This is a genomic window from Bradyrhizobium sp. RP6 (assembly GCF_003837805.1).
In the GTDB taxonomy this organism is placed as follows: Bacteria; Pseudomonadota; Alphaproteobacteria; order Rhizobiales; family Xanthobacteraceae; genus Bradyrhizobium.
The window spans coordinates 56,302-112,042 of sequence record NZ_RQIT01000010.1; the positions used below are offsets into that span (position 1 = coordinate 56,302).

At 65.1% G+C, this 55,741-nt stretch carries 51 protein-coding genes, 1 tRNA gene and 1 pseudogene (2 of these 53 running past the window's edge); 28 read left to right on the plus strand and 25 right to left on the minus strand.

Features of this window, described 5'->3' with window-relative positions; all coding sequences use genetic code 11:
* On the minus strand, positions 1 to 140 hold the start of the coding sequence (locus EHH60_RS19555; protein ID WP_124161078.1) for a glycosyltransferase. Its footprint begins 949 nt before the window's first position; only the first 140 of its 1,089 coding nucleotides appear in the window; it begins with the start codon at positions 138 to 140; the stop codon falls past the left edge of the window.
* 263 nt (positions 141 to 403) lie between these two features.
* On the opposite strand from EHH60_RS19555, the gene EHH60_RS19560 reads away from it, so the two are divergent.
* Together EHH60_RS19560 and EHH60_RS19565 are read left to right on the plus strand one after the other, a co-directional pair.
* Positions 404 to 1,840: a lipopolysaccharide biosynthesis protein gene (locus EHH60_RS19560; protein WP_124161079.1), complete on the plus strand. Its 1,437-nt coding sequence runs from the start codon at positions 404 to 406 to the stop codon at positions 1,838 to 1,840.
* 360 nt (positions 1,841 to 2,200) lie between these two features.
* Positions 2,201 to 3,751 (plus strand): L,D-transpeptidase, encoded by a 1,551-nt coding sequence (locus EHH60_RS19565; protein ID WP_124161080.1) that lies wholly within the window; start codon positions 2,201 to 2,203, stop codon positions 3,749 to 3,751.
* A gap of 30 nt (positions 3,752 to 3,781) precedes the next feature.
* Here EHH60_RS19565 and EHH60_RS19570 read toward each other — a convergent pair whose 3' ends face one another.
* The 4 genes from EHH60_RS19570 to EHH60_RS19585 all read right to left on the minus strand — a co-directional run bounded on the left by EHH60_RS19570 (position 3,782) and on the right by EHH60_RS19585 (position 7,096).
* Positions 3,782 to 4,603, minus strand: a complete 822-nt coding sequence (locus EHH60_RS19570) for an enoyl-CoA hydratase/isomerase family protein (RefSeq protein ID WP_245454530.1) — start codon at positions 4,601 to 4,603, stop codon at positions 3,782 to 3,784.
* A gap of 132 nt (positions 4,604 to 4,735) precedes the next feature.
* Complete coding sequence (locus tag EHH60_RS19575; protein WP_124161082.1) at positions 4,736 to 5,383, minus strand: cysteine hydrolase family protein; 648 nt, start codon at positions 5,381 to 5,383, stop codon at positions 4,736 to 4,738.
* A gap of 14 nt (positions 5,384 to 5,397) precedes the next feature.
* Positions 5,398 to 5,925, minus strand: coding sequence for a hypothetical protein (locus EHH60_RS19580; protein ID WP_124161083.1), 528 nt, complete (start codon positions 5,923 to 5,925; stop codon positions 5,398 to 5,400).
* Positions 5,926 to 6,283: 358 nt separating this feature from the next.
* Positions 6,284 to 7,096: a class I SAM-dependent methyltransferase gene (locus EHH60_RS19585; RefSeq protein ID WP_124161084.1), complete on the minus strand. Its 813-nt coding sequence runs from the start codon at positions 7,094 to 7,096 to the stop codon at positions 6,284 to 6,286.
* 70 nt (positions 7,097 to 7,166) lie between these two features.
* On the opposite strand from EHH60_RS19585, the pseudogene EHH60_RS19590 reads away from it, so the two are divergent.
* Positions 7,167 to 7,363 (plus strand): annotated as a pseudogene (locus EHH60_RS19590) (carboxymuconolactone decarboxylase family protein); the annotation flags it as partial.
* A gap of 250 nt (positions 7,364 to 7,613) precedes the next feature.
* Here EHH60_RS19590 and EHH60_RS19600 read toward each other — a convergent pair.
* The 4 genes from EHH60_RS19600 to EHH60_RS19615 are packed head-to-tail and all read right to left on the minus strand — an operon-like array spanning position 7,614 to position 10,159.
* The gene (locus EHH60_RS19600; protein WP_124161085.1) at positions 7,614 to 8,123 is read right to left on the minus strand and encodes a DoxX family protein; all 510 of its coding nucleotides are present in this window, start codon (positions 8,121 to 8,123) and stop codon (positions 7,614 to 7,616) included.
* Complete coding sequence (locus EHH60_RS19605) at positions 8,124 to 8,903, minus strand: HvfC/BufC N-terminal domain-containing protein (protein WP_124161086.1); 780 nt, start codon at positions 8,901 to 8,903, stop codon at positions 8,124 to 8,126.
* Positions 8,893 to 9,810, minus strand: a complete 918-nt coding sequence (bufB, locus tag EHH60_RS19610) for an MNIO family bufferin maturase (RefSeq protein ID WP_124161087.1) — start codon at positions 9,808 to 9,810, stop codon at positions 8,893 to 8,895. The genes EHH60_RS19605 and bufB overlap by 11 nt, the downstream gene beginning before the upstream one ends.
* A gap of 43 nt (positions 9,811 to 9,853) precedes the next feature.
* Complete coding sequence (locus tag EHH60_RS19615) at positions 9,854 to 10,159, minus strand: BufA1 family periplasmic bufferin-type metallophore (RefSeq protein WP_061879360.1); 306 nt, start codon at positions 10,157 to 10,159, stop codon at positions 9,854 to 9,856.
* 304 nt (positions 10,160 to 10,463) lie between these two features.
* Between EHH60_RS19615 and EHH60_RS19620 the strand changes: the two genes are divergently transcribed.
* From EHH60_RS19620 to EHH60_RS19630, 3 genes are all read left to right on the plus strand, one after another.
* On the plus strand, positions 10,464 to 12,557 hold the full coding sequence (locus tag EHH60_RS19620) for an adenylate/guanylate cyclase domain-containing protein (RefSeq protein ID WP_124161088.1): 2,094 nt from the start codon (positions 10,464 to 10,466) through the stop codon (positions 12,555 to 12,557).
* A gap of 80 nt (positions 12,558 to 12,637) precedes the next feature.
* Positions 12,638 to 13,222 carry a HutD/Ves family protein gene (locus tag EHH60_RS19625; protein ID WP_124161089.1) on the plus strand — a complete coding sequence of 195 codons (585 nt, stop codon included), beginning with the start codon at positions 12,638 to 12,640 and terminating at the stop codon, positions 13,220 to 13,222.
* Positions 13,223 to 13,331: 109 nt separating this feature from the next.
* Entirely contained in the window at positions 13,332 to 14,522 is a 1,191-nt protein-coding gene (locus EHH60_RS19630) for an adenylate/guanylate cyclase domain-containing protein (protein ID WP_124161090.1), read from the plus strand.
* Positions 14,523 to 14,540: 18 nt separating this feature from the next.
* On the opposite strand, the gene EHH60_RS19635 is transcribed toward EHH60_RS19630, so the two are convergent.
* From EHH60_RS19635 to EHH60_RS19650, 4 genes are all read right to left on the minus strand, one after another.
* A complete protein-coding gene (locus EHH60_RS19635) occupies positions 14,541 to 14,837 on the minus strand; it encodes a hypothetical protein (RefSeq protein ID WP_124161091.1) in 297 nt (98 codons plus the stop codon).
* 153 nt (positions 14,838 to 14,990) lie between these two features.
* Positions 14,991 to 15,170 (minus strand): hypothetical protein, encoded by a 180-nt coding sequence (locus EHH60_RS19640; RefSeq protein WP_124161092.1) that lies wholly within the window; start codon positions 15,168 to 15,170, stop codon positions 14,991 to 14,993.
* 88 nt (positions 15,171 to 15,258) lie between these two features.
* A complete protein-coding gene (locus EHH60_RS19645; protein WP_124161093.1) occupies positions 15,259 to 15,465 on the minus strand; it encodes a hypothetical protein in 207 nt (68 codons plus the stop codon).
* 148 nt (positions 15,466 to 15,613) lie between these two features.
* Positions 15,614 to 15,982 (minus strand): rhodanese-like domain-containing protein, encoded by a 369-nt coding sequence (locus EHH60_RS19650; RefSeq protein WP_124161094.1) that lies wholly within the window; start codon positions 15,980 to 15,982, stop codon positions 15,614 to 15,616.
* A gap of 660 nt (positions 15,983 to 16,642) precedes the next feature.
* Between EHH60_RS19650 and EHH60_RS19660 the strand changes: the two genes are divergently transcribed.
* From EHH60_RS19660 to ku, 4 genes are all read left to right on the plus strand, one after another.
* A complete protein-coding gene (locus EHH60_RS19660) occupies positions 16,643 to 16,831 on the plus strand; it encodes a hypothetical protein (RefSeq protein ID WP_245454531.1) in 189 nt (62 codons plus the stop codon).
* A gap of 1 nt (position 16,832) precedes the next feature.
* On the plus strand, positions 16,833 to 17,045 hold the full coding sequence (locus EHH60_RS19665; protein WP_124161097.1) for a hypothetical protein: 213 nt from the start codon (positions 16,833 to 16,835) through the stop codon (positions 17,043 to 17,045).
* 277 nt (positions 17,046 to 17,322) lie between these two features.
* Positions 17,323 to 18,120, plus strand: coding sequence for an adenylate/guanylate cyclase domain-containing protein (locus EHH60_RS19670; protein WP_124161098.1), 798 nt, complete (start codon positions 17,323 to 17,325; stop codon positions 18,118 to 18,120).
* Between the two features lie 184 nt (positions 18,121 to 18,304).
* Positions 18,305 to 19,246 carry a non-homologous end joining protein Ku gene (ku, locus tag EHH60_RS19675; RefSeq protein ID WP_124161099.1) on the plus strand — a complete coding sequence of 314 codons (942 nt, stop codon included), beginning with the start codon at positions 18,305 to 18,307 and terminating at the stop codon, positions 19,244 to 19,246.
* 60 nt (positions 19,247 to 19,306) lie between these two features.
* Here ku and EHH60_RS19680 read toward each other — a convergent pair whose 3' ends face one another.
* Positions 19,307 to 19,576, minus strand: coding sequence for a hypothetical protein (locus EHH60_RS19680; protein ID WP_124161100.1), 270 nt, complete (start codon positions 19,574 to 19,576; stop codon positions 19,307 to 19,309).
* A gap of 245 nt (positions 19,577 to 19,821) precedes the next feature.
* Between EHH60_RS19680 and EHH60_RS19685 the strand changes: the two genes are divergently transcribed.
* The gene (locus tag EHH60_RS19685) at positions 19,822 to 20,298 is read left to right on the plus strand and encodes a DUF3833 family protein (RefSeq protein WP_124161101.1); all 477 of its coding nucleotides are present in this window, start codon (positions 19,822 to 19,824) and stop codon (positions 20,296 to 20,298) included.
* A gap of 264 nt (positions 20,299 to 20,562) precedes the next feature.
* Here the strand turns inward: EHH60_RS19685 and EHH60_RS19690 are convergent, their stop codons facing one another.
* From EHH60_RS19690 to EHH60_RS19700, 3 genes are all read right to left on the minus strand, one after another.
* Positions 20,563 to 21,156, minus strand: coding sequence for a MarR family winged helix-turn-helix transcriptional regulator (locus tag EHH60_RS19690; RefSeq protein WP_349629072.1), 594 nt, complete (start codon positions 21,154 to 21,156; stop codon positions 20,563 to 20,565).
* A 1,996-nt stretch (positions 21,157 to 23,152) separates the two neighbouring features.
* A tRNA-Ile gene (locus tag EHH60_RS19695) sits at positions 23,153 to 23,228 on the minus strand.
* Positions 23,229 to 23,563: 335 nt separating this feature from the next.
* On the minus strand, positions 23,564 to 24,538 hold the full coding sequence (locus EHH60_RS19700) for a Bug family tripartite tricarboxylate transporter substrate binding protein (protein ID WP_124161102.1): 975 nt from the start codon (positions 24,536 to 24,538) through the stop codon (positions 23,564 to 23,566).
* Positions 24,539 to 24,644: 106 nt separating this feature from the next.
* Here EHH60_RS19700 and EHH60_RS19705 point away from each other — a divergent pair, with 106 nt between their 5' ends.
* A complete protein-coding gene (locus EHH60_RS19705; RefSeq protein WP_124161103.1) occupies positions 24,645 to 25,631 on the plus strand; it encodes a TAXI family TRAP transporter solute-binding subunit in 987 nt (328 codons plus the stop codon).
* A 70-nt stretch (positions 25,632 to 25,701) separates the two neighbouring features.
* On the opposite strand, the gene EHH60_RS19710 is transcribed toward EHH60_RS19705, so the two are convergent.
* Positions 25,702 to 26,916 carry an ABC transporter substrate-binding protein gene (locus tag EHH60_RS19710; protein WP_124161104.1) on the minus strand — a complete coding sequence of 405 codons (1,215 nt, stop codon included), beginning with the start codon at positions 26,914 to 26,916 and terminating at the stop codon, positions 25,702 to 25,704.
* A 100-nt stretch (positions 26,917 to 27,016) separates the two neighbouring features.
* Positions 27,017 to 27,910, minus strand: a complete 894-nt coding sequence (locus EHH60_RS19715; RefSeq protein ID WP_124161105.1) for a substrate-binding domain-containing protein — start codon at positions 27,908 to 27,910, stop codon at positions 27,017 to 27,019.
* Positions 27,911 to 28,196: 286 nt separating this feature from the next.
* Between EHH60_RS19715 and EHH60_RS19720 the strand changes: the two genes are divergently transcribed.
* The 4 genes from EHH60_RS19720 to EHH60_RS19735 all read left to right on the plus strand — a co-directional run bounded on the left by EHH60_RS19720 (position 28,197) and on the right by EHH60_RS19735 (position 32,624).
* Positions 28,197 to 29,024 (plus strand): ABC transporter substrate-binding protein, encoded by an 828-nt coding sequence (locus EHH60_RS19720; protein ID WP_124161106.1) that lies wholly within the window; start codon positions 28,197 to 28,199, stop codon positions 29,022 to 29,024.
* 54 nt (positions 29,025 to 29,078) lie between these two features.
* Positions 29,079 to 30,185, plus strand: coding sequence for a molybdopterin-binding protein (locus tag EHH60_RS19725; RefSeq protein ID WP_124161107.1), 1,107 nt, complete (start codon positions 29,079 to 29,081; stop codon positions 30,183 to 30,185).
* Between the two features lie 13 nt (positions 30,186 to 30,198).
* Complete coding sequence (locus tag EHH60_RS19730; RefSeq protein ID WP_199751626.1) at positions 30,199 to 32,148, plus strand: molybdopterin biosynthesis protein; 1,950 nt, start codon at positions 30,199 to 30,201, stop codon at positions 32,146 to 32,148.
* Between the two features lie 176 nt (positions 32,149 to 32,324).
* On the plus strand, positions 32,325 to 32,624 hold the full coding sequence (locus EHH60_RS19735; protein ID WP_124161109.1) for a hypothetical protein: 300 nt from the start codon (positions 32,325 to 32,327) through the stop codon (positions 32,622 to 32,624).
* A 5-nt stretch (positions 32,625 to 32,629) separates the two neighbouring features.
* Here the strand turns inward: EHH60_RS19735 and mobA are convergent, their stop codons facing one another.
* Positions 32,630 to 33,322: a molybdenum cofactor guanylyltransferase MobA gene (gene mobA, locus EHH60_RS19740; RefSeq protein ID WP_245454532.1), complete on the minus strand. Its 693-nt coding sequence runs from the start codon at positions 33,320 to 33,322 to the stop codon at positions 32,630 to 32,632.
* The gene (locus EHH60_RS19745; RefSeq protein ID WP_124161110.1) at positions 33,267 to 34,157 is read right to left on the minus strand and encodes a formate dehydrogenase accessory sulfurtransferase FdhD; all 891 of its coding nucleotides are present in this window, start codon (positions 34,155 to 34,157) and stop codon (positions 33,267 to 33,269) included. Before EHH60_RS19745 ends, mobA begins: the two co-directional genes overlap by 56 nt.
* A 209-nt stretch (positions 34,158 to 34,366) precedes the next feature.
* On the opposite strand from EHH60_RS19745, the gene mobB reads away from it, so the two are divergent.
* The 10 genes from mobB (at position 34,367) to EHH60_RS19795 (ending at position 48,619) form a co-directional block, all read left to right on the plus strand.
* On the plus strand, positions 34,367 to 34,894 hold the full coding sequence (gene mobB / locus EHH60_RS19750) for a molybdopterin-guanine dinucleotide biosynthesis protein B (RefSeq protein WP_124161111.1): 528 nt from the start codon (positions 34,367 to 34,369) through the stop codon (positions 34,892 to 34,894).
* Between the two features lie 9 nt (positions 34,895 to 34,903).
* The gene (locus tag EHH60_RS19755) at positions 34,904 to 36,160 is read left to right on the plus strand and encodes a molybdopterin molybdotransferase MoeA (protein WP_124161112.1); all 1,257 of its coding nucleotides are present in this window, start codon (positions 34,904 to 34,906) and stop codon (positions 36,158 to 36,160) included.
* Positions 36,161 to 36,206: 46 nt separating this feature from the next.
* Positions 36,207 to 36,440: a sulfurtransferase TusA family protein gene (locus EHH60_RS19760; RefSeq protein WP_061024365.1), complete on the plus strand. Its 234-nt coding sequence runs from the start codon at positions 36,207 to 36,209 to the stop codon at positions 36,438 to 36,440.
* A gap of 140 nt (positions 36,441 to 36,580) precedes the next feature.
* On the plus strand, positions 36,581 to 38,014 hold the full coding sequence (locus EHH60_RS19765; RefSeq protein WP_124161113.1) for a sigma-54-dependent transcriptional regulator: 1,434 nt from the start codon (positions 36,581 to 36,583) through the stop codon (positions 38,012 to 38,014).
* A complete protein-coding gene (locus tag EHH60_RS19770; protein ID WP_124161114.1) occupies positions 38,007 to 40,031 on the plus strand; it encodes a sensor histidine kinase in 2,025 nt (674 codons plus the stop codon). Before EHH60_RS19765 ends, EHH60_RS19770 begins: the two co-directional genes overlap by 8 nt.
* 340 nt (positions 40,032 to 40,371) lie before the next feature.
* Positions 40,372 to 42,024, plus strand: a complete 1,653-nt coding sequence (locus EHH60_RS19775) for an OFA family MFS transporter (protein ID WP_124161115.1) — start codon at positions 40,372 to 40,374, stop codon at positions 42,022 to 42,024.
* A 300-nt stretch (positions 42,025 to 42,324) separates the two neighbouring features.
* Positions 42,325 to 44,028, plus strand: a complete 1,704-nt coding sequence (locus tag EHH60_RS19780; RefSeq protein WP_124161116.1) for an NADH-ubiquinone oxidoreductase-F iron-sulfur binding region domain-containing protein — start codon at positions 42,325 to 42,327, stop codon at positions 44,026 to 44,028.
* Positions 44,025 to 46,793, plus strand: coding sequence for a formate dehydrogenase subunit alpha (gene fdhF, locus EHH60_RS19785; protein ID WP_124161117.1), 2,769 nt, complete (start codon positions 44,025 to 44,027; stop codon positions 46,791 to 46,793). The genes EHH60_RS19780 and fdhF overlap by 4 nt, the downstream gene beginning before the upstream one ends.
* A gap of 248 nt (positions 46,794 to 47,041) precedes the next feature.
* Positions 47,042 to 47,515 (plus strand): Cys-tRNA(Pro) deacylase, encoded by a 474-nt coding sequence (gene ybaK / locus EHH60_RS19790; protein ID WP_124161118.1) that lies wholly within the window; start codon positions 47,042 to 47,044, stop codon positions 47,513 to 47,515.
* A gap of 18 nt (positions 47,516 to 47,533) precedes the next feature.
* The gene (locus EHH60_RS19795; protein WP_124161119.1) at positions 47,534 to 48,619 is read left to right on the plus strand and encodes a HupE/UreJ family protein; all 1,086 of its coding nucleotides are present in this window, start codon (positions 47,534 to 47,536) and stop codon (positions 48,617 to 48,619) included.
* Between the two features lie 8 nt (positions 48,620 to 48,627).
* On the opposite strand, the gene EHH60_RS19800 is transcribed toward EHH60_RS19795, so the two are convergent.
* The gene (locus EHH60_RS19800) at positions 48,628 to 49,311 is read right to left on the minus strand and encodes a GntR family transcriptional regulator (protein WP_124161120.1); all 684 of its coding nucleotides are present in this window, start codon (positions 49,309 to 49,311) and stop codon (positions 48,628 to 48,630) included.
* Positions 49,312 to 49,462: 151 nt separating this feature from the next.
* Here EHH60_RS19800 and tcuA point away from each other — a divergent pair, with 151 nt between their 5' ends.
* Both tcuA and tcuB read left to right on the plus strand, forming a co-directional pair.
* Positions 49,463 to 50,854, plus strand: coding sequence for an FAD-dependent tricarballylate dehydrogenase TcuA (gene tcuA, locus EHH60_RS19805; RefSeq protein ID WP_124161121.1), 1,392 nt, complete (start codon positions 49,463 to 49,465; stop codon positions 50,852 to 50,854).
* Positions 50,841 to 51,941 (plus strand): tricarballylate utilization 4Fe-4S protein TcuB, encoded by a 1,101-nt coding sequence (gene tcuB / locus EHH60_RS19810; RefSeq protein ID WP_124161122.1) that lies wholly within the window; start codon positions 50,841 to 50,843, stop codon positions 51,939 to 51,941. The genes tcuA and tcuB overlap by 14 nt, the downstream gene beginning before the upstream one ends.
* 97 nt (positions 51,942 to 52,038) lie before the next feature.
* Here the strand turns inward: tcuB and EHH60_RS19815 are convergent, their stop codons facing one another.
* From EHH60_RS19815 to EHH60_RS19825, 3 genes are all read right to left on the minus strand, one after another.
* On the minus strand, positions 52,039 to 53,346 hold the full coding sequence (locus EHH60_RS19815) for a GGDEF domain-containing protein (protein ID WP_124161123.1): 1,308 nt from the start codon (positions 53,344 to 53,346) through the stop codon (positions 52,039 to 52,041).
* Positions 53,347 to 53,581: 235 nt separating this feature from the next.
* Positions 53,582 to 54,886 (minus strand): nicotinate phosphoribosyltransferase, encoded by a 1,305-nt coding sequence (gene pncB / locus EHH60_RS19820; protein ID WP_124161124.1) that lies wholly within the window; start codon positions 54,884 to 54,886, stop codon positions 53,582 to 53,584.
* Between the two features lie 79 nt (positions 54,887 to 54,965).
* Positions 54,966 to 55,741, minus strand: partial view of a LysR family transcriptional regulator gene (locus EHH60_RS19825; protein ID WP_199751629.1) — the 3' portion only. It continues 151 nt past the right edge of the window; 776 of the gene's 927 nt are visible here — the last part of the coding sequence; its start codon lies beyond the right edge, outside the window; it ends in the stop codon at positions 54,966 to 54,968.

Sequence of the window (55,741 nt, forward strand, 5' to 3'; positions counted from 1 at the left end):
TCGTCCCGTTCTTCGAAAAAGAGGTTGAGGACCATCCTGTCGCGGCCTCCTGCGCCGAAATCCGAAGGAACCGTAGGCACGTTGGTGCCGCGACAAGGCAGCGAGGCCGGTTTCACCCGGGTTGGTTCGGCAACGTCCATGTCGGTCACTTCAGGGCATCGGAGGAGTCGAGCGACGCTTCGCCATCATTGCTTCTTTTCTGTGATCACGCCGGCCGCTTCAAGGACAGGGCAAATTTAACGCTAACGCGCGATAACCGCCCGCGCGCTCCATTCGCGGTCCGATTTGCGGGCTTGTGCGGCTATCTTCGCCGATGCCAGCCGCACAATCCGATTGTCACACCAAAGTCCAACTGCCTTAACGTCTCGTTAATCCTGATGACCGCCAACGGTCCCGTGCTCGCATGCTGAACCGCCATTTCTCGATTTACCTGGTCGCCTACATCCTGCCTGCGGCGGTGGGCTTTTTCGCGGTCACCGCCTATACGCGGCTTCTGAGTCCGGCCGAGTACGGCCTCTATGTCGTCGGCATCAGCCTTGCGGGCATTCTGGGCGCGATCTTCTTCGCCTGGATCAAGCTGTCGGTGTCCCGCTATCAGGCGATGTCGGCGGAGGTCGATTTCCGCGGCACGGCGATGGTCGCCTTCGCCCTCACGGCCGCGGTGCTCTGCGCCACCACCCCGCTGGTTGTCCTGTTCCGCAGCGACGTCAGTGTCGAGCTGCTGCTCGCCAGCATGTTCGTCGCGATCATGGCGAACGCGGTCGATGTCGGCCAGGAGTTCGAGCGCGCCAAATTGCGCCCCTACCGCTTCGCGGCGATCTCGATCGTGCGCAGCGTCTCCAGCGTCGGCTTCGGTCTCCTTGCCATCTGGCTCGGCTGGGGTGGATTGGGGTTGCTCGCCGCGTTTGGTCTCGGGTCGCTCGCCGGCATCATCCTGAACCTCGTCGGCGACCGCACCAGGATCGCGCGATTCCAGCGCAGCCAGTTCATGCAGCTGGCGCGCTACGGCCTGCCGCTGACGCTGGCAGGGCTTTCCGTTGCCGTCTATTCGGCCTGCGACCGGCTCATTGTCGCCTATTTGCTCGGCAAGGACGCTGCCGGCATCTTCGGCGTTGCGGCCGATCTGCCACGCCAGTTCATGGTCATGATCGCATCCAGCGTTGCCGCAGCAACCGTGCCGCTGGTGTTCCGGTCGTTGGCCGAGAAGAACGGCGAGACGACGCGGGAGCGGCTGACCGAAAGCCTCGAGCTCCTGCTCGTCGTCGTTGCGCCCGTTGCGGTCTGGCTCGCGCTCGCCGCGGACCAGGTGGCCGGCACGCTCGTCGGCATCGACTTCCGCGCCGGCGTCTCGGCGCTGCTGCCGACGCTGGTGCTCGCCCGTTTCTTCGGCATCGCCAATCAGTTCTACGTGCAGATCAGCTTCCAGCTCGCCGAACGGCCCTTCATGCTGGCGGCGCAATCCTTTCTCACGCTGGTGATCAGCGTCGCCCTGATGTTCGCGCTGATCCCCGGCTACGGCCTTTACGGCGCGGCCCTGGCGACGCTGGCGACCGAGGCGATCGGCTTCCTCGTTGCCGCCGTCTTGATGCATCGGGCCTACCCGGTCCCGTTCGAGTTCAATCGTCTCGCCGGCGTCGCCGTCTCCGCAGCCGCGATGGCGGTCGCGATCCTGATTGCGCGGTCGCAGGCGGGCGGCACCGGCTTCGTGTCGCTCGCCGTCGTCAGTCTCGCCGGCGGCCTCGCCTATGCAGCTGCGGCCTGGCTGCTGAATGTTGCGAACGTGCGAACGTTGTCGCTGCGTTTCCTGCGAACGTCGAACCGCAAGGCGCTCGGCGTTTAGCTCGAGCATGATCCGGAAAAGTGCGCAGCGGTTTTCCCTCGCGACAAACGCGCAACGCGTTTCCGCGGAGTTCATGCTCGAACAATAACCTGAAGGTGCGTAGCGGGCGGTGTCGGCCCATACGGCTGCACCAAAAGGTGACTTGGACATTCTGCCGCAGTGATCGACGCCAGGTTCGGGCAAGTCCCGGCCGAAGGCCGCCTTCCGCCTGCGCAAACCGTCGTATATGAGTGATTTATCGCCGGAACGTGCCGAATCTCGCCACAGACGGAACGTAAGGCGGCTGCGATTTCTTAATCCAATGATTCCAATCTGACGCGTGATCGACACAGGCGGACTGGCAATTCGACCGAGGATGGCATGAAAAACCGACTGACGACGGCGCGTTCCACCGTGGCGATGCGGCGTTGGGGGCCTCCCGGAATTGTGGCGTTGGCGTCAATGGTCGCATTGGCGGCGACGCCCGCAACCGCCGCCAAGCAGCCGCGTCAGGCGGTCGAGGCCGTGGCGCCGCGTGTGGCCGGCGAGCCGATCATGGCGATCGTGTCGATCAAGAGCCAGCAGGTCACTTTCTACGATGCCGACGGCTGGATCATGCGCGCGCCGGTGTCGACCGGGACGACGGGCCGCGAGACGCCGGCCGGCGTGTTCGCCATCGTCGAGAAGGACAAGGACCACCGCTCGACCATGTATGACGATGCCTGGATGCCGAACATGCTGCGCATCACCTGGAACGGTATCGCGCTGCATGGCGGACCGCTGCCCGGCTATGCCGCCTCGCATGGCTGCGTGCGCATGCCGTTCGGCTTTGCCGAGAACCTGTTCGACAAGACGAATATCGGGATGCGCGTGATCATCTCGCCGCACGACGCGGCCCCGGCCGACTTCTCCCACCCCTCGCTGTTCGTGCCGAAGCCGGACGCCATCGCGGCCGCGCCCGGCCTGGCCGACAAGCTCTCCGCCGAGGCCGAGGAGGCCACGCGGGCCGCCGATGCGGCCAGGAAGGCTGCTTCTGCCGCCGCGAAGGAAGCTGCCTCGCTTCCCGCCGCGCTGCGCAAGCTGGAACAGCAGAAGGCCCGCGCCGATGCCGAGCTCGCCCTCGCCGAAAAGACGCTCGCGAACGCCAGGACCGATCAGGCCCGCGCCAAGGCCGAGGAGCTGAAGCAAAAGGCGGCGGCCAAGGCTGCCGACGCGACGACACAGCTCGATGCCGCCAGGGCCGCCGCACAGCCGAAGCGCGATGCAGTGGCCGCCACGAAGGAAGCCGCGAAGGCGGCCGCGACCCGGAAAGCCGACGCCGTGAAGGCGGCGACCGACGCGAAGCTCGCAGGCGAGCCGGTCTCGGTCTACATCAGCCGCGCGACGCAGAAGCTCTACGTGCGGCGGAACACGCACAAGCCGGCGCCCGATGGCGGCGGCGAGGTGTTCGACACCAGCATCGAGGTTCCCGTCACGATCCGCAATCCCGACCAGCCGCTGGGTACGCATGTCTTCACCGCGATGGCGAAGACCGATACCGGCCTGCGCTGGAACGTGGTCACGATCGAGAACGGCGACGAGGCGAGGAACGCGCTCGACCGCATCACCATCCCGCAAGACGTGTGGGATCGCATCGGGCCGACTGCGTTGCCGCGCTCGTCGATCATCGTCTCGGACGAGCCCCTCAGCAGCGAGACCAACTACCGCACCGAGTTCGTCGCCGTGCTGAGCAACGAGCCGCAGGGCGGTTTCATCACGCGCAAGCCGACCGCGCCTGCCATGATCGCGAGCGACGATGGCTGGGACAACGGCGGGAACGGCTTCTTCTTCTTCCAGCAGCGCGATCCCTACGTGCAGCCGGCCAATCCGCGCCGGCGCAGCCAATACCAGTACTATCAGCCGGCGCAGCCGATGCAGCGCGGCTTCTGGTAGGAATGCGCCGCGCGCATCGTCGCTGTGACATCATCCGAGGTCGGCCACCGCCTGGCCCAGCCGCAGCTCAATGTCGGAACGGAGCTGGAGGCCGCGTTCGACCAGAGCCGCCGCACGCGCGCGGCTGGCTGGGTGAGATGCCGAGCTGAAGAAGGCCGACAGCGCCGCCGGAAAGACGCCGTCCGCAGGGAGCGTGACGTCGTTCATCAGGGCCTTGGCACCGACCAGCGCGTGCTTTTCGAACGAGGCGAGGCGGCGTGCGAACGCATCGACGAATGCCTCGATCTCACTGTCCGGCAGGGCTCTATTGACGTAGCCGTAGCGCTCGGCGAGGTCGGCTGAAAAATCGTCGGCGCCCAAGATCACCTCCAGCCCGCGCCCGCGTCCCATCAGGCCGGCCAGCCGCGCCATCGGATTTCCGCCGGGCACCGAGCCGAGCCCGACCTCGAACTGCCCCAGGATCGCGCGCTCGCGACTGGCGAAGCGCATATCGCAGGCGAGGACGAATTCGCTCCCCGCACCGCGTGCGCGGCCACGGATCTCGGCAATGGAGGCGACCGGCGCCCGCGACAGCCGCACGAGCACGTCGATCCACGGGTGCATTCCGGTCGGACCGGGCGGCATCGCCGCGACCTTGGTCTTGTCGGCAAGCACGTCCCAATGCGCGAGGAAGAAATCAGGGTCGGCACTCCGGAATACCACAACCTTCACATGCGCATCGGTTTCGAGCGCCGCAACCAGCGCCTGCAGTTCGCCGATCGTGTCCGGATCGATCAGGTTGATGGGCGGATTGTTGAATGTGGCGGTCCAGAATCCTGGCAGCGACTTCTCGATCGTGATCTGCCGGCTCACTGCTGTCTCCATGTGATGTTGCGAGGGATGTTCGGTCGCATTCGGGCTTGTTGCCCGCGTCGGTGCGCAGGCATTTCCGCGCGAATGCCGCCCGATCCGGTTCAACCGTCCCGGGCTTTCGTCGGATCAAGATCACACGGCAGCGGTGATCGCCCGGTTTGACGACAGCGCCGCGACGACCTCGTCCGTCGTCACGATCGCGCTGGCGTAGTTGGGCATGTTGATGTCGAGCGCTGCGTGCATCATCTCTTCGGAGTAATCGGCAACCGCATCCCTGACGACCGTGACGTCGTAGCCGAGTTCGGCAGCAAAGCGGACCGTCGCTTCGATGCAGGTGTGCGCGACCAGTCCGATGACGATGAGCCGCTGGATGCCGTGCCGCTTCAGCTGGAGATCCAGATCGGTATTGGCGAAGCCACTGGAGCACCAATGCTCGCTGGCGACGATCTCGCCGGGTGCGGGCACGAACTCGGCGCGGAATTCGCCGCCCCAGGTGCCGAATTCGAAGCTCCTGTTCCTCCACGCTCTCCGCTGGATCGGCGCAATGTACTTCCAGGATGCATAATCGCCTTCGCGGTAGCGATGGTGCATGGCGTAGACGACGCGAAGCTTCGCGTCGCGCGCGGCCTGCAGGACCTGTTGCATGTGTGGAACGCAATTGTTCGATTCGGCGATGGCCCTGATCCGCGGCCAGATCTTGCCGCCTTCCGAAATGAAGTCGTTGTAGGGATCGACCACCAGGAGCGCCGTGACGGTCTTGTCGTAGGATAGGTCGGTCATGGGACTCTCCGTCGTCAGGCGTTCGCCAGGGCCGCGCGCTCGATGCTTGCAGCGAACAATGGCGTTTCGCCCTGATTGTGAGCGATCGAGGCGGGCTGGCGCTGGGCGCGAAACAGGTCGAACGGAATGCCCTGCTTGCCGATGAACGACATGAACTTGTCCGTCGCGTACGACCTTACGCGGTTGGTGAACTCGCACTTGCCGGGCTCGATCTCCTTCACGCTCAACTCCCAGGTCACGTGAATGGTGGTGCGTCCATTGGGCGTGAACACGTCGGAGGTGGAATCGAGGATCAGATGGTCCTTCTCGCCCAGCGTCTCGACATAGTGTTGCACCATGAGGCTGCCGCCGATGATCTCGACATTGATGGACATCCGCTTGCCGTCCGGCGCCGTCGTGAAGCCCGCGGCGATGTGCGCGGGCGAGCAACCCTGATATTCGCGTTCCGGCAGGTTGAAGCACCATTCGGGGAGGTCGATCCGGTCGATCGGTGCGTTGATGATGGCGGTGAAACTTGAATCAACGATCTGGTTATCGGTCATCTCCGGAACTCCTCATGGGTTGCAGGCTCGAGGCTTCGCGGCTCCGTGTCCCAACGCTGCCCAATGTGCTCGCAGGGGTGGCTGGCCGCTCGTCCTGCGACCAAACTGGCGCGGGCCGCCGGAAATTGCTCGTTATGGGTTGTTATAGGTCGTTAGCCTCCGAGGAGCCGTGGAAAGCGCGCGGAAAACGCGCAGACCGTCGCCCGGCGCCGATCGGACCGGCCGGTGTTAGGGACTGCGAGATTCTGTTATGGCGGTGATCGGGAGGCCGCAGCTCTGCGCCTGCCGGCCCGATGCATGCGCGCGCCGTTGGTCTTGAAGGCGAACCCGGTGGCGCAGTGGATTACGCTCCGCGCAACTACCCGCGTGCCTCGATCACGATAGCCTGGATCTTGCCCTCGACCGGGCCGGGCCCATGGCGCGTCCGGATCGCCTCGGCAACGATATCGGTCGCCGCCTGAAGCTTGCCGGCATCCCTTGCCTCGATCTCGCTGCGCAGCGGCGTGCCCTGGCAGAGCGCAATGGCGGCGTATTCGGCCGACGGCGCGCGGCTGATTTCAGGTCGGGTTTCGATCAATATGTCACGGAAGCCCGCCCGTTCGAGGTCGCTTCTGATGACGGACTTGTCGCAATAGCCGTGCGGCGTCCGCACCATGAAACGAGGTGGATCGTCTGGAAACAGCTCTTCGAGCGCGACCGTTGCTTCCTGCGCGAGCACATTGTCCTCGATGCGATCCCAGACGTTGAAGACGAACGTGCCGTCGCCCTTCAGCACTCGCTTCACCTCTCCGTACGCCCTGATCCGGTCCGGAAAGAACATCGCGCCGAACTGGCAGCAGACCACGTCGAACTCGGCATCGGCGAAGGGCAGGTCCATTCCGTCCGCCTGGCGCCAGGTGATGCGATCATCACCCGCCTGCCGCTGTGCGGCGACCGCGAGCATCGGTTCGTTCAGATCGGTCGCAACGTAGCGGATGCCGCGCGGCAGCGCCGCTGCCACGGCGCGCGTCACCGCCCCGGTGCCGGCCGCGATCTCCAGCAGCGCGGAGGGTGAGAGCGCCGCGACGCGTCTTGCGATGTCCTCGGCGTAGACGGCGAAGATCATCGGAACGAGATATTCGTCGTAGAGTCTGGGGATCGAGCCGGCGAAGACCTTGTCAGTGTCGGGCATGCTTGCCTCCCTGAAGGTTCGGATACGGCTTCAGGTTAGCATGGTTTGGCCTCGGTCCTTACGTCGTCTTCGCGAGGCGGTCGAGAACGTCCGCGTGGCGGAGGCGACCTTAGCAGCCGCGAGAAAACACTTCAGTGACCAGGAGATCGTCGATCGTCGCGCTCGGCTTCTACATGATGATGGCGCGCCTGACCGAGGCGACCGAGACCGATCTCGATCGCGGCCGGCATGAAGGTCTATGACGGCGGCAGGAGGCCGGGTGGCTGAGATGGCGGAGACCGATAGCAAGCCGGACCGTTACATTCGTCCGCCGAGCGCGGAATCGCTGGGCAACCCCCGGGTACGGAACGCCTGAAAAGGGGCGTCGCATCCTCATCGTCGGCGGCGGCCAGCGCACTTGCATTGCAAAGTGAGCCTCGAAGGATGAGCTACGGGCGCTTGCAGCCTATCCTTCGAGGCGCGCAAGAGCGCGCACCTCAGGATGACGGCGTGCTTGTGGATAGACAAGATCGTGTGCCTATCGCTCCGGCGAACGCGCGCGACAGATCAGATGATCGAGCGAAATGTGCCCCGGCCCGTAGGCCATGATGCCGAGCGCCATAGCGGCCCAGGTGAGGTGGATCGGCCAGCCGTCTGGCACTGTGAGCTCCACGATCAGCGTCATGAACAGCAGTCCCAGCGCTGCGAACCGCGTGCCCAGTCCCAGCACCAGCAGGACCGGGAACATGATCTCGCCCGAACCCGACAGGAAGGCCATCACCGTCGGCGCCGGAAAGTGGTAAGGCCCACCCGGCAGATGCAGCATGAACTCGTCACTGAACAGCGTCACGGCGGTGTCGTTGAGCCTGAGGAAGCCGTCCCATTTGAGGATGCCCGAGCGCCAGAACGGCACGGCCAGCGCGATACGCAGCACGAGCTGCACCAGCGAAGGGACGACAATCATTTGGACCAGATGATTGGCCCTCTCGACGAGCAGTCCTGGCGAGAGCGGGCCGCTGTCGGTGCTCATGTGCTGGTCCGTGATCATTCATTGGTCTCCGCAAGCGAGCGAGGTGAAGGCGCCGGCCTCGATCAGTCCGGCGATGTTCGCGGCGATGTCGAATTCGCTCGAGGCTTCCAGCGCCGACGCCGCGGCCTCGCCGAGCGGCCGTCCCGAGATCAGGCAGTCTGCGAACACTGCACCGCCCGGCGGGAGGCGGCGCACGGCGACGTCGCATTCGGGGCGCGTGATCAGGGCATCCTCCGGCGTGGAGGCATCGATGCGCGTGACCGGTGCATCGTCGCGGTTGGCGGCAAAGATCGTCACGGCCGCGTATTGCGAGCGCAGGCATCGTGCGGCCGGGTGTGGAACGAACACCAGATCGGCCAATCGATCGGGCGTCACCGCCGACAGCCGGGCCGGCGACAGCGGAAGCGCGTCGGCAGCGTGATAGGCATCGAGCCAGGCGCGTTCGATGCGGGCGACGTCGGGGAGCCAGGGCATGGCCAGCGCATGCTCATACCGCGCGATGAACTCCGGGAAATCGCGGCCGTACTCGAACAGCAGCGGCGATGCCGGTGGGTTGCTCCGGACGTGGGAACGCGCCATGGCGCGGAAGAAGTCGGCGCCGGTGATGCGCTGGACTGCCGGATAGATTGCGGCCAGCGCGTCGATCAGGCTGACGGTGACGTTGTTGCGGTAGACGTCGTAGCGTCGGCCGGCGGCCTTGCCGTTCGGGCCGGTCAGGCCGTCGGGCGTGCTGCGCGCCGGATCCAGCAGCGCCGGCGCGAACGAAGCGGTGAAGGACAGGCCGGGTTCAGGCGGCACGACGGTCTCCTGCGGGCGCGGCGGACTGATGACGGTCGAGGATCGCCTGGGCCGCGAAGGCTTCCGCCTGCAGCACCGGCCAGTCCGGTATCTTGCTGTCCCATTCGATCAGCGTCGGCACCGCGCCGCGGCGCCGGATCACGATCTCGTAGAGCGTCCAGACAGCGTCGGCGACCGGGCCATCGTGGCTATCGATCAACAGCAGGTCACCTTCTTCATCGGCCTGCTCGGCATGGCCCGCGAGATGAATTTCCCCGACGCGCGACAGCGGGAAGTCCGCGAGGTATTCCAGCGCCGAGAATCCCTGGTTGGTGGCGGAGACGAACACATTGTTGACGTCGAGCAGCAGGCCGCAACCGGTGCGCTCTGCGACGGCGCGAATGAACTCGGTCTCGCTCATCGAGGATTCGCGAAACGCGACATAGGTCGAGGGGTTTTCCAGCAGCAGCGGACGGCGGATCGCCTCCTGCACCTGGTCGATGTGATCGCAAACGCAAGCGAGCGTCGCTCCGGTATAGGGCAGGGGCAGAAGATCGTTGAAGAAGCTGGTCTCATGCGTCGACCAGGCGAGATGCTCGGAGACCAGCGCCGGCTGATAGCGTGCGACCAGGCCGCGGAAGCGCGCCAGATGCGCCTTGTCGAGCGGCTTGGGCCCGCCGATCGACATGCACACGCCATGCAGCGAGAGCGGATGGTCGCGGCGGATCGCCTCCAGCGCACGATGCGGCGGGCCGCCGGCGCCCATGTAGTTCTCGGCGTGGACCTCGAAGAAGCCGCGCCGAGGTCCCGCCTCCAGGATATCAGGGAGATGCTCCGGCTTGAAGCTCGTCCCGGCGACGCCGCCGATGGGCATCACGAAGCGGAGCGGCACGGCCGCAGATCCGGTCGACTTGATCTCCGTGCTCATCGTGCTGCTCCGTTCGTGCTTGCTGGCGATGCCCCGCCGGCCGTTACACCGGCTTCAGCGAACCCTTCTTGCCGTTCGGCAGCTCGATGCTGGTGCAGGTGCCGCCCTGCACGAATTTCCAGGCGTTGCCCTGGAAGTCGACGGTCGAGGTGCCCTGGCAGGTCGTGCCCGGACCTGCCGCGCAATCGTTCTGGCCCTTCAGTGCGACGCCGAAGCACTTTTCCTTCTTGGCGGCGACGGCCGCATCGCCCTCTGCCTTGGTCAGTGGCCCGGCGGCGGCAAGGGTCGCAAGCGCGGTCGACATCGCGCCGGCGAGGACGAGGGAGGTGACAGCATGTTTGGCAGACATCGAATTCTCCTGTTCGAGATGGCATCGCCTGACAGGCGGCTGCGCATGATCTCTTTCGCTCCGCTCGCCACCTGCGTTACCGGCAGGCTGCTCACGAGTCCGTGAGACCGATTGGATCGGGCGCACGGGCGGTGCGCTCGAGCGGCGATTAGCGGGCAAGCGGCGGCGCGAAGCCAATGCCCAGATTCTATCGAGATGGTAGCCAGCGGGCATTGGCTGCGCGCGCTCGCTCCTGCCAGACGTAACGAACGGGCATCGGCGGCGTAAGAATGTCAGTGACTCGCGACGAGGCGCGAAAGCAGCGATGAATGTCGATCCCGAACGACGGCTTCGCGCGATCGCAGGGCTGACGGTCAGCATCCGCCTTGCGGTCTCCGCGCTGGTCCTGGCGGCAATCCTGCTGACGTCCGCCCTCTGCAGCCTGTTGTGGTGGCGCACGGCGGAAGCGACCAGCCGGCAGCTCGCCTCCACCATCAACGAGCAGATCGTGGCGGCGGTGCGCAAGGAGGTGTCGGCGATCGTCGACGAGGCGCGCGCCGCCCGCACCGCCATCCGCACGCTGTTCCTCCAGAACGTGCTCGATACCCGCGAGGCCGACAAGCGCGAGTTCGTCTTTCTCTCGCAATTGCAGTCGCAGGCGACGATTTCCTGGGTCGCGTTCGGCTGGCCCGACGGCTCCTTCTTCGCCGCGCACAAGCTCGGCGATCGCCGGCTGGAGATGATGGAGATCTCGCTGACCGACCATGCCGGCCAGCGCCGCGTCGATGAATATGACGTGGTGCCCGGCGACATCGAGTTCGCCAACCGCCGGTTCGAGCCGACCGGATTCCGCGTCGCCGACCAGGCCTGGTTCAAGGCCGGGCTGACCGCGGATGATCCGCAATGGTTCAGGGTGCTGGACCATGCGACCGGCGTGCGGCCGTCGATCGCCTTTGCAGGACCGATCGACGTCTATCAGGAGCGGCAAGGCGTACTGGCCGTCGTCATCGAATACACCAGGCTCGCGCGATTCCTGTCGCAGCTCGAGGTCGGGCGCACGGGGACCGCCTTCATCGTCGATGGCAGCGGCGAGCTCGTCGCCGCGCCGGACAAGGATGCCGACGAGCTTCATCCGGCGCGCGGCGACACGGCGCTGCTGCCGCTCGCGCGCCTGGCGCTTCACAAGGCGGGCGAGGCCGGCGGCAGGGAGGCCTGGCGGAGCCGGCTCACGTCGGGCGGCGCTACCTATGAAGTCGCGCTGACGCCGCTGCCGTTTCCCGGCTGGTCGCTCGCGACCGTGATCCCCGAGGCCGAATTTCTCGGGCCGGTCGAGACGACGCTGCGGCGTCTGATCCTCGGCCTTGCCGTCGGCGCCGTGCTCGCGGCGCTGGCCTCGGCGGTGCTGGCGCGCTCAGTCATCGCCGCGCCGCTGTCACGCGTTGCCGGCGAGCTGCGCCATGTCGAGGCCTTCGCGCTGGAGCAGGTCCGCCGCCATCCGTCGCGGCTCAGGGAAATCGCGAGCCTGTCGGGCGCGATTGCAGAGATGGCGGCCGGATTGTCCGCCTTCCGCAAGTTCATCCCGGCGGACCTCGTCCGCGGCTTGCTGCGCCAGGGCGTCGAGGCGAGGCCCGGCGGCAGCGTCCAGGAGCTCAGCGTGATGTTCATCGACATTGCCGGCTTTACGGGGCTGTCCGAGCGGCTGGGCGATCGCGTGGTGCCGCTGCTGTCGCGCTATCTCGATATCACCTCGGAGATCATCGTCGCCAATGGCGGGACCATCGACAAGTTCATCGGGGACGCCGTGATGGCGTTCTGGGGCGCGCCGCAGCCGCAAGACGATCACGCCGCGCGATGCTGTCGCGCGGCGCTCGCCTGCCGGAGGGCGATCGAAGAATCGGGTCTCGTCGACGATCTCGGGCAGCCGCTCCAGATCCGTATCGGCATCAATTCGGGCCGCATGCTGGTCGGCAATATCGGCTCGGAGCTGCGGCTGAACTACACCGTGATCGGCGATGCCGTGAACGTCGCCAGCCGGCTCGAAGGCGCCAACAAATCCTATGGCACGCAGATCCTGATCGGCGCGAGGACCGAACGTCTGGCGCGCGGTGCCGTCATCACGCGCGAGATCGACAGCATCGCGGTCTACGGACGCGAGGAGGGGATCTCCGTCCACGAGCTGATCGGGATCGCGGGCGAAACGGCCGCTGGCGACACGATCGGCTGGATCGCGGATTACGAGCGCGGTCTCTCCGCCTATCGTGCGCGGCGGTTCGCCGACGCGCTCGCCGACTTCGAGATGGTGTTGAAACAGCGCGGCTGCGATCGTCCGGCAGAGCTGATGCGTGACCGTTGCCGGCAGTTCGCCGCGACGTCGCCTGATAACGCCTGGCGACCGGTGGCAGCATTGGCGTCGAAATAGCGGCGTACACCCAATTCGGGCTCCAGTGGCTGCCGTGAAAACCGGTGGCAAAGCCGGTCCATCCCGCGCATGATGTGGACATGAAAACCACGCTGCTCAAACCTGACGACTACACCCGCTCACCCTGGAAGAACGGCGGCGGCATCTTCACCGACATTGCGGACGCTCATCGGGACGATGCGGCGCAGAAGAGCTGGGACAGCCTGCTGTGGCGCTTTGCCTCGACGCCGATCGCGGCGCCCGGTCCCTTCTCCTACATGCCCGGTATCGACCGCTTGCAGATGGTCGTCGATGGGCGCGGGCTCGTACTGAAGTCGCCCACGCAGGAATTCGACGAACGTGAACCTTTCACGACCGTGCGCTTCACCGGCGAGCTCGAGATCGTCACCGAGCTCGAGGCCGGTCCGGTCGAGGTCGTGAACCTGATGGCGCGGCGCGGTGCGGCGGAGATTGATCTCCTCGCGCTCAGGGAGCCCGGCGAGCGGCCGCTCGCGGTGGGCACCCATCTCGTCTACGCCGCGCGCGGCGAATGCCGCATCCGTCTCGATGGCGAGAATTTTACGGTTCCCGGCCAAGGCACACTGAAAGTCGAGCTGACGGAGCCGGTGATGCTTGCGCTCGCGTCGGGCGTCGCCGTGCTGGGATCGATCCGGCTGCTCGCTTAGGCCGCCGCTGCGGCGCTCTCCCGCTGCCCATGCAATTGGTCAGGTTGACGCCGCCCGCCCGGGGCGTGATATCTGCTTCGGTAGCAGACCGCAGCTTGAGGGGCAGGATATGAACGCGCCAGACAACCATGCCCCCACGCCTGCCGACGGCGTCATCGACTGGCTGACCAACGGCACGCGCGACGAGCGCTTCATCGACGACATCTTCGCGCAGATGTGCATCCGCCTGCAGCAGGACGGCATTCCCGTGAAGCGTGCGACGCTCCACGTGTTGATCAATCACCCGCAATGGCTGGGCGCCCGCATGATGTGGTCCGACGGGAGCCGCGAGGCCGAGATTGCGCTGGTCGACTATGAAGTTCGCGAGCGGCCCGAATATATCGGCAGCGCCGCCCACGAGATCCATGACGGCGCCACCGAGCTGCGGGAGAGGCTCGAGCAGGATCCCTCGCTCGGCCGCAAGCACGCCCTCTATGACGAGATGCGCGCCAGGGGCCTCACCGATTATGTCGCCTGGCCGCTCTACCATACGCTCGGCAAGCGCCACATCGTCACCTTCGCGACCGACCGGCCCGGCGGCTTCGACGATGCGCATATCGCGGGCCTTAAGAAGCTGCTGCCGGTGCTGGCGCTGGTCAGCGAGATCCGTATCAAGAACCGGCTGGCACGGACGCTGCTGGAGACCTATGTCGGCTCCCATGCCGGCGAGCTGATCCTTGCCGGCGCCACGAGGCGCGGCACCGGCACGACGGTCCGCGCCGCGATCATGATCTGCGACCTCAGGGATTTCACCAAGATTTCCGACAACTGGCCGCGCGACGACGTCATCGACCTGCTCAACGACTATTTCGACGCGATGTCGGAGCCGATTGCGCGACACGGCGGCGAGATCCTGAAATTCATCGGCGACGGACTGCTCGCGATCTTCCCGCTCAGCGCGCCCGACGCCTGCGCGAACCTGCTGCATGCCGTGGCCGAGGCCCGGCAGGCCATGGCTGCGCTGAACGAGCGGAACAGCGGCACCGGCCGCGCGCCGCTGAACTACGGCATCGGCGTCCATGTCGGCGACGTCATGTACGGCAATATCGGATCGACCAGCCGGCTCGACTTCACCGTGATCGGCCCGGCCGTCAACATGGCCTCCCGCCTCGAGGCGCTGACCAAGACGATCGGCAAGAAGGTGCTGCTGTCGCGTGCCTTCGCCGAACTGGTGGAGAAAGAGTTCGCGCTTGAGCATGTCGGCCGGCACGAGGTGCGCGGCTTCAACGAGCCGATCGATCTGTTCGCGTATCCGGAGTGAGGGCGCGAGCTTCCGCCCCTATTTGCGGTTCGTTCCCATCGTGCCGGCCCCCGGTGCCTTCATCTGGCCGCCCTGGCTTTGCCTGGTGTCATTGTCCCCGGGGCGCTCCGTCTTTGATTTCGCCGGTGCGCTCGAGCCGCCGCTGTTGGCGTCCGATGACGTGTTGAGGCCCGACGCGCCCGCGCCCGTCGTGCCGCCTGTTCCGGTTGCATCGATGCTCGATCCGGTTCTGGAGGCACCCGCGCCGCCTTGGGCGAACGCGGAAGGTTGAGACGCGAGAGCTGCAATGAGCCCTGCCAGAACAAGCGCTTTCATGTTCGCTCCTTTCGCTCGCGATCAGGCGGCCCCGGCCGTCCGGGGGCGGTTCGTGCCGGGGCCGCCATTGCCGGATCACGTGGGGATCCGGCGCGGGCCAATGCGCGGGAACGCCTGGTCGTTCCAAATCCTGCGGGGCGCGGCGGGCTGCCGCTACGCCGACCAGCGATCCTGCTCTTCCTGGTGCGCGTGCTCGTTCAGCCGGTCGGCGATCTCATCGGCAATCTGCTCCGATTCGGCCTCGGCGACGTGCTCGCCCTTGTGGGTCTTCAGCTTGTCCTTGTCGGCTACGATCGGGAAGTCGTCGGGCTTCAGTTCGCTATCCTTGCCCATGGCGCGCCTCACTGTGTTCCAGGTGAGGAGAACACGCGTGACGGCCAATCGTTGCTACGAAGATGAAGTCCCGATCGACGCAGCAAGGTCAGGCGCCGCCAATGGCCCGAATGACGGTGCCGCTCCCGCCGCAGGTCGCGCAAGGCGCGCCGTCGATACGCCCCTTGCCGTGGCACTCGGGACAGATGTCTTCGCCGGTGCCCATGGTTCCGGGCGGGGCTTCATCGCCGGGATTGAGCGTGGGCTGTGTTCCCGTCCTTGCGACTTTCGCGTCGGAAGCCTTCGTCTTGGTCATCTGCACCTCCTCGAAAGGACCGCAACGCGCCTTGCCGCAGGAAGTGCCATTCGGGGCGCGCGGCACCAAGGTCCGCGCCCCCCGGATCAATCGTTCATGGCCGTGATATGCGAGCGCCAGGAAACGGGAACCGCGCTGCCTGTTCCGCCTATTTCTCGACCGCCCCGGACCAATCCTTGAACCCGCCGACGTTGTAGACCTTGTCGTAGCCCATATCCTTCAGCACCTTCCCGGCCAGCGCCGATCTGCCGCCGGACGCGCAATAGAGGATGACGGTCTTGGTCTTGTCGAACGCCTTGTCGTGATAGGGCGACTCCGGATCGGCGCGAAACTCCAGCATCCCGCGCGAGACGTTCACGGCCCCGGCGATCTTGCCACTGGCGGCGACTTCCGGCGCATCGCGAACGTCGACGACCAGCGTGTTGCCGCTTCTGATCATCTCGGCCGCCTGCTCCGACGTGATCTTCGGGACCGCCGCGTTGGCAGCTTCCAGCATTTGCTTGACACTCGTTGCCATGGGTTCTCTCTGGGTTCTCTCTCCCGCCGCCCCGCGGGAGGATAGCACATCGCTTTTGACTGCGCCTCCTCCGGTCGATGGACGCCGTGCAAGCGGGCGTTTGCCGGCCCCCTCATGTGCCGGGCCGGGCGTCGTGCGGATGCGCAATTGAGGACGCCTTGGTGAAAGAGATCGCCGCGCAGCTCTCGTAAGCTGGCTTCGTTGGCGGCCTAAAGCATGATCCGGAAAAGTGCACAGCGGTTTTCCGAAAAGATCATGCTTAAACAATCACCTAAAGCGCGATGATGATCCTGATCGCATTGCGCTTTAGACGACGAGTGCCGCCCGCGTCATCGGGAGGCGAGGCAAGCCCCGGTGCAACAGAAGAGGTGATCGGCGACATCAGGCGCGACAACGAGAGGAGACGTCAATGCCAACCTGCTCCGCAAATCTTCATGGCCAAACCGGACGCTGTGCCGTCTGCGACGGCCGATTCGGTCTTGTCAGGTATTACGCGTGGCGCAACTCGCTCTGCTCGAAGAAGTGCGTCGAACGTCTCGCGACCCGCCGCCGGGACGACCGCGACTGGTTCGGCCGTGTCCCTATCGCCATCGACGTTTCTCCAGAGAACCGCGCGAGGATGCTATGACCCTGCAGATGTCACGACGAGGCAAGCAATACATGGAAACGGCGCAGAGCCTGCTGCGCGCTGCGATGAGCATGACCGACGAGGTGGTCGCGACCCGGCTGAAGCTGCTGGCCGATGACTATCAGCGGCGCGCCGAAAAGGCCTCCAGCGTCGACGCCGCCAAACCGGCGACGCGCCCGGCGGCCAGGCCCGAATACGATTGGCCGCAGGAGCTCGTGTGAGATGATCAGGATCATCGCCGTGCTCTGCAGCCTGTCATCTCCGACGGACTGTCATGAACAGATCGTCACGACCTCGGACTTCGCCGACGTCACGATGCAGTCCTGCCTGATCGGCGCGCCGCAGCTCGCCGAATGGATGGCGCAGCATCCGGCCGAACGTCTGGCCGGGTGGCGCTGCACGATCGGCCAACAGGGCGGCGGCAGAGGAATTTAGATTGCCCGCTGGCGGGCGCAGTGCAGGGCAATCGCAAATGGCATCTCGTTCAGGCGGAGGCCAGGCGCATCGGTGCCCGTTGAAACTGCTGCCGCGCACTCCATCCTCATCCTGAGGCCCGCCAACGGCGTGCGTCTCGAAGCATGGCCATAAGGGACCTCGCTTCCACATGCGATTGCTCTGCAGGCGGAGGGCGGGACGGGAGTCCGGTTGCCAACGCCGGGTTGTGCGACTAGCTTTTGCGAAAGCGACGCAAACGGTCCTTGGCCGCACGTTCATGCCGAAATTCCTTCGCATCGGTGTCCATCAGTCCAACGTCTCCGGGTACACGTCGAAGGCGTGGTGCGTCAGGCGCGTTGGCTCGGCGGTCTTCCTGAAGTGGGGCGCGGTGGAGGTGCATGGCGCCGGTGCCGGCCGCAAGGTCTACTGGTCGCGTCTGCCGCAGGAGAAGACGGTTCGTTGCGGCACCGCGCAGCGCGCGCAGGACTACACCAAGGCCGCGATCGCGCGGCGCCGCAATCATCGCTACGAGCCGCTGACCGGCCCCATCGCCAACCGGCGTCCTTCGGCCGCGCGCGGCACCGAGCTCAAGCAGGCGCTCGCCACCATCCTGATCGTCGACATCGTCGGCTCCACCGCGAAGGCCGCCAAGCTCGGCGATGCGCGCTGGACCAAGGTGATGGGCCACTATTACGCCGCCGTTCGCAAGGAGCTGAAGACGTGCGGCGGCAAGGAGGTCGTGACCACCGGCGACGGCGTGCTCGCGACCTTCAAGAAGCCCGCCGCCGGCATCGCCTGCGCGACCGCGATCCAGAAGGCCATGCGCACGCTCGGCCTCGAGATCCGGGTCGGCCTGCACGCCGGCGAATACACCATCAGCGGCGGCGAAATGGTCGGCCTCGCCTTCCACATCGGCACCCGCGTCGCCGCAAAGGCGCGCGCGGGCGAGGTGCTGGTGTCGAGCGCGGTGAAGGAGCTGATGACGGCGCAGTCCGCGATCAGCCTGAGGGATCACGGCGTGCACCGGCTCAAGGGCGTGCCGGAAAGGTGGAGGCTGTGGCGGGTGGAGGGGTGAGGGCGAGGCGCGTCCGTTCACGGGATGTGCCGGATGCGGGCCCGCTTCCGGCCGAAACCGATCCCGCCCAGGCCGGCTGCGCTCGGCCAGCTCGCGTCCCGCGTTTTTCTGCACAAGCCATGTCGGAACCCAGGCCGGCCGTTCGTCTTGAATCCGAGCCGCCTCGAACCGGAGTTCTGCGTACATGGCCCCGCGCGCCAACTGGAAAGGCTTCCTGAGACTGTCCCTCGTCACCTGTCCCGTGGCGCTCTATCCGGCCACGTCCGAGAGCGAGAAGATCTCGTTCAACCAGCTCAACCGGCAGACCGGCCACCGCATCAAATACGTGAAAGTCGATGCGGACACCGGCGACGAGGTGCCGAACGAGGACATCGTCAAGGGCTATGAGCTCGAGAAGGGCCAATACATCGAGGTGTCCAAGGAGGAGCTCGAGGAGATCGCGCTGGAGTCCACGCGCACCATCGAGATCGACGAGTTCGTCGCCCGGTCGGACATCGACCCCCGCTATCTGATCCGCCCCTATTACATCCGGCCCGACGGCAAGGTCGGCCATGACGCCTTCGCGGTGATCCGCGAGACCATCCGCGAGATGGACAAGGTCGCGATCGGGCGGGTGGTGCTGACCAACCGCGAGCACATCATCGCGCTGGAGCCGATGGACAAGGGCCTCGTCGGTACCCTCCTGCGCTATCCCTACGAGGTGCGCAGCGAGCAGGACTATTTCGACGACATCCAGGATGTGAAAGTCACCAAGGACATGCTCGATCTCGCCAGGCACATCGTCAACCAGAAGGCTGGACGATTCGCTCCCGAGAAGTTCGAGGACCATTACAAGACCGCGCTGATCGAGCTGATCAACGAAAAGCGCGCCGGCAAGGTCATCCGGCCGAAGGAGCGGCCGAAGGGCGAGAACGTCGTCGACCTCATGGAAGCGCTGCGGCGCAGCGTCGGGAAGGAAGCCGGGAAGCAGGCCGCGCCTGCGAAGGCGGTCAAGCCGGCGAAGAAGCCGAGGAAGGCGGCGGCCGGCCAGAAGGAGATGCTGATGCCGATCGCAGGCAAGAAGGCGGCCGCCAAGGAGACGTCCGCGAAGAAGCAGGCCTCAGCGGCGCGGCGGAAATCGGCATGAAGCATCCGGTGACGCCGGACGCTACTTCGTAGTCGTACGCGAAGCTCCTTGCCGCAGGCCTCAAAGGCTCTCGTCCGGACACTCCGGACACGCATCGCCGATCGAATCGAGGACATCGTTGATCTCCGCGACGGCCTGATCCGCGGAGACGCCGTCCGGCGGATGCTTCCGCGCAAGCGCGAGCGCGCGTGTCCGAGCGTGCGGGTCGGCACGATCCCTGGCCCAGCCGTGCTCCTCGCATTCGTGGATGGCGCCAGCCTCTTGCAGCACATTGACGGCCCATCCGCGCAGCGTGCGGATCGCCGGCCGTCTTTCCTTCGTCATCAGCATGAGAACCGCTCCTCGCCGGGACGAATCCGTCCGCCCGCCCGCTCGTTCCCGGCGGTTAGCACGGGTCAGGGATTCCCAAACGGTAGGGCTGGGCTTGTCCACGTGTTCCCAAGGGCTGTGGAGAACGCGAGGGGTTGACGCGGTCTGCATGCGCCGCAAGCACGCGACCGGGCTAGGCGGGTCTTTGCTGCGGAACCCGGGGCCGAGAGGCGACTTGAGTGGTCATCGGTTTCGGAGGAAAAGCCATGGCCATAGACGCGTTCGCCGGCACCACACCGGTGTTTCTCCCTGAGCGGTTCTTCGTTGGCCGCTTGGAAGGCTGGGCGGTGGTCGAAAGCCTCGTCGGCGGGCTTCTGAAGCGGGCGACGATCACGGCTCATGGCGAGCTCGACGCGGACACCGATACTGTCGTCCTGACCGAAACCTACACCTTCGATGACGGTCACAGCGACACGCTGCGCTGGACGATTCACAAGCTGGACGAAGGTCGATACACCGGCCATGAGAACCGCCTGGAAGGCGAAGCCACCGGCGAGCAGGCCGGTTGTGCATTCCATTGGACGTACACGCGCGATACGCCTCAAGGCGATGGCAAGTCGTTCAAGCTGAACTTCGATGACTGGTTCTACGCGATCGATGATCGCGCCTGCATCGTTCGCGGAAGCGCCGGGCGTGCGGGCATCCCTTTCGCGACGGCGCATGTTACGTATCGGAAGCTATAGGTTTGGACTCGGCGGTGACAGTACATTCAATCGGTGCGAAGCGGCATGCGCCGGCCATTTAGTGCACTGTCACCGTAATTCCAATCGCTCAAATGGGCGCCCGTCTTGGCAATGAGTTCCGCGACCCTTGCGCCACCTCAACGCATCTTCATAAAAGCTTCATAGATTAGCCAACGTAGCCGAGCGGCGCCGCCACGACGTTGCTGAGGTTATGGCCCCGGACTCCCAGGCGCTCCGGGGCCCGGATGCATCCTTGCCCGAGAACTAGACGGGGAAAGCGCCGCTCTCTCTACGCTCGAAATTGAAGCACAGAAGATCGATTTCGGATGCGTCGACATCGGCCCGAAAGAATCTGCACGTATATTCAGGCTGCTTTCTGCTCGCACGGTTGGAGGTTGCCTCACCTAGGAAAATGCACTTTCTGCAATTATCCGCATGGTGACGATCACGGCGCGCGTCCAGTTGCTCCAATATCTGGCGAAGCAAATCACGAAAGTTTTTTGCGCCAAGTTCAAGCGCAGCAATCGCGTGAACGAGCTGCGTAATTGGATCCGTTAAAAGGAGCTTTTCTCCTCGCGGAGTTACATCAAGGATCACCGAGCGCTTGTCTTGATCAGAATTTCGGCGCTGAAGGTAGCCCTTGTCTTCGAGACGCTTGACTGTCTGAGAAGCGGTAGCACGACTTGTGCCGACGAACTGGGCTAATCCGGAGGGTGTTCGCGAGAATCTGTTCGCGCGCGCGAGAAAGCGCAGCGCCATCCACTCTCGATCACGCAATCCGTCGAGAGTATCGTCGAACTGCCAACTGCTCGCGGCTTGAATTAGCAGGTCGACTGCTTCCCGTGCTGCCGTAATCATCCTCGCCCTCTCGTATGCTCTGGCAATACACAGGTCAGAGCTAACAGCGCACGAAGAAAATGACGTCTACATACGAAGGTTTGCAATCAGCGCTTGTGCGGCCACGTTGACGATCATCTGCAATAGGCCATTCTTTACATGAACCTGACAAGACTTGCCGCCGACGGTGCGGCAGTTCCACAGCCAACGCAATGGTGAGCGGCAGATCGCTTCAATTCATCTTTGTGCCGCAGCTTCCTGAGAAATTGGCGCTGCTCCTGAATGTCCCGAACCTCATTGACCTGCCTTTGCTTCTATTCGCCTGCTGGTTCTGCGGGCGCGGAAGCATTGGGCCCATGATCAAGGAAGAGCCCACCCGATGATCGCCTGCTCTATAGTCGGCGCTGAACGATCCAGCACGAACTGGGGAAACGGGTGGGATTTAAAGGTTTGCCTGGCCCGGGTGCCAAGCGCCGAAGATGGCTGCTGTCCAGCTCGATCACGATCCGACAGGCTGAAGAGTCACTCACCAACGTCTTGAGGACCGTTCCGTCTCCTAGAAGAATCGGCAGGTCCACGCCGCGAGGCGGGGCAGTCTGGCCTTTCGCGGCGGCCATGAGCCATACCGATGAACCGGTCTCAAGCGTCCAATGATGCGTGTGCGCCGACCAATTCAACCGCATTCCTCCGGTCAGGGCGAGACGCGATCGTCCAAGCTACGGAAGATCGAACTTGATGATCGACAAACCATCCGGTGGACTGATTGTCGCGTCCCGTTCGCATCGCAGGCGGCCGTGCTGAGAGGGGCCGCCTTGAGGCCTTGAGAAAGAAGCGGCTCTAGAACCTTCACGCGCATCCGCGGTTGGAGGCCGACGCCTGGTCTTTCCACTTCCGATATTCATTGCGACGTATTGTCGACGATGAAGACGTGACGTCGTCGATCAGGATGCCGATGTTGGAGATCGCACCTTGCAGACCTCAAACTATTGCAGAGATCAATCAGCAGACTGCTATCGATTGGCACGGGAAACACAGGATGGCACCAAAAGTCGGATGCTTGGAGAGTTGGCTAGAAGTTGGCTTCGCTTAGCCAACCAGATCGATCGATATGTGAGCCATGTAAAGCAACGGGAAATCAGATCGCCGCAACGACATCAAATTACCTGGTTGTCGCGGACGGCGAAGTTTCTGACGTTCTCGCTTGGCCGTTGCTCATCGAAGCGGACAATTGTAAGTCGTGACTATAAAGATTCCGCGGCGCATCCGCTTCGAAGCCACGACTTCGCAACTCGATCCGACGTGGCGGAGCCACTCCGAAGCTCCATCGTCCTCGGCAAGAGTGTCGCTTGGGTTCGAGACGAGGTAAGCGTCATTTTCCATGCCTACCATCCCCCAGCTTTCCCAATCCAGAATGATCGCGTCTTTGTCTGCGAACCCTCGCAGCGTCGTTGTGAGTGAGAGACACAGACAGAAATCGAAGTTCATCCTTCAGCGGCGGCACTGCCCAGAATGTTCCGCCGATCAGCGTGAGCATGATCACCAGCGAGATTACGATCGAACGCGCTCGAGGTGATTTCCTTTCAACTCCCGCCCAGATGCAGAGGCCGAGGACAACTAGTGCCAACACGGGCAAGTAGACTGAGATGACAAGCACAAACGTGCCAAAGTTCTTACTGTCCCACGCAAGGGGAGTCGCAGTCATAACTGCGGCAATAGCTGCAATGACGGGCAGCCACCGTAGCCTACGAGCCGCTTTCTCCGCGGCTTGAGCAAAGGTGGTCATGGTCGCAGATTCATCGAAAAGGTTCTTGGAGTTGCAAGCACGAACCGCTTTCGACCGTTAGCTCCGGGGCGACGGCCTTCACATGCTTACTTTGATCTGTGGCGTTAGCCTGCTCAGCCGAACTCGCCTCCACAGTCCGTCTTCGCTTCCGCTGCGCTCCAGCTACGCCGGACACCACGCTTCGCCCGCCGTTCTCCGCTCGGCTGCGCCACGCGTAGCCCGAAGAGCGAAGCGTGGTGGGCCCGGCAGGACTCGAACCTGCAACCAGACCGTTATGAGCGGCCGGCTCTAACCATTGAGCTACAGGCCCCGCCGCGAGGCGGCCGCAGGAAGGCGGCCGGCAACGGTGCGCGGTTCGTTTACAGGGACGGAGGCGGGGGTGCAATGCTGGCTCTCGCGGCGGGGAACGCCGCTACACCATCATAGAGCATTTTTGAATAGCCGAAATTAGCGACGATGCCTGTATAACCCTGTTTTGCCCGACGGAGCAAACCGCTTTTTCGGAGGTTTTTTTCGAGTCGGGCGGTAACCCCTTGAAATCACTGGCCTCGTCTACTGTGCATGGGGTTGTTTTCGCAACTTTGTTTGAGAGGGCCTAGTTGGCCCCCCTCAAATGTCATGCGGCCGCGCTCGGCGGCCTGCCGCCTAGTCCACCGAGACCCCGGCGAACTCGACCACCTTGCGCCATTTCTCGGTCTCGTCCGCGACCAGCTTGCCGAACTCGGCCGGCGTCATCGGCTTGGGGATGCCGCCGGTCTCGGCGAGCTTGGCCACCAGCTTCGGGTCCTTCAGCGCTTCGCCGACGGCCTTGTTGAGGACCTCGATCACCTCGGGCGGCGTGCCCTTCGGCGCGGAGATGCCGTAGAAGCCGACCGATTCGAAGCCCGGCACGGTCTCGGCGATCGCGGGCACGTCGGGCACGCTCGGCCAGCGCTGCGGCGAGGTCACGCCCAGCGCGCGGACGTTGCCGCCCTTCACCTGCTCCATGGCCGAGGGCAGATTGTCGAAGATCAGCTGCACCTTGTTGGAGATGATGTCGGGGAAGGCGATGGCCGAGCCGCGATAGGGCACGTGCACCATGTCGCACTTCGTCATCACCTTGAACAGCTCGGCCGACATGTGCACCGAGGTGCCGTTGCCGGACGAGGCATAGGAGACCTTGCCGGGGTTGGCCTTGCAATAGTCGATGAACTCCTTGACCGACTTCGGCGGGAACGCGTTGGAGACGACCAGCATGTTGGTGAGCTGCATGATGCTGGCCACCGGCACGGTGTCGCGCAGGAAGTCGAACGGCAGCTTCTTGTAGAGCGAGGTCGAGATCGCGTTGTTGGGCGCGACGAACAGCAGGGTGTAGCCGTCCGGCGGCGAGTTGATCGCGGCGGCGGCGGCGATGTTGCCGCCGGAGCCGGTGCGGTTCTCGACGATGACCTGCTGCCCGAGCCGCTCCGACAGCCATTGCGCCATGATCCGCGCCACGATGTCGACCGGGCCGCCGGCGGCGAAGCCGATCAGCCAGTGCACGGGACGGTCGGGATAGGCGGCGGAGGCGGGAGGGGTGGTGCTGAAAAGACCTAAGAGGACTGCGAGCCCGAACAAACCGTGACGCAAAATTCGCACCATGACGTCTCCCATTGCTTTATTGTCGTTGGCTGCATGCTTTCACAAAATCGGGTCGCTGCCTATATCGTCGCAAGTCGGTGTTGACGCAGGTCCGCCAGGAGCGACCATGAGATTCGCGATGACCCTTCTCGGTGCGGCGCTGCTCGCAAGCCCCGCTGCCGCCCAGACCGGAGGCACGGCCATTCCGACCACGACGACCAGCCAGACGATCAGCCAGACAATCAGCCTCGGCACCGCGACGCCCGGCGGCGGCTTTCCGCTCTATGGCAACGCCTTCGCGGAGGTGATGAACGCGGCCGATCCGCAAGTCTCCATCGTCCCGCGCAACACCAGGGGCAGCAACGAGAACATCCCGCTGCTCGAGAAAGGCGAACTCGATCTCGCGCTGGTCGCGGGCGAGCCGGCCTATGAGGCCTTCGCCGGCATCGGCCGCGCGCCGGTGCGATTGAAGATTCTGACCGCGATCTATTCCAACCCCGGCCTATTCGTGGTGCGTGCGGACAGTCCCTACAGGACGATCCGCGATCTCGTCGGCCAGCCGGTTGCCTTCGGGGCGAGAGGCTCGGGCCTGCCGATCCTGGCGCGCTATGTGCTGGACGGGCTCGGCCTGAAGCAGGACGAGGACTTCAAGGCTGTTTATCTCGACCGCGCCGGCGACGGCCCGGCGATGGTCGAGGACGGCCGCGTCGCCGCGCTGTGGGGCGCCGGCATCGGCTGGCCCGGCTTTGCCGCGGTGGCATCGAGCCCGGCAGGCGCGCGCTTCATCGCGCCCAGTGCCGAAGAGGTCACGCGCATCCGCGCCAGGCATGCGTTCCTGAAGCCGCTCACCGTGCCGGCCGGCTCCTACCCGAAGCAGACGGAGCCGATCGCCTCGCTCGGCTCCTGGAGCTTTGTCCTCACGCGCGAGGACCTGCCTGATGATGTCGCCTACCGCCTCGCGAAGACGCTGCACGGCGCAGAAGTGACGTTCTGCAAGAGGCTCGCACAGGCCTGCGAGACCACGGCCGCAAACACGGTCGCGGCGGCACCGAAGATGGAGCTGATCCATCCGGGCGTGATGAAATACTTTCGCGAGATCGCCGTGGTGAAATAGCGAGTGGCGAGTTGCGAATAGCGAATGGAGGCGTCCCCATTCGCTACTCCCCATTCGCCACTCGCCACCATCATTTCTTCACCAGCGCACAGGCCGGGTCTGGTGGCCCGAACGCCTTGTCGCCGGAGATGGTGGTGAGGATCTTGTAATAGTCCCACGGATATTTGCTCTCCTCCGGCGTCTTCACCTGCACCAGCCAGAGGTCGTGCACCATCAGATTGTCCTCGCGCAGTTTGCCGTTGCGGGCGAAGAAATCCTCGATCGGCTTCTCGCGCATCTTGGCGGCCACCTTGAGCGGATCGTCGGTGCCGGTCTCCTTGATGGCGTTGAGATAGTGCATCACGCTGGAATAGACGCCGGCCTGCCACATCGACGGCATCTTGTTCAACTTGGCGAAATAGCGCTTCGACCATTCGCGGGTCTTGTCGTCCATGTCCCAGTAGAACGAGGTAGTCAGGAGCAGGCCTTGCGCCGCCTGCAGGCCGAGGCCGTGGATGTCGGTGATCAGCGCGAGCAGCGCCGCCATCTGCTGGCCGCCCTTGAACACGCCGAATTCCGAGCCGGTCTTGATCTCGTTCATGTTGTTGGGGGGACCGGCGGCAATGCCGATGATCTTGGCCTTGGAGGCCTGGGCCTGCAGCACGAAGGAGGAGAGGTCGGGGGTTGCCAGCGGCGGCCGCACCGAGCCCAGCACCTTGCCGCCATTGGCGGTGACGACGGCGGACGCATCGCGCTCCAGCGAATGGCCGAAGGCGTAGTCGTCGGTGATGAAGAACCAGCTGTCGCCGCCGCGCTTGACCACCGCATCCGCGGTGCCGACCGCGAGCGCGCGAGTGTCGAACACCCATTGGATCGCGTAAGGCGAGCAGAACTTGCCGTGGAAATCCGCGGTGCCCGTGGAATGCGTGATGAACAGCCGCTTCTTCTCGTTGGCGACGTTCTGCACCGCGAGGCCGACGGCGGAGACCGGCACGTCGACGATCAGATCGACCTGGTCGACGTCGTACCAGCGCCGCGCGATCGTGCCGCCGATATCGGCCTTGAGCTGGTGGTCGCCGATCACGATGCTGATCGGCTTGCCGAGCACGGTGCCGCCGAAATCGTCGATCGCCATCTGCGCCGCCGTCACCGAGCCCTGGCCGGTCGGCGCGGAGGCGGGGCCGTTCATGTCGGTGAGCACGCCGATCTTGACGACGTCGTCGGACACCTGTGCCGACGCCGTGCCCGACAGCAAGGCCGCCGTCATGGCGGCCGCGACCGGCAGACCAAATCTGGTTGGATTCACGTTTGTCCTCCCCTGAGCCGGCTCGTTGGCCGGTGTTGCGTCCGGGTACGGCCCGGCTGAATTGGTTTCTTTTGCAACTATTCGGGGGCGGGCGTCAACGTCAGGCCGCGAAGCGGATCAGTCCTGCAGGCGAGGGATCGTAGCCGGTCAGCTCGTCGGCGCGCTGGCGCAGCCGCCGCTCGTTCAGGAAGCGGAGCACGGTCTGCATGGCAGGGCGGAAATAGCTGCGTTGCCGCATCGCGAGGTCGAGGTTCTCCCAGACCAGCGGCACGAAATCGAGACCGGCCGAGCGCGCCGCCGCGCGGGTCGCGATGCCGCAATCGGCCTGGCCGGCGCGGACCAGTTCGGCAAGATCCGGGCCGGTCAGGGCCGCCGTTTCGATGCGGTGCAAATCGCGCGTCGAGGCGCCCGCGCGCTTCAGGAGCACGTCGAGCAGCATCTGCGCGCCCGTGCCCTGTTGCCGCATCGCCATCCGGGCGCCGAGTGCGAGCACATCGGTCAGGCTGTGCAGCCGCTTGGGATTGCCGTGTGGCAGCACCAGCCCTTCTTCACGGCGCACGAACGCGACCAGCACGGCGTCATGCAGGTCCGGCGCGGCCCGCAGGACTTCGATACTGGCGTCGCTGGCGAGACTGTCGGAGGGGTTCAAGGCGTGGAAGTGCACCGCCGCGGCCATCACCTCGTTGCGCTGCAGGCGCTCGAGCCCGCGCGCGCTGCCCTCGCTCATCGATCCCAGGCCAGAGCCGGATTCGCGCAGGCTCCAATCCAACAGTTCGTCCTGGCTGCCGCCGACGACTGGCGGCGGCTCCGCGATCAACATGCCGGCCGGACGCGCCAGTCCCGACAGGACCCAGAGGTCGAGTTCGTGCCGCGGGAAGAGCCATTTCCCCGTCACCTTGGTGCAGGGGATCGAACCGGTGGTGACGAGTTCGTAAAGCTTGCGCTCGCCGAGCCGAAGATAGTCGGCGGCTTCGCTGGTCGTCAGGAATTCCATCCTGCATTCCTATGCAAATTATTGCTTCTTTTTGACGCCCGACGCAGGTGGAATTCTGCATTTCAGATTTTTTGTCGGCGGGAACCATGCCCGATCATCTCGCTGCTTTGCAATACATCCCGCACGCGCGATTTCTGCTTTGGTGAATGATCCTGAATCAATCGCTCGCGCGGTGCGCTCGGCGGCCTTGCCGAAATTTCCCGATCATGCCGCGCGAAAACGCGTCACGAGTGCGGCGCAATCGCTCATCATCATGATCGAGTCATAGCTGAGGGGAACCCCGATCATGGGCCGCCTGTCCGTTGTATTTGCGCTTCTCTGCGGGCTTGCCGCGGGCGTTGCGGCGTCGTCCGCGGAGGACCGCGGCATCGTCCTCGCCACGACCACGGCGACGCAGGAGTCCGGCCTGCTCGATTATCTGCTGCCGATCTTCCGCGACAAGGCCGGCATCGAGGTCACCGTGATCGCGCGGCGCGCCGACGAAGTGCTCGACGGGGCGCGACGGGGCGAGGTCGACGTCGTGCTGATGCATGCGCGGGCCCAGGAGGAGAAGTTCGTCGCCGATGGTCTCGGCGTGAAGCGCTACGACGTGATGTACAACGATTATGTGCTGATAGGGCCGAAGAGCGACCCCGCGGGCGTGAAGGGCAAGGACATCGCAACGGCGCTGAAGGCGATCGAAGCCAAGGGCGCGCCGTTCGTGACGCGCGGCGATCGGTCGGGGACCCACGCCGCGGAACTCGCGCTCTGGATCGTGGCCGGCATCGACATCGCTGGCGCCAAGGGACCCTGGTATCGCGAGGCCGGGCAGGGCATGGCCTCGGCGCTTCACGCGGCGCGCGCCGCGAATGCCTATGTGCTGTCGGACCGCGGCAGCTGGATCGCCTTCAAGGATCGCGGCGATCTCGACATCGTCGTCGAAGGCGACAGGCGGCTGCTCAACCAGTACGGCGTGATGCTGGTCAACCCTGCGAAGTTCCCGAACGTGAAGAAAGACCTCGGGCAGACCTTCATCGACTGGCTGACATCGCCGGAGGGGCAGACGGCGATCGCCGGCTACAAGGTCGACGGGCAGCAGCTGTTCTTCCCCAACTCGGACAGGTCGGGCGGTTGAGGCGCGCATCACCGGCGGTTGCCAAACCGGGCGATGCATGGTCCATCATGGCGCATGACCCAGCGCCTGCCGCCATCGCTGACGCCGCTCGACACCGCCCTCGCCGCGTTACTGCGAGGCGTTGATCCCGTCGCGCCGGTGCAGGTGCCGTGCGCAGAATCGATCGGCTGCATCGCGGCGGGCCCTCCGCAGCTTGCCGCCTATCCTTCGCGCGACATTGCCGCGGCGGACGGCTGGGCGCTATGCGCCAACGATCTCGTCGGCGCATCCTCATACTCGCCGCTGCCTTTGACAAGCGTGCCGGTGTGGGTCGAGGCCGGCGAAGCGATGCCGGCGGGATCCGACTGTGTGCTCGATGCCGATGCCGTGGAGGTGTCGGGACCGCTCGCGCAGGTGCTGGCGGAGGGCGTGCCCGGACAGGGCGTCCGGCGCGCCGGCAGCGACATCGCGGAAGGTGCGCCTGCCGGCGCCGAGGGCTATCCGGTCGGTGCGGCTGATCTCTTGATCGCGCGCGTTGCCGGTCTGGAGAAGCTCGGCGTGCGGCGGCCCCGGCTGCACGTTGTCAATGTGCCGGGCGCAACGGCAACGATGCATTTCATCGCCGGGCTCGCGCGGGCGGCGGGACTCGACGTGGAAGCGCGTCAAGCTCGGGCACGCGACGAAGCATCGATTGCCGATGTGCTCGATGCGCCCTCTTGCGATCTCCTGCTGACGATCGGCGGCAGCGCGGTGGGCCGCCAGGACGCTGCCATCACGGCCCTGGCCCGGCGCGGTACGGTGCTGGCGCACGGCCTTGCGTTGCAGCCCGGACGCACCGCCGCCATCGGACGGCTCGGACAGGTTCCCGTCGTCGCCTTGCCCGGCTCGCCCGATCATGCGCTTGCGGTGTGGCTCGCGCTCGTGCTGCCGCTGGTCGATCGTCTGTCGGCGCGCCGGCCGCGCCGACGGGTGACCTTGCCGCTTGCGCGAAAAATCGCATCCGGCGTCGGAATCGCCGAGATCGCCTTGCTGGCCGGGGAACCTCGCGCCTGGATGCCGCTTGCCGTGGGCGAATGGCCGCTTCAGGCCATAACCCGTGCGGACGCGTGGCTGCTCATTCCCGCCAGTCACGAGGGATATGCGGCAGGTACGCCGGTCGATGCCCATCTGATGCGGGAATGATATGGGTCCCGGCATGACGATGATCCCGAAATCACCAGACCGCAGCGCGCTCGAGCAGGAGCAGTTTCTCAAGATCCTCTCGCGCGAGGAAGCCCTGGCGCGCTTCGAGGCGGCCTTGTTTCCGCGCGTGCTTCCGAGCGAAACGCGTAAGCTCGCGGCTTCACTCGGTGCCGCGCTCGCAGAAGACGTCACCGCACCGATTGACGTGCCGCCATTCGACCGCTCCAATGTTGACGGTTTTGCGGTGCGCTCCTCAGATCTCGCGGCGGCCGGCGAGGGCGCGCCCGTGCGCCTCGCGCTGAATGGCGAGACGATTCATTGTGGCACCGCGCCGACGCTGCAGGTGGCGGCCGCGACCGCGACGCCGATTGCCACCGGCGCTCCGCTGCCGCGCGGCGCCGATGCCGTGGTCATGGTCGAGCACACCCAGCCGGCAGCCCTCGATGCGATCGACGTCCGTCGCGCCGTCTCGCCGGGGCAATTCGTCTCGTACGCCGGATCCGATATCGCGCGCGGCGAGGCGCTGCTACGCGCCGGCACTCTCATCGGCTCGCGCGAGATCGGCATGCTGGCGGCTTGCGGCATTGCCGAGGTGAGTGTCGTGCGCAAGCCGCGGGTTGCCGTGATCTCCACCGGCGACGAACTGGTCCAGCCCGGCGAGCCGCTCGCGCCTGCCGAAATCTACGATACGAACGGCGCCATCGTCGCGGCCGCGGTCGACGAGAATGGCGGCGAGGCCGTCTTCCTCGGTGCAATTCCCGACGATGAAGCCAGGCTCGAAGCGGCCATGCGCCGCGTGCTTGCGGACTCCGACATGCTTGTTTTGTCGGGCGGTACGTCGAAAGGCGCGGGCGATCTCTCCCATCGCATCATCGGCCGACTCGGCGCACCCGGCATCATTGCGCATGGCGTTGCGCTCAAGCCCGGCAAGCCGCTGTGCCTTGCGGTGTGCGATGGCAAGCCGGTGGTGATCCTGCCGGGCTTTCCGACCTCGGCGATGTTCACCTTCCACGACATGATCGTGCCGGTGCTGCGCAAGATGGCCGGCCTGCCGCCGCGCTCCGACGCCAAGGTCAACGCGACCGTGCCGGTGCGCATCGCCTCCGAGCTCGGTCGCACCGAATTCGTCATGGTCTCGCTGGTCGAGGGCAAGGGTCGCCTGATCGCCTATCCCTCCGGCAAGGGGTCTGGCGCGATCACGTCATTTGCGCAGGCCGATGGCTTTCTGCGCATCGATGCGCTGGCGGATCAGATGCCGGCCGGGGCTGAAGCCGAGGTGACGCTGTTCACGCCGCATGTGCGCGTGCCCGATCTCGTTATCGTCGGCAGCCATTGCACCGGCCTCGATCTCGTTACTGCACCGCTCGCGCATGCCGGCCTGACGGTGCGCTCAATCGCGGTCGGCAGCCTCGGCGGGCTTGCGGCGGCTAGGCGCGGCGAATGCGACCTCGCGCCGATCCACCTGTTCGACGATCGAAGCGAGACCTACAACACACCTTATCTCGTCGAAGGACTCGAGCTCGTCGCCGGCTGGCGGCGGATGCAGGGCATCGTCTTCCGCAAGGGCGACGAACGTTTCGAGGGTCTGAGCGCAGAGGACGCTGTTGCTGCCGCGCTCGCTGACTCCACCTGCATCATGGTCAACCGCAACCAGGGCGCCGGCACACGTATCCTGATCGACCGGCTGCTCGGCGGCGTGCGGCCGGAGGGCTACTGGAACCAGCCACGTTCGCACAATGCGGTTGCGGCGGCCGTCGCCCAGCATCGCGCCGACTGGGGCATGACCATCGCGCCGGTCGCCCATGCAGTCGGCCTCGGCTTTATTCCACTGGCGGAAGAGCATTATGACTTCGCACTGGTGACCGCACGCAAAGACCGGCCTGCCGTGCGGGCCTTTCTCGATGCACTCGGCTCGGGCGAGGCGCGCGCGGCGCTGGAGCGGGCCGGATTCCGGCCCGCATAGCGCGTTGCTGGAGGCCTCGCGCGCCAAGATCCGGCTGGAAGAAAGGACCACACGAGAGGGTTTATGGTTATGGGCTTGGTCGGTGCCGCTGGCGGTCTCAGCGGCGCGCTCCCGTCCGGTTCAAGGGGCATGAACTCTGACGGCCGCCGCTGCGACCAAGGGACGTGAGCCAGATCATGACCGCGTCAACAGCCGCAAATTTTCGCAAGATTGCTGCACTCGTCGCAGCGGCCGGCACGCTGTTCTGGCTCTACACCTTCTACTTCATCGCTCATGTCCCGCCCGGGGACGGCAGCGGCTTTCAATGGCTCGCGGTGTTTCCGCTGGGTATGATCTTCGTGCTGTTCTTCCTGCCGGCCTGGCTGCTGGTTGCGATCGGACGCTTGCCACGGTTCACCATTGTCGTCGGCCTCTGCGGCCTCATCGCGTTCGCGATCATCTGGGCGCAGCTGCTCAACGAGTTTCCGAAATCTTGAAGCTGCTAGAATGCCTCATCCAGCGCCGCCAGCCGCTCGGCCTCGGAGATGTCCTCGGCCGTGTTGGCGTTGAAGAACGGATCGAGCGGCTCTGCCGGCCACGTCACAGTTGCGAGCGGATAACGTGCGGTCCAGCGGTCGATCTTGCGGAGGTCCTCGACGACCAGCGCGTGGCGCAGCTCGTCGCGCAAGGCGACGCGCCACAGGCCGATCACCGGATGCGACTGCTGGCCTGACGCGGCGACCGCAAGCTGCGCATGCTCACGCGCGCGTGCGTCATGCAGCCGTGCGACGAGATCGCGCGGCAGGAACGGGCAGTCGCCGGCGGCGCTGAGCACCCATTCGATTTGCGGCCGGTTCGTCGCGGCCCAGTCGAGCGCAGCGAGGATGCCGGCGAGGGGGCCGGGAAAGCCGGGCACGTCGTCGGCGACGACCTGCAGTCCGAACGCAGCAAAGCGGGCGGGATCGCCGTTCGCGTTGAGGATCAGCCCGCTGCACTGGGGCGAAAGGCGCGCGATCACGCGCTCCAGGATGGTGCGCCCGCCAATGGTGCGCATCGGCTTGTCGCCGCCGCCCATGCGCCGTGCGAGGCCGCCGGCGAGCAGCACGCCAAGAGTCGACGGAACGCTCGTTGCCGGAATCCTAGTCGTCACCACCTTCACCCTTGCGCTTGTGCTTGGCCGACTCCTCCTCGACATAAGCAAGGTTCTGGTCGTAGACGATGCGCTCCCCGCCCGCGAGCGCAATGAAGCGCTTTCCGCGGGTGCGTCCCACCAGCGTCAGCCCGACCTGCCTTGCGAGATCGACGCCCCAGGCGGTGAAGCCGGAGCGCGACACCAGAATCGGAATGCCCATGCGGACGGTCTTGATCACCATCTCCGAGGTGAGACGTCCGGTGGTGTAGAGGATCTTGTCGCCAGGTTCGACGCCGTGGCGGTACATCCAGCCCGCGATCTTGTCGACGGCGTTGTGGCGACCGACGTCCTCGGTGTAGCAGAGCGGGGTGCCTTCCTTGCACAACACGCAGCCATGGATCGCGCCGGCTTCGAGATAGAGCGAGGGCATGGTATTGATGGTCTGCGTCAGCTGGTAGAGCCAGGAGGTGCGCAGCTCGGCCTTCGGCAGCGCGACGCTCTCGACCGCCTCCAGCAGATCACCAAAGGCGGTGCCTTGCGCGCAGCCCGAGGTCTGCGTGCGCTTCTTCAGCTTGGCCTCGAAATTGGTGTGATGTGAGGTGCGCACGACGACCACCTGGAGGTCGTCGTCGTACTCGACCTCGGTGACCACGTCGTTATATTTCAGCATGTTTTGGTTCAGGAGATAGCCGAGCGCCAGATATTCGGGGTAATCGCCGATCGTCATCATGGTGACGATCTCCTGGGCATTCAGGTAGAGCGTCAGTGGCCGCTCCATCGGGACCTTGATCTCTACCCTGGCGCCGGTCTGGTCGGTCCCGATCACGCTCTGGGTCAGGCGCGGGTCGTCGGGGTTCGGGATGATCAGGGGCACCGGGGCTTTGTCGATCTTCATCATGGCGGCGAGGTTAGCATGACATTCGGGTCAAGCCGATATAAGCATGGTTGGGAATGGGCAAAATGCCTCCGCTCGTCATTGCGAGCGCAGCGAAGCAATCCAGCATCTTTCCGCGGCGGCAGTCTGGATTGCTTCGCTGCGCTCGCAATGACGGGGGGAGGGGCCGGAGGTTCCATCGGCCAGCGAGCCGTTGGCGGAGATCGAAGGGCATGAAAGTCATCGGCCTTGCAGGATGGAGCGGTGCGGGAAAGACCACGCTGTTGACGCGGTTGATCCCGCATTTCAACGCGCAGGGCCTGCGCGTCTCCGTCATCAAGCATGCGCATCACCAGTTCGACGTCGACGTGCCCGGCAAGGATTCCTGGCGCCATCGCGAGGCTGGTGCGGCGGAGGTGCTGGTGGCCTCGTCGAATCGCTGGGCCTTGATGCATGAATTGCGCGGCGCGGCGGAGCCGCGGCTGCCGGAATTATTGAGCAAGCTCTCCGCGGTCGATCTCGTCGTGGTCGAGGGCTTCAAGCGGGAGCCGCATCGCAAGATCGAGGTGCACCGCGCCGGCAATGGCAAGCCGTTGCTGTTTCCCGACGATCCCGGAATTGCCGGTATCGCGACCGATGCGGCGGTTGAAACCCGGCTGCCGACCGTCCATCTCGATGATATCCCCGCCGTAGCCGCGTTGCTGCTCCGGGCGGCGATGCCGGTCGAGGAAGCGGTGGCGAGAAGCACCGCCATACGCTGACGAGGCACCATGGCGCAACTATCGGACGATTGCTTTGCCTTTGGCGGCCCGATGATGTCGGTCGACGAGGCCGTTCGCCTCATCACGACGCGCGTCAACGCGATTGTCGATCTCGAAACCGTGGCGCTGGTCGATGCCGACGGGCGCGTGCTCGCGCACGATGTGGCCGCACCTTTGCCGCTGCCGCCGTTCACCAACTCTGCCGTCGACGGCTACGCCCTGCGCAACGCCGACCTTCCGGACAGCGCCGAACGGGCGTTTCCGCTCGACGGTCGCATCCAGGCCGGCGGTCTTGTGCAAGCGCCGATCAAGCCCGGTCACACCGCGCGCATCTTCACAGGCGCGCCGATGCCGCCGGATGCGGAGACCGTCTTCATGCAGGAGGACGTCCGCATCGATGATTCCGGCAGGATCGTGCTGCCGCCGGGGCTGAAGCCTGGAGCCAATGTCCGTCCCGCAGGCGAGGACATTCCGAAGGGGCACGTCGCGCTCCGCGCCGGCCAGCGCTTGCGACCGCAGCATGTCGCCCTTGCTGCCGCGTTCGGCCTGACAAGGCTCGACGTCGTCAGGCGCATCCGTGTCGCCGTGTTCTCGACCGGCGACGAATTGGCCTCGCCGGGCGAGCCGCGCGGCGCCTCGCAGCTGTTCGATTCCAACCGTTTCATGCTGATGGCGATGCTGCGGCGGCTCGGCTGCGAGGTCAGCGACCTCGGCATTCTGCGCGACGAGCGGACGTCGCTTGCGAGCGGCCTGAAGCAGGTCGCAGGTGACCATGATTTGATCCTCACCACCGGCGGCGTCTCGACCGGAGAGGAGGATCACGTCAAGGCGGCGGTGGAGAGCATCGGCTCGCTGGTGCTGTGGCGGATGGCGATCAAGCCCGGCCGTCCCGTGGCGATGGGCATCATCGACGGCACGCCGCTGATCGGATTGCCCGGCAATCCCGTCGCGAGCTTCGTGACGTTCGTCCATGTGGTGCGACCGACGGTCTTGGCGCTCGCGGGTGGCTTGCCGGAGCCGCTGACGCCCATCCCGCTGCGGGCGGCGTTCACTTACAAGAAGAAGGCAGGCCGGCGCGAATATGTGCGGGCCTCGCTGCGGCGCGCGCAGGACGGCGGGCTCGAGGCGATCAAGTTTCCGCGCGAAGGGGCCGGACTGTTGTCCTCGCTGGTCGAGACCGACGGCCTCGTCGAACTCGGCGAGGACATCACCAATGTCGAGCCGGGGCAGGTCGTCGGTTTCGTGTCCTACGCCGATCTGCTCTAGGCGCCTTTGCGTTGACGCGATCGATCGGTCCCGCCATGTTGCAGCCATGACCAGAACCATGCTCGATCTCACCGGACTGAAATGCCCGCTGCCCGCCCTGAAGACGCGCAAGGCGCTCAAGCCTTTGCAGCCGGGTGATCAGCTCGAGGTTCATTGCACCGATCCGTTGTCGGTGATTGACATTCCGAACCTGATCCGCGAGACCGGCGACAAGGTCGAGATCACCGAGCGCAACGAGGCGCGCATCGTGTTCCTGGTCGAAAAGAGCGGCGCCCCGTAGAAGGGCGAATGTTCACGGCGGCGACGCTTGACTATGCTGCGGCCTGCGGGGAAACGGCCGGTGTTTCGCTGCAATGCGAAAGACCGATTATTGCGGTGGATGATCTCAAACCTAAGACTCTCAAACCTAAGACATCGGGCATGACTTTCTCAACATCGAGGGCAAGCGCAGCCGCAAGTCCCGCGGTGGGACGCGAGCCTGTCGTCAAGCCCGGCAAGACGGCTGCAGGGCCGGAGTTCAGCGCGCTGGCGCAGGCCTCCATCCTGATCGTCGACGACGAGCCGGGCATGCGCAATTTCCTTGTGCGCACGCTTGCGCCGCGCTGCAAGCTGGTGGACGAGGCGGCCGATACCGACCAGGCCTCGCGCAAGCTCGATTCCAACCGCTACGACGTCGTCATTCTCGACAACATCATGCCCGGCAAGAACGGCGTCGACTGGCTCGCCGAGCAGCGCGCCGTCGGCTTTTTCGCGGACGCGATCCTCATCACCGCTTATGCCGACCTCGACACCGCGATCCAGGCCCTGCGCGCCGGTGCGGCCGATTTCGTGCTCAAGCCGTTCCGCTCCAACCAGATCCTCAACGCGGTGGCACGATGCCTCGACCGCGTCCGCCTCCAGCGCGAGAATTTTGTCCTGCGCTACGCTCTGCGTGCCTCGTCCGACCGCACCTTTCTGCGCGACAATCTGATCGGACAGTCGACAGCGACGCTGCGCGTGCGTGAGACCATCGCGCGCGTCGCACGCCTGCCGACCTCGGTTCTCCTCACCGGTGAATCCGGCACCGGCAAGGAAGTGGCAGCGCGCTCGATCCACTCGCTGTCCGACCGCGCCGACAAGCCCTTCGTGCCCGTGAATTGCGCGGCGATCCCGCCCGAAATGATCGAGGCCGAGCTGTTCGGACACATCAAAGGTGCCTTTACCGGCGCCGATTCGGGCCGCGAGGGCCTGTTCCTGTATGCGCATGGCGGCACACTGTTCCTCGACGAGATCGGGGAGCTGCCGCTGCCGATGCAGAGCAAGCTGCTCCGCGTGCTCGAAGATCGCCGCGTCCGTCCGGTTGGCTCCGAGCGTGAAGTTCCGGTCGACCTGCGCTTCATCTTCGCGACCAATGCCGAGCTTCAGCAGGAGGTCGAAAAGGGCCGCTTCCGCGCCGATCTGTTCTACCGGCTCAATGTGATGCAGATCCGCCTGCCGCTCCTGAAGGATCGCGGCGATGACGTGCAGGAGCTCGCCACCATCTTCATGAGCAAGCTGTCGGTGCAGCTCGGCATGCCGCCGGTGCCGATCGACGCCTCGGTGCGGGCGGCGCTCGCAAGCTATGACTGGCCGGGCAATGTGCGCGAGCTGCGCAATCTGATCGAGCGCACGCTGATCCTCGGCGCCTTCCCCGACGATTTCGCGGGTCCCCGCAATAACGGTCAGTCGGCGCCTGCCGACAGTCTCGCAGAACTCGAGCGCCGTCACATTCTCGGCGTGCTGAAGGAGGTCAATGGCAATCGCGAGGAGGCGGCCCGGCGCCTCGGTATCTCGCGCAAGACCATCGACCGCAAATGCGCGTTGTGGGATGTCTGATGCGGCCGGCCGCACCGGCGAGCCCGTGCGGGGACGCTCCGTCCGATTCCGGTTGCTCGCGATCGCGCTGCTGCCGATGTTGGTCATCCTGCCGCTCCTGCTCGGTGTTGCGATCTATCGGTGGAACGCGAAATTCGATGCGGCCCTGATCTCCAAGGTGAACGGCGATCTCACCATCGCCCACCAATATCTCGCCCGCATCCTGGAAAAGACCGGCGTTCAGATCCGGGCGCTCAGCCTGTCGGCTCGCTTCCACGAGGTGCTGGCGCCGGATGCCCGCGGCTCCCTGCAGGATCTGCTCGAGGAGACCCGCAAGGAAACCGGTCTCGATTTCCTGTATCTGATAAACGGTCGCGGCGACGTCCTGGCCTCGTCGCCGCCGTTGCAGCATCGACCGAGGAGTGACTGGCCGATCATCACATCGGCGCTGTCGGGCGAGGTCCCTGCGACCGGCGTCGACATTTTCGGCAATGACGAGCTCGCCGCCATCTCGCCGGCCCTGGCCGGGCGCGCGCGATTGGACCTCGTGCCGACTCCGAACGCGGTGCCGACCGACCGTAGCACGGAGACGCGCGGCATGGTCGTGCATGCGGCGAGTCGGGCGATGCTACCCGACGGTGGCGCCGCTGCGCTGGTCGGCGGCACCCTGCTCAACCAGAATCTCGAATTCATCGACACGATCAACGATCTCGTCTATCGCGCGGCGAGCCTGCCGGAGGGCAGCCAGGGCACCGCGACGCTGTTCCTGGACGACGTGCGGATATCGACCAATGTCCGCCTGTTCGAGGGACGGCGCGCGCTCGGCACGCGCGTGTCGGCGGCGGTGCGCTCGGCCGTGCTGGGCGAGGGGCGCACCTGGCTCGACAGCGCTTTCGTGGTCAATGACTGGTACATCTCCGCCTACGAACCGCTGGTCGACAGTTACGGCAAGCGGGTCGGCATGCTCTATGTCGGCTTTCTGGAGAAGCCGTTCAGCGAAGCCAAATACCAGACATTGGTGATCATCATCGCAGCGTTCATCACGATCACCGCCGCGACCGTACCGATCTTCCTGCGCTGGGCGACCTCCATCTTCATGCCGCTGGAGCGCGTCACGGCGACGATCACCGAGGTGGAGCGCGGCAACCTCTCCGCCCGCACCAAGATGCCGGTGCTGGGTGACGAGATCGGCCGCGTCGCGGTTCATCTCGACAGCCTGCTCGACCAGATCCAGGAACGCGACCGACAGCTCCGGGAATGGAATGAGGAACTGAATGTCCGCGTGCGGGAGCGCACCCGGGACCTCGAGCACGCCAATCTCAAGCTCGAGGCAACCACCAAGCAGCTCATCATGTCCGAGAAGCTGGCTGCGATCGGCGAGATCACCGCCGGCGTTGCGCACGAGATCAACAATCCGATCGCGGTGATGCAGGGCAATCTCGACGTCATCCGCAGCGTGTTCGGGGCCGATGCCGACAAGGCGAAGGTCGAGTTTCGCCTGCTCGACGAGCAGATTCACCGCATCAGCCAGATCGTGACCAAGCTGTTGCAGTTTGCAAGGCCGGAGGAATATGCCGGTTATGTCGAGCGACATGCGCCGGCCAGCGTCATTTCCGACTGTCTGCCGCTGGTGCAGCATCTTCTGAACAAGACCGAGATCGCCGTGGTCAGGGACGACCGCGCCAGCCGGCTGGTGCTAATGAACCGCAGCGAGCTGCAGCAGGTCCTGGTCAATCTCATCGTCAACGCGATTCACGCCATGCCGGACGGCGGAACCCTGACGCTCCGCTCCTTCGATGCCGAGCGCGACGGCCATCAAGGCGTCGCCATCGAGGTCTCGGACACCGGCATCGGCATGAGCACTGAGGTGATCGAGAAGATATTCGACCCCTTCTACACCACGAAACGACGGCAAGGCACGGGGCTCGGCCTCTCCATCAGCCAAACGCTGATCAAGCGCCAAGGCGGACAGATCACGGCCGAGAGCCGCGTCGGTTCTGGAAGCACATTCACGGTGTGGCTGCCGGAAGCGAGCTGATTGGACATTTTGTCCGAGGACCTCGGGACATTCTGTCCTCTGCAATATATTGCAATGCGGGAAGTCGTTGAATCATCATGGCGCGACGACTGGCACGCGCGTTGCTCATCTCAAGGCAGGGTGTTGAGGGGGAACGAGGGCGCGAAGCCGTCATGGCAACGCTGCTTGCGAGGCGAAGGGGCATCACTCGCGATGAGCTGCTTGTTCGGCGCACATGGCGCGATGCGCACCAGACCTTCCACTTCGACATGAAGTCCGACCTGTCATGCGCGGCCGCAAGGCACGCACGGCCGGTCTCAAACCGATGTGCCGGCAAGGCCGCGCTTGGGAGGGAATGCTTATGACGACTGCCGATACCGTTCTTGCACCGGTTGGTGCTTCCGGCTTGCTCGATCGTGAACGCACGATCGCGACGGCCGGTTTCAATCGCTGGCTGGTACCGCCGGCGGCGCTGTGCATCCATCTGTGCATCGGTATGGCCTACGGCTTCTCGGTGTTCTGGCTGCCGCTGTCGCGTGCGATCGGCATCACCGCGCCGAAGGCCTGTCCGGACATGACGCTGTGGCAGGAGCTGTTCACAACGAGCTGCGACTGGAAGGTCGCGAGCCTCGGGTGGATGTACACGCTGTTCTTTGTCCTGCTCGGCGTCTCCGCCGCGATCTGGGGTGGCTGGCTCGAGCGCGCCGGTCCGCGCAAGGCTGGCGTCGTCGCCGCCTGCTGCTGGGGCGGCGGGCTTCTGATCGGCGCCTTCGGCGTCTACGTCCACCAGCTCTGGATCATGTGGCTTGGCTGCGGCGTGATCGGCGGCGTCGGACTTGGGCTCGGCTACATCTCCCCGGTGTCGACCTTGATCAAATGGTTTCCGGACCGCCGCGGCATGGCGACCGGCATGGCCATCATGGGATTCGGCGGCGGTGCCATGATCGGAGCGCCCCTGGCCAATCTCTTGATCAACTACTTCAAGACGCCCAGCTCCGTCGGTGTCTGGGAGGCCTTCGTCACGATGGGGGTGGTTTATTTTGTCTTCATGATGATCGGCGCCTTCGCCTATCGCGTGACGCCGGCCGGCTGGAAGCCCGAGGGCTGGACGCCGCCGAGTGAGAAGAAGTCGATGATCACCGAGCACCACGTGCACCTCGACAACGCGCACAAGACGCCGCAATTCTGGCTGATCTGGTGGGTGCTCTGCCTGAACGTCTCCGCGGGTATCGGCGTGATCGGCATGGCCTCGCCCATGCTCCAGGAGATATTCGCGGGCAAGCTGATCGGGCATCCGGAGCTGACCTTCAGCCAACTTTCGGTTGAACAGAAAGCAGCGATCGCAGCAATCGCTGCGGGCTTCGCCGGTCTCTTGTCATTGTTCAACATCGGCGGCCGGTTCTTCTGGGCTTCGATGTCGGACCTCATGGGCCGCAAGAACACCTACTACACGTTCTTCGTCCTCGGCATCGTGCTTTACGCGCTGGCGCCGACCTTCGCGGCGATGGGCTCGAAGCTGCTGTTCGTGCTGGGCTTTGGCATCATTCTCTCGATGTATGGTGGCGGCTTCGCCACCGTGCCGGCCTATCTCGCCGACATGTTCGGCACCCAGTTCGTCGGCGCCATCCACGGCCGGCTGCTGACGGCATGGTCGACGGCGGGCATCATCGGCCCGGTCGTGGTGAACTACATCCGCGAGTTCCAGCTCGCGGCCGGCGTTCCCCGCGACCAGCTCTACAACACCACCATGTACATCCTCTGCGCGATGCTGGTCGCAGGCCTGATCTGCAACTATCTGATCAAGCCGGTCGATTCGAAGTGGCACATGAAGGACGCCGATGTCGCCAAGTTGCAGGCGGCGAGCGCCAGCGCTGCAGCCGCGGGGCCGCGTGGCTCCTACGGCATCGGCCTTGGCGGGCTCGACGCCAGGGCGGCGTTATTCTGGGCCTTCGTCGGTGTTCCCTTGGTCTGGGGCGTGTGGAAGACGCTGGAGAGTGCGGTCAAGATTTTCTGATCGCACCTTCATCGGGAGCGGGAGCGCACTATGCGCGCTCCCGCCGCAGCTTCGGAGCGGAAGCTCGATACGATTTCGCTATCGCAGCATGGGAAGCCTTTATTGATCTCCAAACCAATTCAGGCTTCGTTCTGTCAGTTGGCGCGTTGGACGAAGGCGAGACCGCGTCCGGGCAGCGATCCAGAGGTGCCCTTGGGCTGCGCGCTTAACTGCTTCCGTGAGAATGATAATTTTCTTGGCATCTGGCATGCCAGTGGCTAGAACTGGAGCCGTTCTAAACGACGAGGGCGAGACGAATCGATGAGTCACGACGTGCACCAGGTCCGCCCGTTCGAGCATCCCGGCGAGGGACGCCGACGCGCCAAGGCCACCCCCAAGGGGCGGCAGGTCGACCCTGCGTCCGCGCACGAGATCGAGCTATTGCTCGGCGACAGGCCGCGGCGGCGCGACCTTTTGATCGAATATCTGCACCTGATCCAGGACAAGTACCACCAGATCTCGGCTGCCCATCTGGCGGCGCTCGCCGACGAGATGAAGCTCGCCTTCGCCGAGGTGTTCGAGACCGCGACGTTCTACGCGCATTTCGACGTGGTGAAGGAGGGCGAGCCTGACATTGCGCCGCTGACGATCCGCGTCTGCGATTCGCTGACCTGCGCCATGCTCGGCGGCGAGAGGCTGTTGCAAGATCTGCAAAGCAAGGCTGGACCGGGCATCCGCGTCGTGCGCGCGCCCTGCGTCGGTCGTTGTGATGCTGCGCCCGCGGCGGAAGTCGGTCACAACTTCGTCGATCACGCCACCGTCGCCCATGTGATGGCGGCGGCCAAGGCTGGCGAGACTCACGCGCATCTGCCCGAATATGTCGACTACGACCGCTATGTCGCCGGCGGCGGCTACAAGCTGCTGGGCCGCCTGCGCTCCGGCGAGCTGCCAAAGGACGATCTGCTGAAGGCACTCGACGACGCCTCGCTGCGCGGCCTCGGCGGCGCCGGCTTCCCCACCGGGCGCAAATGGCGCGCGGTGCTCGGCGAGCCCGGGCCGCGGCTGATGGCGATCAATGGCGACGAGGGCGAGCCCGGCACGTTCAAGGACCGCTACTATCTGGAAACCGATCCGCACCGTTTCATCGAGGGCATGCTGATCGGGGCGCATGTGGTGCAGGCCTCCGACGTCTACATTTATCTGCGCGACGAATATCCGGCCGCGCGCGAGATCCTGCGGCGCGAGATCGCAAAGCTGCCGCCGGGGGGGCCGACGCTGCACATGCGGCGCGGCGCCGGCGCCTACATCTGCGGCGAGGAATCCTCGCTGCTGGAGAGCATCGAAGGCAAGCGCGGCCTGCCCAGGCACAAGCCGCCTTATCCTTTCCAGGTCGGCCTGTTCGGGCTGCCGACGCTGATCAACAACATCGAGACGTTGTGGTGGGTGCGCGACATCGTCGAGAAGGGCGCCGACTGGTGGAAGGGCCATGGTCGTCACGAGCGTCATGGGCTGCGCAGCTTCTCGGTGTCGGGCCGCGTCAAGAATCCCGGCATGAAGCTCGCGCCGGCCGGGATTACCGTGCGTGAGCTGATCGAGGAATATTGCGGCGGCATGGCCGATGGCCATCAGTTCTACGCCTACCTGCCGGGCGGTGCCTCCGGCGGCATTTTGCCCGCGTCGATGGATGGCATCCCGCTCGATTTCGGCACGCTGGAGAAATACGGCTGCTTCATCGGCTCGGCTGCGATCGTAATCCTGTCGCACAAGGACAGCGTGCGGTCGGCCGCACTGAACCTGATGAAGTTCTTCGAGGACGAGAGCTGCGGCCAGTGCACGCCGTGCCGGGTCGGAACCCAGAAGGCGGCGCTGCTGATGCAAAAGCCGGTCTGGAACCGTGCCTTGCTCGAAGAATTGGGCCAGGCGATGCGCGATGCCTCGATCTGCGGGCTCGGACAGGCGGCATCGAACCCGCTGTCTTCCGTGATCAAATATTTCCCTGACGAGTTCAAGGAAGCCGCCGAATGACCAAGATTACGTTCGAACTCGACGGCAAGCAGGTCGAGGCCAAGCCCGGCGAGACCATCTGGCAGGTCGCAAAGCGCCAGGGCCGCGACATTCCGCATCTCTGTTATTCGCCGGCGCCGGACTATCGCCCCGACGGCAATTGCCGCGCCTGCATGGTCGAGATCGAGGGCGAGCGCGTCTTGGCGGCGTCCTGCAAGCGCACCCCGTCGGTCGGCATGAAGGTGAAGACCGAGTCCGCGCGCGCGGTGTCGGCGCAAAAGATGGTGATGGAGCTGCTCGTCGCCGACCAGCCGGCGCGCGAGACCTCGCACGATCCCGATTCCAAATTCTGGCATTGGGCCGAGACGACAGGCGTCACCGAGAGCCGTTTCCCCGCAGCCGAGCGCTGGGCGACCGACGCCAGCCATCCGGCGATGCGCGTCAATCTCGATGCCTGCATCCAGTGCGGCCTGTGCGTGCGCGCCTGCCGCGAGGTCCAGGTCAACGACGTCATCGGCATGGCCTACCGCAATGCCGGCGCCAAGATCGTGTTCGACTTCGACGATCCCATGGGCGAGTCCACCTGCGTCGCCTGCGGCGAATGCGTGCAGGCCTGCCCGACCGGCGCCTTGATGCCGGCTGTGATGCTGGATGAGAAGCAGACTCGCGTGACCTATGCCGACAGGAAGGTCGACTCGCTCTGCCCGTTCTGCGGCGTCGGCTGCCAGGTGACCTACGAGGTCAAGGACGAGAAGGTGATCTATGCCGAGGGCCGCGACGGCCCCGCCAATCATAATCGTCTTTGCGTGAAGGGTCGTTTCGGCTTCGACTATATCCATCATCCGCATCGGCTGACCAAGCCGCTGGTTCGCCTGCCGAACGCAAAGAAGGACGCCAACGACCAGGTCGACCCGGCCAATCCGTTCACCCATTTCCGCGAGGCGAGCTGGGAGGAAGCGCTCGACATCGCGGCCAGGGGGCTCGTCAAGATCCGCGACGAGAAGGGTGTGAAGGCGCTGGCCGGCTTCGGTTCGGCCAAGGGCTCGAACGAAGAGGCCTATCTGTTCCAGAAGCTGGTGCGCACCGGCTTCGGCTCGAACAACGTCGACCATTGCACCCGGCTGTGCCACGCCTCGTCGGTGGCGGCGCTGTTCGAAGGCTTGAGTTCGGGCGCGGTGTCCGCGCCGTTCTCTGCCGCGATGGATGCCGAAGTGATCTGGGTGATCGGCGCCAACCCGACCGTGAACCATCCGGTCGCCGCGACCTTCATCAAGAACGCGGTCAAGCAGAACGGCGCCAAGCTGTTCGTGATGGATCCGCGGCGGCAGACGCTATCGCGCCACGCGACCAGGCATCTGCAGTTCAAGCCCGGCTCGGACGTTGCCATGCTGAACGCGATGATCAACACGATCATCACCGAGGGCCTGACCGACGACCAGTACATCGCCGGCTATACGGAAGGCTTCGAGGACCTCAAGGAGAAGATCAAGGAGTTCACGCCGGAGAAGATGGAGCCGATCTGCGGCATCCCGGCGCAGACGCTGCGCGAGGTGGCGCGCACCTATGCGCGGGCAAAATCGTCTATCATCTTCTGGGGCATGGGCATCAGCCAGCACGTCCACGGCACCGACAATGCGCGCTGCCTGATTGCGCTCGCGCTGATCACCGGCCAGGTCGGCCGTGCCGGCACCGGCCTGCATCCGCTGCGCGGCCAAAACAACGTGCAGGGCGCCTCCGATGCCGGCCTGATCCCGATGTTCCTGCCGGATTACCAGCCGGTCGGCCGCGACGACATGCGTGGTGCTTTCGAGAAGCTGTGGCAGCAGGATCTCGATCCGGTGCGCGGCCTGACCGTGGTCGAGATCATGAACGCGATCCATGCCGGCGAGATCAAGGGCATGTATATCGAGGGCGAGAACCCCGCGATGTCCGATCCCGATCTCCAGCATGCCCGCGAAGCGCTTGCGATGCTCGATCATCTCGTGGTGCAGGATCTCTTCGTCACCGAAACCGCGTTCCACGCCGACGTGGTCCTGCCGGCCTCGGCCTTCGCCGAGAAGGAGGGCTCGTTCACCAACACCGACCGCCGCGTGCAGCTGGCGCGCCAGGTGATCAAGCCGCCGGGCGATGCGCGGCAGGATCTCTGGATCATCCAGGAGATCGGCAAGCGCATGGGCCTGCCCTGGAATTATGCCGGGCCCGGCGACGTTTACACCGAGATGGCGGAGCTGATGCCGTCGCTGAAGAACATCAGCTGGGAGCGGCTGGTGCGCGAAGGCGCGGTCACCTATCCGGCCGACGCTCCTGACAAGCCCGGCAACGAGATCATCTTCACGACCGGCTTCCCGACTGCGAGCGGCCGCGGCAAGATCGTGCCGGCCAAGGTGATCCCGCCGGACGAGATTCCGGACGATGAATATCCTATGGTGCTGTCGACCGGCCGCGTGCTGGAGCACTGGCACACCGGCTCGATGACGCGCCGCGCCCAGGTGCTCGACCAGATCGAGCCGGAGGCGGTCGCCTTCATGTCGCCGAAGGACATGCGGAAGAAGAAGCTCGCGCCCGGCGATTTCATCCGCCTGGAGACCCGCCGCGGCGCGGTCGAGGTCAAGGTCCGCTCCGACCGTGACGTGCCCGAGAACATGGTGTTCATGCCGTTCTGCTACGCCGAGGCGGCAGCGAACCTGCTCACCAATCCGGCGCTCGATCCGTTCGGCAAGATCCCGGAATTCAAGTTCTGCGCAGCCAGGGCGGAGCGCGCCGAGATGCGGGACGCGGCGGAGTAGGGGAAGGTAGCCTGAGGCGTTACGGCGCCCGCAGCGCCCTCGGTGTCGTCCCCGCGCACGCGGGGACCCATACCGCGTGATCTCACGATTATGGACGGTCGAAGTCCCGGAGCACGAGTCTTCGCCAGATTCCTCCCTAGGGTTATGGGTCCCCGCGTGCGCGGGGACGACACCTGAATTTGTCGCGGGTCATTGCACCTCAACTGTCACCGCTTCGTTCCCCGCCATGACGGTGGTAAACACCGTCCATGTCCAAAGTCACCCCAGCCACGCGCGCGCTTGACGCCGCCGGTGTTGCCTTCACCGTTCACGCCTATGAGTACGATCCCGACGCCGAGAGCATCGGGCTCCAGGCCGCCGCCGCGCTCGGTGAGGACCCGGCGCGGGTCCTGAAGACGCTGATGGCGCAGGTCGACGGCAAGCCGGTCTGCGTGGTCGTCCCTTCCGACCAAGAAGTCTCGATGAAGAAGCTCGCCGCGGCCGCAGGTGGCAAGTCGGCGCAGATGATGAAGCCGGCCGAGGCCGAACGCATCACCGGCTACAAGGTCGGCGGCATCAGCCCGTTCGGCCAGCGCAAGCAGGTCGGCGCGGTGATCGAGCAGAGCGCGCTTGCGCATGACCTCGTCTATCTCAATGGTGGCCAGCGCGGACTACAGGTCCGGCTGAAGCCAGCCGATGTCCGGGATGTCCTCAAGGCGGTCGTGGCGGATGTGCTGGCGTGACGGCGACGGAGCGGGATCGTGAAGTGGCCGCTTCTGCTGTGGCTTGCGATTCTGCTCGGCATCGGTCGTCCGGCCGAGGCGCATCAGGTCAACCTCGTCACGGCGCGCGTGGCGCTGACCGCCGATCGCATCGTGAAGGTAGAGCTCGGATTGAAGGGCAGCGATGTCGATCGCCTGATCGGCACCAGGGCGTATGACGCAAAGCAGGACGCGGTCGATCCCGCGGCCGTCGAAGCGGCCGGCGCCGCAATCCTTGCCTATCTCGATACGCATATGGCCGTGACAGGGGGCGGCACGGCCTGTGCCCCGGGCAGTGCTGCGATTTTGCCCGACGGTGACGGCATCGTCTATCGCAACAGCTTTGCCTGCGCGAACATGGCCGGCGATATCGTCTACCGCTCCACCGTGCTGACGGAAAAGGACAAGGCTGCGCGTCAGGTCATGCTGGTCGCGCAGGGCAAGTCCGAGTCGCAGGCCTTGCTCGACGCCGACAATATCACGGTCACGCTCTCGAAGGAGCCGCCGTCGCTGTCCTCGACCATGTGGCGCTATCTCCTGACCGGCATCGAGCACATCTTCCTCGGCTACGATCACGTCGCATTCCTGGCAGCAATCGTTCTATGGGCGCGCCGGCTGATGCCGGTCGTCAAGATCGTCACCGCCTTCACCGTCGCTCATTCCCTGACATTGTCGCTCGCGGCGTTGAATGTCCTGGTCATCCCGAGCCGCATCGTGGAGCCGGCGATCGCGGCCTCGATCGTGTTCGTGGCGGTCGAGAACTTCTTCTCGCGAGACGTCGACAAGCGCTGGCGCCTGGCTTTCCTGTTCGGCCTGATTCACGGCTTCGGTTTCGCCGGCGTGCTTCGGGAGATTGGTTTGCCGCCGGACGCGATCGTCCCGGCGCTGGCCGCCTTCAACCTTGGCGTCGAGATCGGGCAGATCGCGATCGTCGCGCTGATGCTGCCGGTGCTTGGCCTGATGGACCGGATCACCCTAGTCGGTCGGGATGAGCCGGCGCGCGCGGCGAGGCTGGTCTACGCCATGTCCGCGGTGATCGGCCTGCTTGGTGGCTATTGGCTGGTGACGCGAATGTTCGAGGCTTGAGCTGACGCCTACTGCTTTTGCAGCAACTTGAGCCGGCAGCGCAGCGCTTCCCGGATATGCGCGCGCGCGAACTGTTCGGCCTTGTCGCCGTCGCGCGCGGCGATGGCCTCGATGATGCCTCGGTGCTCGCCGTGACTGGTCGAGGGACGGCCCGATACGGTGAAGGTGGTCGGGCCGAGCAGCGCGATCCAGTCCTGCAATTCCCGCGAAGCGTTGTCGAGATAGCGGTTGCGCGCGGCGCGGCAGATGGCCTCGTGGAAGGCGCGGTTGAGTCGCGCCATCTCGGCGGTGTCGGTTCCGGGCGCCTCGACAAAAGCCTGCTCGATATCTCGGAGCGCGTCGATCTCCGTTGTTGAGGCGTGCTCAGCGGCGAGGCGTGCGGCGGCGCCTTCCATGATCTCGCGCATGGCGTAGAGCTCGAGCACCTCTGAGATGTCGAGATTGCGCACGATCAGCCCGCGGCCGGCGGCGGGTTCGACGAAGCCGCGCGCGGCGAGCCGGCCCAGCGCTTCGCGAACCGGAGTGCGGCTGACCTTCAGCCGCTGGGCAACCTCCTCCTCCCGCAGCCGGTCGCCCGCGCGATAGCTGCCGGCCTGAAGGGCTGCGCAAAGCGAGCGGAACACGGCTTCACCGAGCGCCAGGCCTGCGCCGCGCGAAACCGATGCGTCTGTCTTTGCCGGGCGTCTGGCCATGATCCCTCGATGCGCATGCTGTCCATGCAAGATGCCGCTTGCGCCTGATATGTATATCTTTGTATACAAAAGTGCGCAATGGCGGGATCAGGTTGATCGAGGCCGCTCGGCGGGTGGAATGTCTCCAACCTCGCCGCATCGGGCAGACGGTATGAGCAGCAAGTACGACGTGCTGGTGATCGGCGGCGGCAATGCGGCGCTTTGCGCGGCGATCAGCGCCCGGCGCGCCGGCGCCTCGGTGCTCGTCCTCGAAGGAGCACCAAAATTCTATCGCGGCGGCAACACCCGCCACACCCGTAACATGCGCTGCGCCCATGATGCCGCGACCGAAATCCTGACCGGTCCCTATACCGAGGAGGAATTCCGGGAGGACCTGCTGCGCGTCACCGGCGGACAGACCGACGAGGTGCTGGCGCGCCACATGATCCGCGAATCCAAGGACATCCTGAACTGGATCGTGGAGCAGGGCGTGCGCTGGCAGCCTTCGCTCGGCGGCACGCTGAGCCTCGGCCGCACCAACTCCTTCTTCCTTGGCGGCGGCCGGGCGATGCTCAACGCGCTCTATCTCACCGCCGAACGGCTCGGCGTCGAGGTCGAATATGACGCCGAGGTTACCGACCTCGTGATCGAGCACGGCATGTTCCTCGCTGCCCGCCTCAAGCGGCCGATCAAGGGCGAGACCGAGGTCCGCGCGACCTCGCTGGTCGCCGCCGCCGGCGGATTCGAGGCCAACATCGAATGGCTGAAGCAATATTGGGGCGAGGTCGCCGACAACTTCCTGATCCGCGGCACCCCCTACAATCGTGGCTCGATCCTGAAGATGCTGCTCGACAAGGGCGTGCAGGAGGTCGGCGATCCCACGCAGTGCCATGCGGTCGCGATCGACGCCCGCGCGCCGAAATTCGACGGCGGCATCATCACGCGACACGACTCGGTCGTGTTCGGCATCGTCGTCAACAAGCACGCGCAGCGCTTCTACGACGAGGGCGAGGACATCTGGCCGAAGCGTTACGCGATCTGGGGGCGGCTGGTCGCAGCGCAGCCCGACCAGATCGCCTACATCATCTTCGATTCCACGGTTGTCACCAGCTTCATGCCAACGCTGTTTCCACCGATCGCCGGGCAGACGGTGGCGGAGCTCGCCGGCAAGCTCGAGCTCGATCCGGCCGCGCTGGAGAAGACCATCACCGAGTTCAACGCCGCGGTCCGGTTCGGCACTTTCGATCACACGATCCTGGACGACTGCCGTACCGAAGGCATCACGCCGCCGAAGACGCACTGGGCGCGCCGGATCGAGACGCCGCCTTATCTCGCCTATCCGGTGCGGCCCGGCATCACCTTCACCTATCTCGGCACGCGCGTGAACAAGGAGGCGCGGATGCTGATGAAGGGCGGCAAGCCGTCAGGCAACATGTTCGCGGCAGGCGAGATCATGGCCGGCAACGTGCTCGGCAAGGGTTATGCCGCCGGCATGGGCATGACGATCGGCAGCGTGTTCGGGCGGATCGCGGGACGGGAAGCGGCAAAACATGCACGGAACTAGGATTCTCGACGAAGCCGACCGCCTGATGACGGTCTGCAATTCCTGCCGCTATTGCGAGGGCCTGTGCGCGGTGTTTCCGGCCATGGAAATGCGCCGCGCCTTCTCCGACGGCGATCTCAACTATCTCGCCAATCTCTGCCATGGCTGCGGCGCCTGCTACGTCGACTGCCAGTTCTCCCCGCCGCACGAGTTCAACGTCAATGTTCCCAAGACGCTGGCGGTCGCGCGCGCGGAATCCTATGCGGCCTATGCCTGGCCGCAGGCGCTGTCCGGCGCGTTCGCGCGCAACGGCCTCGTAATCAGCGTCATCGCCGCGCTCAGCATGGCCGCCTTCATCCTCGGCTTCGCCGCCCTGAACGGCACCAGCGTGCTGTTCGGTGTCCATACAGGGCCGGGCGCGTTCTACAGGCTGATGCCGCACAATGTGATGGCGGCGTTGTTCAGCGCCGCATTCCTCTACGCCATCCTGGCTCTCGCCATGAGCGTGCGCGCCTTCTGGCGCGACATTGGCGCACCCATTGGCGGCCGCGCCGACGGCGGCTCGATCTTTCAGGCGATCCGCGACGCGGGCGAGCTGCGCTATCTCCATGGCGGCGGCGTCGGCTGCTACAACGAGGACGACAAGCCGACCGACCGGCGCAAGCTCTATCACCACCTGACCTTCTACGGCTTCCTGTTCTGCTTCGCCGCGACGGCGGTGGCGACGCTGTATCACTATCTGTTCGGGCGCGAGGCGCCATATCCGTGGTGGGACCTGCCCGTAGCGCTTGGCACGCTCGGTGGTATCGGTTTGATCATCGGGCCGGTCGGCCTGTTCATGGCCAAGATGCGGCGCGATCCCGCGCTGCTTGACGAGAGCCGTTACGGGATGGATGTCGGCTTCATCGCCATGCTGTTCCTGACCGGCGCCACCGGAATGCTGCTGCTCGTCCTGCGCGAGACAGGCGCGATGGGGCCGCTGCTCGCGCTGCATCTCGGCGCTGTGTTCGCGTTGTTCATCACCATGCCCTACGGCAAGTTCGTGCACGGCATCTACCGCTTCGCCGCGCTGGTGCGGTACGCGCAGGAGCGGCGGACCGCGGCGTGATCCCTTGTCCCGGTTGAAACTGACCGTCGCGCTGGAAGGCGATGGCGGGACCAAGAATCAGAGAGCGCTGCCTCCGCGGTGACAGCGGCCAGCTGCGTCAGGCGCGCGCAGCTTCCCGCAGGCGGGGGGCGGCGGCGACGGCGCCCGAACTTTTGCTCTCGACCTGAACGCGGTTGCGTCCCATTTCCTTGGCGCGATAGCAGGCAGCATCCGCGCGCCGCATCGCATCCTCGAGCGTGATGTTGCGGTCGGCGATGCAGGTCACGCCGATGCTGGCGGTCACCGCAAAGCAACGATCGTCCCAGGCGAAACTGAGCAGCTCAAGCGATCTGCGCAGCTGCTCGGCAATGTCGACGGCATCGAAGGGCGAACATTGCGGCAGGATCAGCCCGAATTCGTCGCCGCCGAGCCGGGCCACCAGATCATGCTCATGCCGGTTCTGTTGCAGGAGGCGCGAGACCTCGCGGAGCAGGCGGTCGCCGGCAAGGTGGCCGCAGCTATCGTTGACGCTCTTGAACTGGTCGAGGTCGAGCAGGATCAGGCCGAGCGCACCCGCCGCGGCATTGTCCAGCTCGCTTTGCAGGCGCGCCTCGAAGGCGCGACGGTTCGACAGGCCGGTTAGCGAGTCGTGCGAGGCCTGCCAGGCCAGGCGCTCCTTCTCGGCACACAAGGCGTTTTCGAACGCCTGCCGTTGCAGCACCAGCTGCCGCGTATGCCAGATCAGAAGCAGGATCAGCGTCGCGGCGGTGACGATGTTGATGCAGGTCAGCGTCACCTTGATGGCGCGGGAGCCCTCGCCGAGGACGGTGGAGAACCGGTTGGCGTGCACGGTGAATTGAGCATTGAGTTCAGAAAGCCGCGACGACAGGAATGCCAGGCGGCCGTCGTCTTGAATGGGCCCGTTCTCCAGCTCGGACCGGATGACCTCGCCAAAGATGCTGAGCTCCAGCAGCATCGGGTCGGTGGCAGCCCACTCACGAATTGCGTCCTGGAGGAAGCTGACGTGGCCGAAGTAACGATACAGCCAGATCAATCCCGGTACGTCATCGGGATGATTGCCGCCTTGCAGGAGGCCGATGCGGGCGGCTTCAACGTCGACCGGATCGCGCTCGAGCGCCCAGCGCGCGAACTCGTCTCCGATCGGAACGGCGAGCGAGGCCTGGTATTGCGTGAACTGGCTTGCCTCACCCGAATGCAGGTAGAGATTGAGAAAGTAGACGGCATTCTTCTGCGAGCGCGACCATAGTGCTTCGCCGGCGACATAGGCGCGGACCGACGACATCACCTCGAGGCTGAATCCCGCGATCGCCGCCTGGAGCACGACGACCATCACGAAAGGCGAGACGAGCTTGATGACGTGAAGGAAGCTGTGTCCCTTCGCCGACGTCGCTGTTCTGCGAAACACCTAATACCCCAAGTCGATCAACGATCCCAACGAAGCGTTGCGCTGCAACGCGAAGTACACGAGATGGTTGCTTAACTCGACCTGAAAGGCGCGGGGGACTCCGTCGCAGGGTGAAGCCGTTGTGAAGCAGGCGCCCGCAAATCGCTTCAAATGCCGGCGAACCGGGAGGCGCGGCATCGGCGAACCAATGCAGCGCATTCCATGGTGCGCGGTTTACCTGAGAGAGGGGGGGCGGCTAGACCAGCACCGGCTTGCGCACGCGGCCCGCGTCGCCGAACACGCGCAGGTAACGCTCGATCTCCGAGGGAAGGCCGGTCGCCTTCTCCGGATTGTCGGAGAGCTTGACGGCCGGATGGCCGTCGACGGACGAGACCTTGCAGACCAGCGAGATCGGATCGAGGTTGAACGAGCCGTCCGGCGTGCAGCCGACGAAGTCATTGGTGAGGTTGGTGCCCCAGCCGAAGGAGAGTCGGACGCGCCCGGTGAAGTGGTGGTAAGTCTCCTCGATCGAGCCGACGTCCATCGCGTCGGAAAAGACGAGAAGCTTGTCCCTGGGGTTGCGGCCCTTCTTGTCCCACCAGGCGATGATCTCCTCGCCGGCCTGGATCGGCGGCGCGCTGTCGGGACGGAAGCCGGTCCAGTCGGCGACCCATTCCGGCGCATCGCGCAGGAAGGCCTTGGTGCCGAAGGCGTCGGGCAGTGCGATCAGGAGATTGCCGCCATAGGTCTGGCGCCACTGGTCGAGAACGCGGTAGGGCGCCCAGCGCAATTCCCCGTCGTCCCTGGCGAGCGCGGCCGCGACCATCGGCAGCTCATGGGCGTTGGTGCCGATCGCTTCGAGATCATTGTCCATCGCGAGCAGCACGTTGGACGTGCCGATGAAGGATGAGCCCAAGCCTTCCTTCACCGCCTCCACGCACCAGCGCTGCCAGAGGAAGCCGTGTCGGCGGCGGGTGCCGAAGTCGGAGAGTCGCAGGCTCTCGAGCTTGCGCAGCCGTTCCACTTTGGTCCACAGCTTGGCCTTGGCGCGGGCATAGAGCACGTCGAGCTCGAAGCGGCCGCGGCCCTTCATCGCCGCGCGCGAGCGCAGCTCGTTGAGGATTGCCAGCGCCGGAATCTCCCACATCGTGGTGTGGGTCCAGGGGCCGTGGAAATGCAGCTCGTACTGGCCCTCGACCTTGCGCAGCTCGTATTCGGGCAGACGGAATTCCGCTAGCCAGCGGATGAAGTCGGCCGAAAACATATGGGTCTTGCCGTAGAAGGTGTTACCGGCAAGCCAGATCAGCTCTTTCTTGGAGAAGCGGATGGTGCGGGCGTGGTCGAGCTGGGCGCGTAGCTCGCCCTCGTCGATGATTTCGGCAAGTCGCACATGACGCGAGCGGTTGATAACCGAGAAGGTCACCTGTTGATTCGGGTAGTCCTCCCGAATCATATGTAACATCAATAGCTTGTAGAAGTCGGTATCCAGCAGGCTGCGGATGATGGGATCCAGCCGCCAGCTGTGATTGTAGGTCCGGCTCGCAATGTCGGTCACTGTCATGGGGGGATTTTAGCGTGGCTCCCGGTGCGCAACCAGTGGGTCTGGCGGGAATCAGGTTTTGCGGCGGAGGGGCCGTCGTTCAGGCGGCAACCGTCGCCGCGACAGTCTCGAGCTGGCTCCTGATCCAGCGATGGGCCGGATCCTTCTGATAGCGCTGGTGCCAGACCATGAACATCGGCAGCTCGGCCAGCGTTCGCGTGCGGGAGGCCAATGGAATTCGCGTATGCGCGAAACCGCGCATCACGCCGGACGCCAAAAGGCTCGGCATGCTCGCAAGCATCTGCGATCCACGCAGGAAGGACGGCACGCCGGAGAAGCTCGGCACGGAGATCGCGATGTCGCGGTGAAGCCCGTTCGCGGCCAGCCGGCGATCGAAGTCCAGCCGCTCGTTGTCGGTGTAGACCACGGTGATGTGACGCGCCGCGAGATAGGCGTTGCGGCTGGCCGGCGCAGCACGTGCCTTTGCGTCGTAGTAGCAGACGTAGTGATCACTCAGCAGCCGCTTCTGCACGATATCGACGCCCGACGGCGGCAGCGGTGTGATCAGGAGATCGCAGCGGTTTTCACGCAGCATCGCGGGCGAAGGCGACTGCGAGGGGATCACGCGAAGGTTCAAGCTCTTCACTTGTGCGGCGACGTGATCGAAGAACCGCGGCAGCAGCAGGTCGCGCTGGAAGTCGTTGGCGGCGATGGTCAGCGACAGCTGGGCCTGCGCCGGCGCGAAGGTGACGCCGCCGGCAAAGCTGCGCATCTCGTCGATCAACGCGCGCGCCTTCGTGGCGAGCGCCTGGGCATGCGCCGTGGCGACGATGCCGCGGCCGGATTTGGCGAACAGGGGATCGCCGGCAATCCGCC

Bases quoted from the DNA above. Each gene is read 5' to 3' on its own strand.
- EHH60_RS19560 (WP_124161079.1), top strand. From the start codon at position 404: ATGCTGAACCGCCATTTCTCGATTTACCTGGTCGCCTACATCCTGCCT.
- EHH60_RS19565 (WP_124161080.1), top strand. From the start codon at position 2,201: ATGAAAAACCGACTGACGACGGCGCGTTCCACCGTGGCGATGCGGCGT.
- EHH60_RS19575 (WP_124161082.1), bottom strand. From the start codon at position 5,383: ATGACCGACCTATCCTACGACAAGACCGTCACGGCGCTCCTGGTGGTC.
- EHH60_RS19580 (WP_124161083.1), bottom strand. From the start codon at position 5,925: ATGACCGATAACCAGATCGTTGATTCAAGTTTCACCGCCATCATCAAC.
- EHH60_RS19585 (WP_124161084.1), bottom strand. From the start codon at position 7,096: ATGCCCGACACTGACAAGGTCTTCGCCGGCTCGATCCCCAGACTCTAC.
- EHH60_RS19600 (WP_124161085.1), bottom strand. From the start codon at position 8,123: ATGATCACGGACCAGCACATGAGCACCGACAGCGGCCCGCTCTCGCCA.
- bufB (WP_124161087.1), bottom strand. From the start codon at position 9,810: ATGAGCACGGAGATCAAGTCGACCGGATCTGCGGCCGTGCCGCTCCGC.
- EHH60_RS19615 (WP_061879360.1), bottom strand. From the start codon at position 10,159: ATGTCTGCCAAACATGCTGTCACCTCCCTCGTCCTCGCCGGCGCGATG.
- EHH60_RS19620 (WP_124161088.1), top strand. From the start codon at position 10,464: ATGAATGTCGATCCCGAACGACGGCTTCGCGCGATCGCAGGGCTGACG.
- EHH60_RS19625 (WP_124161089.1), top strand. From the start codon at position 12,638: ATGAAAACCACGCTGCTCAAACCTGACGACTACACCCGCTCACCCTGG.
- EHH60_RS19630 (WP_124161090.1), top strand. From the start codon at position 13,332: ATGAACGCGCCAGACAACCATGCCCCCACGCCTGCCGACGGCGTCATC.
- EHH60_RS19635 (WP_124161091.1), bottom strand. From the start codon at position 14,837: ATGAAAGCGCTTGTTCTGGCAGGGCTCATTGCAGCTCTCGCGTCTCAA.
- EHH60_RS19640 (WP_124161092.1), bottom strand. From the start codon at position 15,170: ATGGGCAAGGATAGCGAACTGAAGCCCGACGACTTCCCGATCGTAGCC.
- EHH60_RS19645 (WP_124161093.1), bottom strand. From the start codon at position 15,465: ATGACCAAGACGAAGGCTTCCGACGCGAAAGTCGCAAGGACGGGAACA.
- EHH60_RS19650 (WP_124161094.1), bottom strand. From the start codon at position 15,982: ATGGCAACGAGTGTCAAGCAAATGCTGGAAGCTGCCAACGCGGCGGTC.
- EHH60_RS19660 (WP_245454531.1), top strand. From the start codon at position 16,643: ATGGAAACGGCGCAGAGCCTGCTGCGCGCTGCGATGAGCATGACCGAC.
- EHH60_RS19665 (WP_124161097.1), top strand. From the start codon at position 16,833: ATGATCAGGATCATCGCCGTGCTCTGCAGCCTGTCATCTCCGACGGAC.
- EHH60_RS19670 (WP_124161098.1), top strand. From the start codon at position 17,323: ATGCCGAAATTCCTTCGCATCGGTGTCCATCAGTCCAACGTCTCCGGG.
- ku (WP_124161099.1), top strand. From the start codon at position 18,305: ATGGCCCCGCGCGCCAACTGGAAAGGCTTCCTGAGACTGTCCCTCGTC.
- EHH60_RS19680 (WP_124161100.1), bottom strand. From the start codon at position 19,576: ATGCTGATGACGAAGGAAAGACGGCCGGCGATCCGCACGCTGCGCGGA.
- EHH60_RS19685 (WP_124161101.1), top strand. From the start codon at position 19,822: ATGGCCATAGACGCGTTCGCCGGCACCACACCGGTGTTTCTCCCTGAG.
- EHH60_RS19690 (WP_349629072.1), bottom strand. From the start codon at position 21,156: ATGATTACGGCAGCACGGGAAGCAGTCGACCTGCTAATTCAAGCCGCG.
- EHH60_RS19700 (WP_124161102.1), bottom strand. From the start codon at position 24,538: ATGGTGCGAATTTTGCGTCACGGTTTGTTCGGGCTCGCAGTCCTCTTA.
- EHH60_RS19705 (WP_124161103.1), top strand. From the start codon at position 24,645: ATGAGATTCGCGATGACCCTTCTCGGTGCGGCGCTGCTCGCAAGCCCC.
- EHH60_RS19715 (WP_124161105.1), bottom strand. From the start codon at position 27,910: ATGGAATTCCTGACGACCAGCGAAGCCGCCGACTATCTTCGGCTCGGC.
- EHH60_RS19720 (WP_124161106.1), top strand. From the start codon at position 28,197: ATGGGCCGCCTGTCCGTTGTATTTGCGCTTCTCTGCGGGCTTGCCGCG.
- EHH60_RS19725 (WP_124161107.1), top strand. From the start codon at position 29,079: ATGACCCAGCGCCTGCCGCCATCGCTGACGCCGCTCGACACCGCCCTC.
- EHH60_RS19730 (WP_199751626.1), top strand. From the start codon at position 30,199: ATGACGATGATCCCGAAATCACCAGACCGCAGCGCGCTCGAGCAGGAG.
- EHH60_RS19735 (WP_124161109.1), top strand. From the start codon at position 32,325: ATGACCGCGTCAACAGCCGCAAATTTTCGCAAGATTGCTGCACTCGTC.
- mobA (WP_245454532.1), bottom strand. From the start codon at position 33,322: ATGTCGAGGAGGAGTCGGCCAAGCACAAGCGCAAGGGTGAAGGTGGTG.
- EHH60_RS19745 (WP_124161110.1), bottom strand. From the start codon at position 34,157: ATGATGAAGATCGACAAAGCCCCGGTGCCCCTGATCATCCCGAACCCC.
- mobB (WP_124161111.1), top strand. From the start codon at position 34,367: ATGAAAGTCATCGGCCTTGCAGGATGGAGCGGTGCGGGAAAGACCACG.
- EHH60_RS19755 (WP_124161112.1), top strand. From the start codon at position 34,904: ATGGCGCAACTATCGGACGATTGCTTTGCCTTTGGCGGCCCGATGATG.
- EHH60_RS19760 (WP_061024365.1), top strand. From the start codon at position 36,207: ATGACCAGAACCATGCTCGATCTCACCGGACTGAAATGCCCGCTGCCC.
- EHH60_RS19765 (WP_124161113.1), top strand. From the start codon at position 36,581: ATGACTTTCTCAACATCGAGGGCAAGCGCAGCCGCAAGTCCCGCGGTG.
- EHH60_RS19770 (WP_124161114.1), top strand. From the start codon at position 38,007: ATGTCTGATGCGGCCGGCCGCACCGGCGAGCCCGTGCGGGGACGCTCC.
- EHH60_RS19775 (WP_124161115.1), top strand. From the start codon at position 40,372: ATGACGACTGCCGATACCGTTCTTGCACCGGTTGGTGCTTCCGGCTTG.
- EHH60_RS19780 (WP_124161116.1), top strand. From the start codon at position 42,325: ATGAGTCACGACGTGCACCAGGTCCGCCCGTTCGAGCATCCCGGCGAG.
- fdhF (WP_124161117.1), top strand. From the start codon at position 44,025: ATGACCAAGATTACGTTCGAACTCGACGGCAAGCAGGTCGAGGCCAAG.
- ybaK (WP_124161118.1), top strand. From the start codon at position 47,042: ATGTCCAAAGTCACCCCAGCCACGCGCGCGCTTGACGCCGCCGGTGTT.
- EHH60_RS19800 (WP_124161120.1), bottom strand. From the start codon at position 49,311: ATGGCCAGACGCCCGGCAAAGACAGACGCATCGGTTTCGCGCGGCGCA.
- tcuA (WP_124161121.1), top strand. From the start codon at position 49,463: ATGAGCAGCAAGTACGACGTGCTGGTGATCGGCGGCGGCAATGCGGCG.
- tcuB (WP_124161122.1), top strand. From the start codon at position 50,841: ATGCACGGAACTAGGATTCTCGACGAAGCCGACCGCCTGATGACGGTC.
- pncB (WP_124161124.1), bottom strand. From the start codon at position 54,886: ATGACAGTGACCGACATTGCGAGCCGGACCTACAATCACAGCTGGCGG.